Here is a 57,671-nt window from a genome sequence, read left to right as displayed (position 1 = left end):
CCTTCTCCTGCGCCCCTAAGCCGTCCGGCTAAATCCGGGAATAAGCGTACTTAAGCCTATGCGTCTTTCCGGTCCGGATTTTCCAGTCGGAAGAAGTTCGATTGGCTGCCGTCCGAGCGTTGTTCCTGATAGATGAAGTTCAGGCGGCGGGCATCGAAAGTGTTGAACCATTCTTCCCAGCTCACGCGCCGGAGATTGTTGTCTTTGTCTTGAAAATCAAGACGGAGTACGCCCAAGTGATCCCCGTGTTCGGTGCCTTCAACGGTTGCGGGCACTCCGCCGCGTTCCTCCGCCCACTGCTTGATGACTTCATGATGCGTTGTTACCAGGCTCCTTCCTTCCCGCTCGGGCTCGTCCTCTGGAGAAGTTACCTCCTGTGAGTACTTCAACGAGCTGGAGGACGCTTCGCCGGTCCGGATCTTGCCGTCGTCCGGCCCGGCGCCAACTGAGTCAGCCTCGGAGGCAGGGCCGTCCTGTTTCCGTTGTTCACCGGAGGAGCGTGCTGCGGCCACTTCGTGCACCAGCTCCTCCTTGCGCATGTCCGAAACGCCGCTAATGTTCTCCTCCCGGGCTTCCTGTCGGAGTTCATCAACCTTCATTCCACGAAGTTCCGTTTCACTCACCCGGGGCGTGTTCGGCGTCTGATTGCCGGGCTTCTCGTTCATGAAAACTCCTTCAGTCGGGATCGGATATTCATAAGGATACTTACTGTCTATTCCGTTCTGAAGGCGTCGTCAAGATTCACCGACCCCTGCGGAGCTCAATGGACCGCCAAGATGGCTGATGGCTACAGCTGTCTTGGGATCTTGAGGCAATCTTGAGGTTTCCCTGACCGATTCTTGAGGATTACCCAGCACCTTATATATGTCTGGGCAAGAGCGTAGGCGTACTGGGTGGCAGGTCTTGCAGTGGGCCGCCACTCAGATCCCACCTCACCTTTGGGCGATGTTCAACCCATCCTGCGGATCCATCGCGTGGTTTCGAGATCAGGGACCTTTTGGTCGTAGCCGGGCAGCGATGCGGTCCAGTGCGTCATCAACGGGAACTAAAGTTGCGGGCAGGTTCAGGAGGCCGTCCAGGTCTGCGTTGGCGGGCATGGCGTAACCCGGGGCTGGAACATCGCTCGACGTTCCCAGATAGTTCTCCGATGCAGAGTCGATCATCCGCGGCGTGAGCCGCATAGCGTCCGGCAGTTCCGGTAATGCGGTCCTGAGCGAGGCCGAGGGCGCAGGAGGCACGGCATGCATCAACGGATACACCAGCACAAGCTGGTCCGGCACCCAGTGGTCCTCATCCCGGAGCCTCAGGGCAGCGGCAGCGGCCAGATTGGCGCCGGCGCTGGCACCACCGAGGGAAAGCGACGTGATGCCCAACTCCATCATGTTTTCCCTTACCCATCGGGTGGCGGCAACGACGTCGTCAAAGGCCTCCATCTGCGCCCTCATGGACGGATCGCTGAGCCCGGCTTCCAATGATGGGATCCCGTCCAGCAAGGGAACCCGGGCGGCGATGTCAGGGTGGAACGGCATGGAGTTCCTTTCCTGGCGCTTACTGCTGGCTGCCGGCGTTGACGAGGATGCGGACCTTCACGGCGGTGATGTGTTTGTCGGAAAGGATCTCAAGTCGTTCGTCCCCGTTGAGGAAACGTCCTTCGCTTAGCCCGGAGTCGGTCACCAGCAACTCCCTCACCGAGTCAAGCTCAACGTCGCAACCGGCTTTGTGGAAGTCCACCTGTGCCCCTTGTCCCACCACGATGAATTCAGTGGCGTTGATGGCCAGGACCATACCGAAAGGACGGGCGTCCCCCGGAGTAGGGCCGTGGGTGGCGGCAACGGTTTCTTCCAGGAGTTCCGGCGCCGGCGGGACCCGCACACCTGCGTCCAGGAGCATGCCTTCAAGGAGCTTCCTTGAATTGCGGACAGTAATGTCGGTACCTGCCACGCTGGTGCTCAGGGATTCCTGGTCCGGGTCAAGGGCGAAACCAAAGATCCGGCCGTCGCGCTGGGCGTCCACAATTTCCGGAGTCAGGGAAGTGATGATGGAGCAGGCTGTGCTGTACTGGTTGCCTTCCCTGCCTTCCTCCACGCCGAAGACGTTGTAGCCCAGGCCTCCGAAGCCGCCAATTGCCAGGAATGCATCTCCTGCCCGGAAACGCGCTTCCGGGATGAACAACGGATTGGAATCGGAGGCATATTGGCGCATGACCTCCTCTGCGTTGGGAACGTAGATATCCGGTGCCAGGAAGTCGATGGCGGGCGCCGCCGCCCGCCATACCGGGACCATGCCGGCCGTCGGTCCTCCGCTGGGGTACTGGCCGGGAAGGTCCTGTCCACGTTGCGGGCCGATCCAGGCGTTTGCGTACGCGGGGAGGGGCAGCACTTCCTTTCCAGCCGCCGCCAAACCTCCTACGAAGGAAGCGAATCCCCACGCCATGAAGGTTTCCTCAGCAACAGGGTTGTCATCGCCGAAGCAGTCCGCCCAGCTCCTGCCGCCGTCCGGATTTGTGCCGAGCGCCTGCACCAGCTCAGGGGCGAAGGAATCCGGAGCCTGGGAAACAGCGGTGATCAGCTGCTCCGGGACCGGTGCATTCCATGCGGTTTCGCCCAGCGGACTGTGGTCCCTTCCTGCACCCAGCAGGCCCACTTCGTTCTCAACCTGGACCATGATGACTGTATGGTCCGGATCGACCTTGGCCACATGCTTCAACAGGGCTGTGTAGGCATTCCTGTCCGCTTCGAAAAGGTCCCGGGAGAAGACGGACAAGCTCGGCCGCGGCATTGACCCGGGGTAGGAGAAGGGTGTCTTCAGGGGTTTGGTGCCCCTGTCCGCGCGGGGGAAACGTTCCCGATCCGCCCGGACCCAGCCGGGGGCATAGGTGGAGAAAGCGTTCTTGAAGGCCCCGAACCAGATCATCACCAGGCGGACGCCGGTGGACCGGGCGTCCTCTACCAGGCTGTCGACGATCGAAAAGTCCAGTTCTCCCTCTACCGGTTCCACCTGCTCCCAAGACACAGGAGCGATCACGGTATTGATTCCGGCCTTTGCCAACTTGTCCCAGATGGGCGACATGTAGTCCCGGTCGGATGCACTCGAATTGTGCAGTTCCCCTCCGATGCAGAGAAACGGCTTTCCGTCCACAATGAGGCGGGTGTGACTGCCTGTGCGCTCGAGTCGCGGGAGGTTCTGGTGTGGCATGGTGGTCAGTCCTTAATGTTCGTGGGTCGGGTATTGGTGTCTGCGGGGAAACCTGTTGGGGAAGGGGGCGTGACCATGAGGTCGAACAGCTGGGTGGCAGTGCCGTCGCCAATTCCTATCCGGAAGGAACCTGGTTCCACGATGTATCCGGCCTGGTGATCGTTGGTCCAGAATCCCAGATCATCCAAGCCGATGGTCAGTGATACACGGCGTTCTTCGCCAGCCGGTACGAATACTCGGGTGAAGCCCCTCAACTGCCGGACGGGCCGGGTCACGCTGGCCAGGAGGTCGGAAACATACAACTGGACCACATCGTCGCCGTCCCTTGTTCCGGTATTTCGGACGATCGTGGAGAAAGTGATTCTGGATCCAGTCCGCAGCTCGTCCATGGTGACGGAAAGCGCTTGTTCCGGCGATGATTCCAGCTCAAAAGTCGTATAGCTGAGCCCGTATCCGAAACCGAATTGGGGACCCAGATCCAAGTCCAGGTATTTCGATTTGTAGTAGTCATCGGTGTTGTTGGGGCCGGTCAGTCCAACGTCCGGCCGTTGGTGTGCCAGCGAGCCACCCGTGCGGGCGGGCCTGCCTGTTGACTCATGGTTGTAGTAAATAGGAACTTGACCCACCGAGCGGGGGAAAGTCATGGGAAGTTTGCCGCCGGGATTGACCGTGCCGGTGAGGACATCCGAGATCGCTTTTCCGGCTTCTGTGCCCAGGTGCCATGCCAGGAGAAGGGCAGGACATTGGTCAATCCATCCGCTGACCACCAACGGACGGCCCGTCATCAGGACTACGGCAAATGGGGTGCCCGAACCGGCAATGGCATGGATCAATTTCTCCTGGTCTCCGGGCAGGTCCAATGAACTCCGCGAGCTCGCCTCCCCGGAAAGGTCACTGGGTTCCCCGACGGCGACGATCACCAGGTCCGCCTCAGCGGCAGCAGCAGCTGCTTCAGCCTGAAGGCCGGGATCGGAATCAAAGAAGGTGGCACCGGGCAAGGTGGTCACTACGGACTCCGGCAGGGCCGCGGCGAGCGATTCGGCAATTGAGGTGGTGGTGGGGCTGGCGAAGTACTGCACCCACGCGCCCAGGTGGTCCCTGTTTTCAGCGTAAGGACCCACCACAAGGACTCGCTGTCCCCGGGGCTTCAGCGGCAACACGCCGTCGTCGTTCTTCAGCAGGACGGTGCAACGAGCGGCAGTGGCCCTGGCGGCCGCCAGGGAGGCTTCATCAGGACCGGTTGCGGCTGCGGACTCGTCCACATAAGGGTTCTCGAACAGGCCCAGCGCTTCCTTGAGCCGCAGCACACGGAGTACGGCGTCGTCCAGGCGCGCGGGATCCACCACGCCCTCCTCGATCAGGGGCTCACCCCCGCTCAGCAACGAGCCGCCCATCTCCACATCGAGCCCGGCGGAAAGTGCCAGCCGCCCGGCGTCGGACGCGTTGGCGGCGACGCCATGCTCAACCAGTTCGCCGACGCCACCGGCGTCAGCAACGACGATGCCGGTATGTCCCCACTCGTCCTTCAAGACGCTGGTGAGCATCTCCCGGTTGGCGTGCATCGGTACACCTGAAACTGCATTGAAGCTCGCCATGACACTGGCAACCCCCGCCTTGACCGCGACCCTGAATGGCTCAAGATACACGTTCCGGAGCCGTTGAACAGAGATGTCCGTGGTGTTGTAGTCGCGGCCTCCTTCTGCCGCACTGTAGCCAACAAAGTGCTTGGCGCAGGCGGCTATGGAGGTATTCGACGCAAGGTCCTCACCTTGGTACCCGCGGATCTTGGCCTCCCCGAAGACGGCATTGAGGAAGGGGTCTTCGCCAAACCCTTCCACCACGCGTCCCCACCGCGGGTCCCGGGATACATCGATCATGGGTGAAAAAGTCCAGTTGACCCCGCCGGACCGGGCTTCTTTGGCAGAGAGCCTGGCATCTGTTGCGGCAACTTCGGGATCGAAGCTGGCCGCCTGCGCCAGAGGGGTGGGGAAGATGGTGAACTGTCCGTGGACAACGTCCAGGCCGATCAGGAGCGGGATGCCGTGCCGGCTCTCCTCAACAGCGATCCGTTGGAGGTCATTGGTGGCCTTCGCCGACGGGGGCCAGAAAAGCGCACCGGCACCGCTTCGTGCAAGGTCCCCCGCTTCTGCGGAGTCAGGCCTCCAGACGATCTGGAGCTGCGCAAGCTTCTCTGCATGGGTCATTGATGCCAGGATCTGTTCCGGCTGTACTCTAACTTTCACGGTGAGGATCCTCCTGGGACGGTTGGTGGATCTGGTGCCTGATGAGGTCCAGTGTGCGCATGATGGCCAGGGAGTCGCTCAAGGGCATCACGGAGCTCTCGGATTTGCCGGCTTCGATAAGCCCATGGAAGTCGAGAATTTCGTACCTGAGTCCGCCGCCAACAATGGGCGCGTGAATGGTGTGGGACTGCTGAAGTCCCGGCCCTGAGGGGTTGTAACGTGAAAAGGTCAGCTCGTTGGGACAATGATGCGGGGCCGGCAGTTCAATGATGCCTTCGGTTCCCAGTATCCGTGCGTTATTGGGCAGCACTGTGGACATTGATGAGCTGATGTATCCGGTTGCACCGTCGCTGAAGGACAAAAGCGCCGTCGCGTCCAGGTCCACGCCGCTGGTGCTGCTGCGGCCGAACGCGGCGACGGCCGGTTCATCGCCCAGCAACCAGTGCGAGAGCTGAACAGGGTAAACACCCATCTCCAGCAGGCTTCCGCCGCCAAGGGCGGGATCGTACAACTGTGGCCGCGCCCGCGGCCCAGCCTCCGGAATCGGAAAACCGAAGGACGCTTCAACCTTCCGGGCCTTTCCGATCGCACCGCTGTCCACCAGCCTCTTCAGCTCAACGAACGCAGGCAGGAACCGGGACCACATGGCCTCCATCAGCACTGTCCCGGTTCGTTTGGCGATTTGGGACAGATCGAGGGCTTCGGCGTGGGTGGACGTGAAGGGTTTTTCGACCAGGACATGTTTGCCCGCCTCCAGGAATTGCCTGGCATGCTCGTGATGCAATCCTGCCGGGGTTGAAACGTACACCGCGTCAATGGTGGGGTCATGGGCAAGGTCCTGGAAGGACAGGTGCTGTTTCGGAATGCCGAATTCGGAACAGAACTTCCCCGAGGCCGCGGCGGTCCGGGACGCTGCAGCAGCGAGAGAGGCAGAGGGGACTTCAGCAAGAGTTTGCGCGAATTCGCGGGCAATGGTTCCAGTGCCGGCGAGTCCCCATCTCACGGTGTTGTTGTTGGGCACGTCAGTCCTTTGCTTCCAGTGCCAGATCGGCAGGGTCGTCCAGGTTTGCTGAGTCGTCCAGGTCGTCAGGTTCCCCTGCCGGGGCGGGTTCATCGGAAAGGCGTCCATCGGGCAGCAACAGCGCGGCAATGAAGCCCAGGATGTAGACGCCCGCCAGGGAAAGGAAAACGGGAGAGAACACGTCGTGGTAAATCGAGGCGATCTCTGCCTGCACGGACGGTCCGGCGCCATGGACCAAGGCCGGGGTGAGCGTGTGGGAATCCAGCCCGGCCGGCAGCAGCGACGCGACACCGAACCCCACCACTCCACCCACGACTGCCGATCCGATGGTGGACCCGATCTGGCCGCTCAGCCCGGCAGCCGCCGTAGCGGTACCGAGTTCACTGCGTGGTGCAGCACTTTGCACGATTGCTATGGCAAGGCTCATGAACGCTCCGGTGCCGAGGCCCACGAACGCCATGATCGACGCCGGGAACCACAGCGGGACGCCCGCCGGGAGCAAGGACATGGCCCCGAGCCCCAGGGCCCCCATTATTGTCCCGACCAGCGGAAAGACCCGGTAGCGGCCCGTCCGCGAAGCTGCCCAACCCGTCACAAGGTTACCCACCAACATCCCGAGCACCGTGGCTATGGGAACCAGCCCTGAGACGGTGGCACTGACGCCGTAGGCCATCTGGAAATACGTTGGCAGGTACGCCGTAGCCGAGATGAGCCCGGCACCCATGACTGCAGACAAGCCCACGCCTGCACTGAACGTGCGGTTGCGGAACAGGCGGACCGGGATGATCGGGTTGCGTTGGCCACGCTCGACGGCGATCAGGCCCACCAGGGCCGCTGCGCCGGCACCCACGGCGATCCACGCCGAGGAGTTTGCTGAACTGAACCATGCAACGGCCAGCACCACCGCCACAAGGACAGCTGTAAGCAAAAGTGCACCAACGCCGTCGAACCGTTTTTTGCTGCCTGCCGGCTCAATGTGCGGAACGGCGATGACCGCCAGGAGAAGCGCGGCCAGCCCCACCGGGACATTGATCCAAAAAACCCAAGGCCACCCCCAGTGGTCCGTGATCAGGCCTCCGAGGAGCGGCCCGATCAAAATTGCCACCGGAAAGGCGGCCCCGATCAGTGACAGGTATTGCGGGCGTTGCCTTGGTGTTGCCACCTCGGCGACGATTGTCTGCGACATCAGCTGGAGTCCGGCGGCGCTCATGCCCTGGAAGACCCGGGCGACGACCAGCTGCGTCATGTCATGCGCGAAGCCACAAGCGAACGACGCCACAACAAAGCCGGCCAGCGCAACCAGGAAGACCATCCGTGGGCCGACCCGGTCACCCAGCCCACCGAGGACCGGGAGCAGGACGGTACTGGCCAGCGTGTAGCCGACCACCACCCAGCTCATGTGCTGGAGGGCGCCAAGCTCGCCGGCCACTGTGGCCAATGACGTTGAAACGATGGTGTGATCCAGGGCCCCGAGGAATGACACCGCCAGGAGCGCTGCCATGAGGAGCCGGAGGCGTGTGGCGGAGATCGGGAGCCTTTTGGTGCTGGCGCTGGTGCTGTTGCGGACTCCGGTCACGGCGTCCCGTCGATCTCGGCCTCCAGGCTGTGCAGAAGCGCGTGCTGCCGCCGGACCTGTTCAATGGATCGGTAAGGCAACCGATCGCCTTCGTATTCGCTGGACAGGTAACCCGACCATTCGTTCTCCTTCAGGGTTTGAAGGATCTCGCGCCACGGTATCTGGCCGTCAACAAGGTCATCGCCGATGTCGAAGAACTTGGCCTGAATGAAGGACACGTAGGGGAGGACATCCACCAGGTCCGACATCGGCACGGCCAGGGGTTTACGCCAGCCTTCTTCCTGGGCTTCTTCACTAAGGCCGTCGTGCTTGGCGGTGGTGATTGCCCTTTGGAAGATTCCGGTATCGATCAGCAGGCGGAAGTTCTTCGAACCCGTCCGTTCGATGAACTCGATGTACTCGTCCACCACCGGGTGCTTGATGGGCGTGGGCGCATGGATTTCCGGACAAATGATAAGGTCCAGCTCCGCCGCTAGGTCCAGGTTGCGTTCAATCACTTCTTCCCAGATCGGATGCGGGCGCAGGTCCATGGACACCACCCCGATCTTCGGCCGGACTGAAGTGAAACCGAGGCGATGGGCCAGCCGGAGATCGCGGGCAAGCATCACAGCACCCTCATCGGCCGTGAGGTCGCGGTGACGCCACAAGCTGGAGTCAATCCAGGACCCGTAGTTGGTGGGCTCCAGCTGGTATTTTTCGAGCAGCCCGTACCATTGGTCGATCCACGCGGTGGACGGTTCCGGATAGTTGGGCACATGACCTTCGCCCAGGATTTCGATCCCGGTGGCGCCGATGTCAGCTATTTGTGCCATGGCGTCTTCGAGGGTGAGGACGGTGTTGATGTCACCGGTGTAGCTGTAAAGGGAGACGCCGTACTTGAGGTTGCTCATGCGAGGACCGTGACCTTTCGCTGGGACGTGAAAATTGACGGTTGGAATTCTGCTGGAATGTAGGGTGCGTGCAGCGCGATATCAACGCGCACATCGTGGACACCTACGGCCAGGCCGCCTGCGAGCGGCACCATGACGGTGGCCAGTTCATCGAGCTGCCAGCGGACATCGGTGGACCGGCGCAGTTCCTGGATGCTGAAAGTTCGACCCTGGAGTGTCCAGTACGGTACTTCCCGGCTCCATTCCTGGCCGTCTACGGTGACAGCCACGCCGTCGATGAGGCTTCCCCAGACGCCCCGGTAATTGGGCATGCGCAGGGCTATTTCGAAGCCCACCGTGTCCGTTCCTTCCTGGACGTTGCGAAAGCCCCGGCTTTGGATCAGTTCTCGTTCGAGGACCATGTTTTCCTCACTTCTCTGTAGACGTGGAGTTGATTGATTCAGCAATGTGGCGTGCACCGGCGACGGCCAAAGCCACTCCGGTCAATGTGGGGTTGCAGGCTGTGGGGGTCGGAATGACACCGTTGCCGGCAACGAACAAGCCCCTGACATCCCAGACCTGCCCGGTGGGATCGCAAACGGCAGTTCCATCGTTGGTGGTGCCCATGCGCAAGGTGCCTTGGTAATGCAGGGAGGCCCCGGCAGGGAACGTGAGCGGTTCCTCCCCGAGCGGCTCTCCCAGGGACCTCGCAGCGGCGATCACAGATTCGCGCGCAGCAGACAGCGTCTGCTCATCACGTTCGGTGAAGGTGTAGTGGATGTTCATCGCAGGCAGCCCGTATGCGTCCGTGGTGTCTTCGGAGAACTCAACGCGATCGGAGGCCTGAAGGTCCTTGGCGCAGAACCACCCCAGGCCCACGATCGAACCAGGGATGACGTCCCCTGAAATGGGAACCGGCGACGCGTCGAGTTGCATGACCTGTCCATGAAAGGGCTGCTCATCAGTGAAAGGAACCCAGCTGACACCGCTTTGGGCGGTGATGGTGGTGTCGTGCGAGGAGGCCGCGGGAACATCATCCACGACGCCGGTCAACCGGACAGCGTGGACGACCTGCGGTTGGTCGTTCAGGTACCGGCCGAGTGCTTCGGGACGGATACCGGAAGCAAACAGCAGCTGCGGACCGCGGAGGGCATCGGCGGCAACTACGACGTACCGGGCCGCAATGTCATGTTCGTTTCCCGTTTTGTCGTCGCGAACCCGCACACCGCTGACCTCATCTCCGTTGGTCAACACCCGCACAACCACGCTTTCATCGAACAGGCGGGCCCTGGGGTTGTTTCGCGTTTCATCCCCGAACACCACGTCAGCCCCGGACCAGATGAAGCGGCCGTCCCCGGTGCGGCGCACGGCCAGCGGCATGGGTTGCACCCGGCGGTCAGGCGAGCGGCCGTCGTCGAGCGCTGACGCCAGCCGTGACCGGACCAAGTCAGCCAGGGGAGCCTCGGCCAAGGCCTCTGCGCTGACGGAGAGGAGACGTTCCGCCTCGGTCAGGAGCTCGTCCATGTTGGGAAGGAACGCAATACGCTCGCTGTCGCCAGGACGCGGGCATGCGCCGGTCCAGTGCGCTGCCATACCGCCAACATTGCTGGAGAAGGCAAGGCCCGGCAGTCCAGCCTCGCCGGGCTGCTGCCATCCTTCCTCGAGGAGGAAGGTACCGGGCCGCACCGGGCGTGCGACGTCGCGTGCATACTCAGCAAGGTCCCCTCCGGTTGGGAGGGCGCTGACTTTTCCTTCCGAACGGCGCTGGGCAGCTTCGCGGTCCTGCACGCTTGCGATGTTCTTGACGTGGGAGCCGGGCGGGTCACTGATGGTCGGTCCGGCCTCGAAAATGGCAATGCTTGCCTGGGGACTGAGCTCGGAGAGTATCCGTGCATAGGTAGCACCGGCGGGGCCGCTTCCAATGATTGCGACGTCGACGCCGGCCGGATAAGGGCGCGCTGAAGGTACTGCTGTGGTGGTCATGCTGTTCTCCAGGAGTCAGTAGGAGGGAGGGCTTCACGCCCTGGGGGTTTGCTCAGCGGGCGACTGTGGACAGTGCCGGTTGAGCGTCAAGAAAGAGTCGTCGTTCCCGACGCCGTTCAGCTTGCAGGGCCGGGTTGGCGATGGGGGAGGCCAGGAGCAGGGCCTTCGTGTAGGCATGGTGCGGATTGGCAATAACCTGTTCCGTGATGCCGGTCTCCACGATCTCTCCTCGACGCATTACGGCAACACGCTCGCTGATGTGTCGGACCACATCCAGATCGTGGGTGACAAACAGGAGCGAAACGCCGGTCTGCTCTTGTATGTCTGCAAACAGTTGGAGAACCCGTGCCTGGGTGGACAAGTCCAGGGCGCTGACGGGCTCGTCACACACAATGAGCTTGGGATTCCTGCACAGGGACCGGGCAATGGCAATGCGTTGCCGCTGGCCTCCGGAGAACTCCCGAGGGTAACGGGCGCTGGCGTTAGAGGGCAGATTCACTACATCGAGGAGCTCCCGGACCCGTCGTTGAGCATCAACCTTGGACGTTCCGGAAACCTGCATCGGCTCCGACAAGATGTCGCTGATGGTCATGGACGGATTCAGCGAGGTATAAGGATCCTGAAAAACCACCTGAATGTCGCTGCTCAGTGCCCGGCGTTCCTTTTTGCTGAGCCTGGTGATTGATCTGCCGTCGAAGCGGATGTCGCCGCCGGTCACCGGAGCGAGACCCAAGACGGCCCGGCCGATGGTTGACTTTCCCGAGCCGGACTCGCCGACGAGTCCCAAGGTTTCCCCGGGTTTGATGTCGAGGCTCACCCCCTGCAAGGCGCGGAAGGAACGTTTGCGGCCGAATCCACCGATCCTGTAGTCGACGGTCAGGTCGGTGATCCGCAGGAGGGGCTCCGCTTCGGGGGAGGCGGTGTGGTTGACGGAAGTCATCGTGCACCTTCTGTCTCGGTTGTCATGTCCGACCCTGCAGAGGCGGCGGTTGTTGTTTTCGACGTTGAATCCAGGGCCGAGTCCAAGAGGAGCCGTGTGTACTCTTCCTGTGGGTTCGTAAACAGGTCAGTAACGGCCGCCACTTCAACAATTTCTCCATTGCGCATTACGGCTACCTGGTCGCAGAGGTCCGCTACCACTCCGAAGTTATGGGTAACCAGGACGACGCCCATGCCGCGTTCCGCCTGAAGGCTGCGGATGAGGTCCAGCACGTCCGCCTGTACGGTGACGTCCAGTGCGGTGGTGGGTTCGTCAGCGATGAGGAGCTCGGGATTGCAGGAGACGGCTCCTGCGATGAGCACGCGCTGTGCCATTCCGCCGGAGACTTGATGCGGGTAGGACTTGAAGACGCGCTCAGGATCGGGAATGCCTACGCGGGCGAGGAGTTTGAGGGCTTCGTCTTTGGCGGCTTTCGCCGATATGCCCAGGTGGTGCTGCATTGGCTCGGTCAGCTGGGACCCTATCCGGAACGCGGGATCGAGGTTGCTCATGGGCTCCTGGGGAATGTAGCCGATCCGGGCGCCCCGCAGGCGGTTGCGCTCCTTCGGAGTCATCCCCAACAGGTCCGCTCCGGCGAAACTCAAGGTTCCGGCAGTCATTTCGGCTTGCCCGGGCAAGAGACCCAGTACCGAGAAGGCGGTTTGAGATTTGCCGGAGCCCGATTCCCCTACCAAACCAAGGATCTGACCGCGCTCCACCGTCAAGGAAATGCCTTTGACGACGTCGGACTTCTCTCCGTTGGGGCGGGGATAGGAAACCCGGAGATCGTTGATGACCAATAGTGCGTCTTCGGGTTCCGCGGATGCCTTTGTCATGGGCCGTGCGGGCTGAGGAGTTGAGACCGCTTCTTTGGCAGCCTTTCTGGTCTTGACGCGGCCGGCTGCGGATCCGTAGTTCGCCAAAGCATCGCGGAAGCCGTTGCCAACCAGGGTGCAGGCCATGACCGTCAACACCAGGGCAACGCTTGGCCAGAGGAGCAGCCAGGGAGCGTTGAAGATGTTCTGGGAAGCGTCATTGAGCATCAGCCCCCAACTGGCCTTGTCAGAGGAGCCAAGGCCGAGGAAGGCAATTCCTGCCTCGATTCCGATGCCGGCACCTGCCAACAATGCCGCCTGGATGATGGTGGGCGTGATGACCACCGGCAGGATGTGGCGGACCATGATGCGGATGTCGCTCAACCCGGAGACCCGGGCTGCGTCCACGTACAGCTCTTCCCGCACGGCCCGGACCGAGCCGCGGATGAGCAGGAACACCGAGGGGGCGATCAGTATGCCGAACACCACCAGCGCAAGCGAGGTGCTGCGTCCTACACGGGCCAGCACTACAAGGAGCACCACGATGGCCGGCAGGGACAGGAGCGCGCCACTGATCCACATGCTGAGGCCGTCGATCCATCCCTGGCGGTAACCCGCCAGGAGCCCGGTGGGTACGCCAATCAGCAAGCTCACGGCGATGACGATCGCTGCGCTCAAAAGGCTGGTTTGTGCGCCGTACACGAGGTTTGCCAGCACGTCGCGGCCCACACCATCAGCGCCCAACGGATGCTCAGGGGTGAAAGGGGGTGCCAGGACATCGGCGAGGCGCGTTGCGGTGGGATCGTAGGAGGTGATCAGCGGTGCGAGGACCGCCACCACAACGAGCAGGGCGAGGAACACCAGCGAAATTACTGCTGCAGGTTCACGGAGGAACTTCTTGATCAGGTTGTCCGCCTGCGGCGCGGCGATTACCACGTCCAAAGACTTGCGGGTACCGGTGACAAGGTTATCGGTCATGAGACACGAACTTTCGGATTGATCCAGCCTTGTGCCAGATCGACGAGAAGATTGACGACGACCACCAGCACCACCGTGACCAAGACGATCCCGAGCACTACGGGCAAGTCGCCACGACCGGCCGAGTTGTTGGCCTGGGTGCCGATTCCGGGGATATTGAAAACTTTTTCAATGATCACCGAGCTGGAGATGGCAACAATGAACATCAGGGATACCGTGGTGAGGCTCGGGCCGGCGGCGCTTCGCAAGGCGTGCTTGACCACGACGCTTCGCTCGGGGAGGCCCCTGCTCCGTAGTGTTCGAACAAAGTCCTGCTGCATGACATCGATCATGGATCCCCGGACCTGCAGGGCAATGGAAGCCAAAGAACCCAACGCCAGGGCAATTACCGGGAGCGTGATGGAGGCGAGCCACTTGGCGGGTGATTCGGTGAAGGCGGTGAAACCGGTGGCCGGCACCATGCGAAGTTGTACAGCGAAAACCAAAGCCAGAACCAGGGCCACCAGGAAACCGGGAATTGCCTGAACCAAAGTCGACGCCACTTGAAGACCGCGATCCAGTCGACCCCGGCGCAAGGCTGCAGTGACCCCGATCAACGTTCCGAAGGCAGCAGCGAGGATCAGTGAGCCGATCACCATGGAAAGGGTGGGCGGCAATGTTTGGGAGAGCAATTCTCCCACGGGCTGGTTGGTGAACCAGGACCGGCCCAAGTCTCCACGGACAGCCGATCCGAGCCACTGGAAGTATTGGCTGATCAATGGCTCATCGAGGCCCAGTTGTTGGCGCTTGGCCTCCACTTGTTCCACTGAAGCCACTGGCCCCAAAACCTGACGGACAGGGTCTTGCCCTGTGAGGTTCAGGAGGAAAAACGTCGCAGTGGAAATAACGAACATGAGCACCAGTCCTGAGGCCAGGCGGCGAAGGATAAACATCAGCACGGCAGCTCCTTGGGCTTCGGAAGATGAGGGGATTGGCGGGGGAGGCCGGCCTTGGTACGGGCCGGCCACCCACCTACTTCTTCGAGGCTGTGAAGCCCCAGAGCGGCGGCAGCGTGGAATAGCGCTGCGGCGTGACGGTGATTTCAGTGGTGCTTGCGAAGACGTTGTCAGACTGGATGTAGGGAGCAAACCAGGCCTGGTCCACGAGGTAGGTGTTCAGTTTCCGGAACGTTTCGGTCTGTGTGTCGCCGGTTTCGCCCTGGGCCTTGTTGATCAGATCAACCACCGTGGGATCGGAGACGTGGAACGGGTTCCACAGCGATTCAGGCGTGAGCGCAATCTGCGCGAAATCCCACGGACGCGGGCTGTTGAGTCCGAAGATTGCGGCGGGGTACTTTCCTGCCAGCAGATCCGAGATGAAGGTCTGGCCGTTCACAGGCTGGTACTGCGGTGTGATGCCGATGGCTGTCAGCGCTTCGGTCACGGCTGCCTGCTGGTCAGGGTAGACGGGCGATACATCCGGCATAGGCAGTGTGAAGCCGTTCGCATAGCCGGCGTCGGCCAGGAGCTTCTTCGCGGCGTTCACGTCAAAGGGGTACTTCTTATCCAGCTCAGGAATGAAGGCATCACTGGTGGAGCTGAAGACCTGGCTGGTGGCCTTGCCCTTACCACCAAAGACTTTCGCGTGGATGGCGTCGCGATCCAGGGCCATATTGATCGCCTGGCGGACCTTCGGCTCAGCAAGCGCAGGAACCAGGGAACCCTTGCGGTCGAACAAGTACAAGCCGCTAGTGGTGTAGGCGGGGCTGGTCTGGATATTCAGGCCTGCGGACTTGAGGCTGTTTGAATCCTTATCGGTCACTACTGCAAAGTCTGCTTCACCGGCGCGCAGCGCGTTGAGGATTGCGTTGTTGTCGTTGAAGACCGTGACTTCGACGGTGTCGAACGGGAAGTCTTTGGCGTTCCAGTAGTCAGCGTTCCGCGTGTAGACGTACTTGATGCCGGTCTGGGACTTAGCGGCGTCCAGGATGTAAGGGCCGGAACCGATGGGAGTGGTGTCCAGTGCCGGTGTTCCCAAGGCCTTCGGGCTGGCAAGGACACCGGCGGTTCCGCCCAGGTTCGGCACGAGCGATGGGTCCGGAGCGGAGAGGGTGACCATGAGGTTGGTGGCGTCGGTGACGGTGACCTCCTGGATGAAGCGCAGCTGACCGCCGGCTTCTCCGGTGCCCTTGCGGGCCGAGTCCAGGTTGGCTTTGACTGCAGCTGCATCCAGGGGTGTGCCATCGGTGAATTTGACGCCTTCCCTGATGATGAGGGACAGCTTCGTCCGGGTGTCATCGTAAGACCACTTGGTCACGATGTTCTCGGCCGGTTCTCCCTCATTGGTGTTCCGGAAGAGGGAGTCGTAGACGGGCTGGAGGAACTGGGTGGTGGGGCCGGTGCCGAAGTTGCCCGGCGAAAAGGACTCGGGCGGCGCAATGGCTGCAATGTCCAACTCGGTGGGGGCTGTGGAACCACCAGGGGAAGAGCCGGTGCAGGCAGTAAGCGCCATGACGGCTGTGACGGCGGCAATGCCGACTAATTTGCGCATGTTTCTCCTAGACAAGGCGTCGAAAGCTCAGCTTCGAGTGATCCGACTGTTCTCCGGCGGCGATGCTGCGGAGATCGATAGGTATGGCGGTGAATGATGGCTGAAGTGCCTTGGAAAGGCGCCTTGCTTTACGCGGAATCCCGCGGATTCCATGTATGCGTTCCCGGCGCAGAGCCAAATGGATGCAGAGGGTGTGCTCCATATGGTCTCCCTCGCCGTTGAGGTCAGATGTTGCTGGTAGAACGCTTTGTGGCGTCTGTTACAAAGATAATCCGGTCACCGGAATAAGTCAATGACTTTTTCCGGTCCCCGGGATTTAGGCGGATAAGCCTTGGTCCTCGTTTCGGGTCAGCCGCTCGAGGAGCCCGGGAAGGTTGGCTTTGGAGAAGAGTTCACCCAAGACAAGTTGTGCGGCCCCTATGACGCCGCCTACCTGCTCGTCAATGGCTGATAGCTCTACGAGCAGGTCCGGTGCGCCGCTGGAGGGGAGTCGCTCCAAGACGGCTTGCTGTATGGGCTTCAGGACAATGTCCTTTGCCCTGGCAATGCCGCCGCCGACCACCAGCATGTGGGGAGCGAAGAAACTTACCAGGGTTGCCAGGCTGCTCCCAAGCAGTGCTGCGGTTCGGTTGAGTAGTTCCTTGGCGGCGGCATCTTCATGCTCAGCGGCCAAGGTGACGTCATAGGCGCGAACGCGGCCGGTTTCCTTCAGCACCTGCTCCAAGTAGGGGCTGCGTCCGGTTTCGGCCAGCATCAAGCCGTCCCGCTCAATGGCCCATCCACTGGTGACGGCCTCAAGGCAGCCTGTACGTCCACACCTGCAGGCAACTACCCCCGCCTCCGCGACGGCCACATGGCCAATGGAGCCCGCCAGGCCGTGGGAGCCGCGGTAGAGCCGGCCGTCAGTGACAAGCGCGGCTCCCACGCCGGCCCCGGCTCCGAAATAGAGCAGATGCTTTGCCCGGGCGGCGCGTGGATTGCTTTCCATTTCAGCCAGGGCGAGGAGGTTGACCCGGTTGTCCACCCAGACGGGAACCGGCCAGCGGGTGGCAAATTCTTCGCGCACCGGATAGTCATCCCAGCCGGGCATGACTGGCACGCCAACGGGAGTGCCGGTATCGAAATTGACCGGACCTGACAGGCCCACGCCGATTCCGAGCAGGTTGTTGTTACTTTGCTCCCTGGCTATTTTTTCGATGATCACGTTGACCTGGTCCAGGATCCGGGCGGGCCCTTCGCCGACGTCGCATAGTTCCCGGTGGCGCGTGCCGAGCAGGGCGCCGGCAAGGTCCGAGGCGCTGACGACCATTTCATTTGAGGCGATGTCCACGCCGACGACGTAGCCCGCCTGGGCGTTGAGGGACAAGAGCTTTGCCGTCCGGCCTCCTGTAGAGGGGGCGCGGCCGGGGGAGTGGATGAGCCCGATCTGTTCGAGTTCTGCAACCCGCTCGGCAACGACGCTCCGGCCCAGTCCCACCTGGTCGGTCAGGGTGGCTTGGGTTATGCCCTCTTCCCACCGGATGGTTTCCAGTACGGATGCCAGTCCGGTGTATCGCTCTATTGCCATCTGATCTCTTCCTGCATGCCGTCGCCCACCGCGTCAGTGCCGCGGTGATGAATCCAGTCCGCAAAGCGAAGCCGTTCGGGCGCTTCCACTTGCCATCATCCTCCAGCTTCGCGTCGCCAAACAATAAAAGTCTAGCAACTTTTACCGGTCATCGGATAAACTATATGAAACCCATCACACAAGGAGGCCGCGTGCGGCGATCTATCTCAACCACTGAAGACGGCGTCCAGTACCGGGACTTGAACGGGAACGGTGTACTGGATCCCTACGAAGACCCACGGCTGGATGCTGCCACCCGTGCCGCGGATCTCCTGACGCGTCTGTCGGTCGAGGAAAAAGTCGGGCTCATGTTCAACACTGTGATGGCTGTGGGGGAGGTGGCGGACCACGACACCGCGAGTCCGTTCGGTCCGGAGACTCCCCGCGACCTTGTGGTGGGCAGGTCCATCAACCACTTCAACGTTGGCCACATCCCTTCGGCGGAGCACATGGCCCGCTGGCAGAATGCCATGCAGGAACTCGCCGAGCTCACCCCGCACGGGATCCCCATTACTTTTGGCACCGATCCCCGCCATGGTTTCGCACAAAATGACGGAATGGCCTTTGCCGCCGGCTCGTTCTCGCAGTGGCCCGAGCCCATGGGCCTGGCCGCCCTCAATGATCCAATTGTCATGAGCGACTTTGCCGAGACAGCCCGGCGTGAGTATGTGGCGGTGGGGCTTCGGGCAGCTCTCCACCCACAGCTCGACCTCGCATCCGAGCCGCGCTGGGCGCGTCAATTGCAGAGCTTCAGTTCAAACTCAGCGGTGAGCTCAGAATATGGTGCGCTGCTCATCGCAGGTCTGCAGGGAGGGAAGCTGTCATCCACGAGCGTCGCCTGCACCGCAAAGCACTTCCCGGGCGGAGGCGCGCAGGAAGACGGTGAAGATCCACACTTCCCCTCCGGTAAAGCCCAGATCTACCCCGGCGGCAACTTTGACGAACACCTGGCCCCCTTCCGAGCGGCGATCGCTGCCGGCACCAGCGCGATCATGCCCTACTACTCCCTGGCGAAAGACCTCGTGATCGACGGCGTCGAAGTGGAGGAGGTGGGCTTTTCGTACAACAAGTACCTGATCACTTCACTTCTCCGTGAACAGCTCGGCTTCGATGGTGTTGTCTTGACAGACTGGCAGCTGGTCACTGACCTTGAGGTTTTTGGTCTTCCCTTCCCGGCCAAGGCGTGGGGTGTTGAGCACCTCAGTCCCCTTGAGCGGGTGGAGAAACTGTTCGACGCCGGCGTGGACCAGCTCGGTGGCGAATCCTGCACGGAGTTGGTGCTTGAGCTGCTGGCCAACGGCAGGTTGTCCCAGGACCGGGTAGATGCCTCGGTACTGAGAATCCTCCGGGTTAAATTCGAGCTGGGGCTCTTCGACAATCCCTACGTTGACGTGGATGCTGTGAGCGACGTGGTCGGGTCGGCTCAGTTCCGCGACGCCGGACACCGCGCCCAGGCGGAATCAGTGACCATCCTCAAGAACGATGGGTTGCTGCCGCTCCGGGCGGACACCCGCGTCTACGTCGAAGGAGTCAAACCGGAAGCTGTGGGCGGCCGGGTCACCCTGGTTGATGACAGGAAAGACGCCGAGGTGGCCCTCGTGCGGGTGTCTGTTCCCTACGAACCACGCAACGAGTACTTCCTCGACGCCATGACACACCAGGGAAGCCTCGACTTCCCGGAGGAAGACATAGCACGGGTGAGGGCCCTTGCAGCAGAACTCCCCGTGATCCTGGACGTCTACCTTGAACGGGCAGGAATCCTGACCCCGTTCCAGGGCATCGCATCGGCCATCACCGCCAACTTCGGCGCTTCTGATGCTGCGCTGTTGGATGCTTTGACTGCCACGATTCCACCGAGAGGCCGGTTGCCGATCGAGCTGCCCCGCTCCATGGCCGCCGTCGAAAATTCACGCCCTGATGTCCCCAACGACACCGAGGATCCGCTCTACCAGTTCGGTGCCGGCCTCAGCTTGTCCACAACCCGGAGCGAATCCGGGATGCTCACGTGAACCGGACGAACGGGGAACACCAGTCGAGCGAAGTTCACTGGAGTGAGTTCGTTGATCCGCCGGATTCGGCGCGGCCACGTGCCTGGTGGCACTGGATGGACGGCAACGTAGAGCTTGAAGGCATCCGCGCGGACCTTCGCTGGCTCCACTCGGTAGGCGTCCGGGGGGTTCAAGCCTTCGACGGGGCGCTGGGAAATCCGCTTGTAGTGGATGAGGCCGTGATCCCGGGAAGCAAGCAGTGGCGCGAAGCTGTTGCCGTTGCAGTGGCGACGGCGCACGAGCTCGGCCTGGACTTCACTGTTGCCACTTCTGCAGGGTGGAGCGCCTCCGGAGCTCCATGGGTTGATAAGGCTGACGCCATGCGCAAGTTGGTGTGGTCCCAAACGGTGGTCGAAGGCGGCGAACTGGCCCACCTCAACAATTTGCCGGACGTCGCAGGGCCGTATCAGGAGACTCCAAGGTGGGGAGCCGAGCCGCACGAAGGCTCGGGAGACGCCAAAGACCTCTTTGCCTTGGCCATCCCGTTCCACAACGCCCACGATGCTCTGGAGCCCGCATTCGTCCGCACGTCCGACTCGCCAACTGAAGCGGTCACCGCAGACCGCACCACCGCCGTCGACGGTTTCCGCTTGGCCCGTGACCCGGACCATCACTCGGTGGCATGGATTGAACAGTCCTTTGCCGCGCCGGTGACGGTGCGTTCGTGCGTCATTGAATTGCCCGGCCCCCACGGCTTCGGCGCGGCTCCGCCCGCCACGGCCACCCTGCAGGTCCGGAACGACGACGGCGGTTACGTCACTGTCTGCACGCTACCGGCCACACAATGCCCAGCGCGGACCATGTCCTTCCCGGCGGTGACCGGGACACACTTCCGGCTGCGGCTCGAAGCCGAAGGGATAGCCACGGTCCTGGCCGCCTTCGAGAAAGGGGTGGTGCCCCCACCGGTATTCCGTCCACTCAGCGAGTACGTCGTCAAAGAATTCGCCCTCTACGAAACCGGCATGCCCGCCCACCGGGAGGCGAAGAGTGGTTTCGCCACCGCACAGAACTATGACCACCTTGATACTGACCCGCGCGCAGCATTCGCCGTAGTGCCGCTGGCCGGCATCCTTGATATCAGCAGTCAGCTTTCACAGGGCAGGCTTACCAGCCCGTTACCGGCCGGGACCTGGAGAATTATCCGTTTCGGGTCTTCCCTCACGGGGCAGACCAACGGGCCCGCGCTTCCCGAAGCCACGGGGCTCGAGGTGGACAAACTGGATAGTGAAAGAGTCCGGCGTTATATTTCAACCCACCTGGCGCAGTTCGGTGACGCACCGATCGACGGCCTGCTCAGCGACAGCATTGAGGCAGGGCTGCAGAACATCACCCATAACCTACATGCCGGATTCCACCATCTTCGCGGATACAGCATGATTCCGTGGATGCTCACCATGGCAGGTTTTTTGGTGGAGGATGCCCGTTCCAGCGACCTCTTCCTCGCCGATTTCCGGCGAACACTTGCAGAAGTCTTCGCAAAGTCCTACTACGGCACGTTGTCCGAGGAAGCGCATAAGCGTGGCGCTATCTACTACGCGGAGGCGCTGGAGGACCGCAGGCCGCAACTCGGGGACGATCTGGCCATGCGCTCACATGCAGATGTCCCGATGGGAGCCATGTGGACATTCAATGCTGATGCCGGACCAGCGCCCACCTACGTCGCGGACCTGAAAGGGGCGTCATCGGTGGCGCACGTTTACGGGCGCAGCCACACGGGCGCTGAAGCTTTCACCTCAGGACGGAACCCTTGGAGTGATTCGCCGAAGTCGTTGAAGGACGTCGCCGACCTCCAGCTCACCCTGGGGGTGACCCGCTTTTGCCTCCATACGTCCCCGCACCAGCCCACCCAAGTACCACCGCCGGGAATCGCACTGGCGCCTTCGCTCGGCCAATCCTTCACCCGCAACGAAACCTGGGCGTCCGCTGCCAAGCCGTGGGTGGACTATCTGGCCCGATGCTCGCATCTTCTTTCTCTTGGCCGGCCCGCCGTTGACATTGCGTACTTCATCGGCGAGGAAGCCCCCGTCACCGCGCTTTTCGGCAACACCTTCAACCACGATGTTCCCGTTGACTACGACTACGACTACATCGGCCCGGACGCACTCGGTACTGTCCTGGATGTTCAAGAGGGGGAGCTGCGGGCAGGCACCTCCCGCTACAAGCTGCTCTATCTGGGCGGTGCCTGCCACCGGATGAGCAGAGGCGCCCTCCACGCAATCCTGCGACTGGTGGAACAGGGTGCAACGGTGGTGGGAGAACGTCCAACGGCCAAGCGCTCACTGGCTGACGAGGATACCGGGTTTGAGCGTTTGTGTGATTTGATCTGGGGCAGCCCGAACAGCGGCCAGGTTTTCGCCACCGCCGACCTGGCATCCGTGCTGCGGGATCATTTTCCACCGCGGGTGATAGTGGGGGACCCCCGGGTACGTCGGATCGCTCGATGGGTGGACGGCGATCAGCCCCTTGTTTTCATCGCCAATCCCGTCAACGAGGAGCTGCGCACCACCGTGACGCTAGCGAACACGGACGGCGGTTTCGTTGCCTGGGACCCGGTGGCACTAACTCAGCAAGCGCTTCCGCCCACGGAGGGTGGAGACGGCTTCGACGTGCGGCTACCCCCTTATGGTTCGCTCTTCATTCTCAGGGGCGAAGCGGATCCGGGCTCCAGGGAGGAGCGCGTTACCGAGGTTGCCGGTGACTGGACGCTCACCATCCCCGGCTCCGATCCGGTGCAGCTTGCCCATGCCACCTTCTGGACCGATCCAGGAATCGGGGCCAAGTACTTTTCCGGAACGGCCACATATGTGGTGGAGTTCCAGCTCGACGGACCCGAACTCCCGGACGCTATCCAGTTCACCGATATTGCTGATGTAGCGCACCTCGACATCAACGGAGAAGAGTCAGGAATTCTCTGGACTGCTCCCTATAGGGTTTCCGCCAATGCCCTGAGGCCCGGTAGTAACCGGGTCCGGATCAGCGTCACCAATCCGTGGCGCAACAGGCTGATATCTGAAGCCCGCAGCAACACCGGGGCGCTCTTCCCACCTATGACCAGAGTGTTTAACGATGAAGCCTACATCCAACCGGCAGGGCTACTGGGGCCACTGAGCTTGGTCTACAAGAACCACCCGTAATTTCCACTAGTGAAAGTACTGAATTCATGACGCACCAAGCAACGCCTTCCGCAGTGAGCCTGGAGGGCCAGCGCCGGGCCGATATCGGCGATGGCACGTACCTGAATCCGGTGTTCGCGGGGGATCACCCGGACCCGGCCATCCTGCGCGACGGGGATGACTACTACCTGACCTTTTCGTCGTTTGAGTCCACACCCGGACTCATCATCTGGCACTCACGGGACCTGCTGAACTGGCAACCGCTGGGGCCGGCTCTACCAACACCCCTCGGATGCGTGTTTGCGGTGGACATGTGCAAAGTGGACGGCCGGTACTTCATCTACATACCGATCATTCCCACGGCTGTCTCGCCGGACCCAACTGCGCCGGTGCTGACCTATGTCATCCATGCCGAGGACATGGCGGGACCTTGGAGCGAACCGGTCAACCTGGGCATTGAAGGGCACATCGATCCGGGGCACGTGGTGGGAGAAGACGGCAACCGCTACTTGTTCCTCAGCGGCGTCAGCCGCGTCCGGCTCACCGACGACGGGCTGGCCACCAACGGACCAGTGGAGCACGTCTACGATGGCTGGCGCTACCCCGACGACTGGGTGGTCGAGGCCTACGCCCTGGAAGGGCCCAAGCTCACCCGCCGAGGCGAGTGGTTCTACCTCACGACGGCGGTGGGCGGCACCTCCGGTCCGCCCACCGGCCATATGGTCACGGTCGCCCGTTCCCGCTCCATTGACGGCCCGTGGGAGGACTGCCCCCACAATCCGATCATCAGGACATGGGACGCAGTTGAGCCGTGGTGGAGCAAAGGACATGCCACCTTGTTTGAGGGCCCCAAAGGCCAATGGTGGAGCATCTATCACGGCTACGAAAAAGGGTTCGCCACCCTCGGCCGGCAGACACTCTTGGAACCCATCACCTGGGACGAGTTCGGATGGCCCAGGGCAGGTGGGGGAGACCTTTCATTGCCGCTGGCTGCACCCCTTCCCGCCGGCCCTCCAGCCGTCGGCGGGACTCACGGGGTGGCGTTGTCCGATGATTTCTCCACCGGGCGCTTTGGAACACAATGGTCATTTCACGCCCCGTCCAAGGACGAGTATCTTCGGGCATCCTTTGACGCCGGGCTGGTCCTGCAAGCACGCGGATCAGGACCCTCCGACAGCTCAGCCCTAACGTGCATCGTTGGCGATCGGCGCTATGAAATCACGGTAGAGATGGAAGTCAGCAACGGCGCCCAAGGTGGCATGTTGCTGTATTACAGCGACCGCCTGTTCTGCGGCATGGGTCACGACGGCGGCCGCATGATCAGCTACCGCGCCGGCAGGGCGATTCCGTACTGGCGCGAACCTGCGCCGGCGGCCCGAACCATGCACCTGCGAATAGTCAACGACAACCACATCGTCACCCAGTACTACAGCCTCAACGGGACCGACTGGACCAGGCATGGACTGCGTTTCAACGTGGAGGGTTACAACACCAATACGGCCGACGAACTCCTGAGCCTGCGCCCGGCACTGTTCGCGGCCGGGACGGGGGAAGTTCGGTTCAAGAACTTCACATACCGTGCTCTCATCGACTGAGCGGCGCTCGTGGCTGGCCTGACGACCGCAAAGCGCAATGTGGTCAAAGCCCACTCTGCGCAGAGGTCACTTAGCGGCCGGTGGTGGTTGCAGCTCGTCCTGTAGTTGTCTTTCGGCTCAGTGCCAGGCCCAAGGCCAGCATCCCGACACCCAGGATCAGGTGAAGCCAGTTGTCGGCGTTGTTGACCGGAACGAAGTTCGCGGCGGATTCCTGGTTGATGAACAGGCCGTAGATCCACAGAACCAAGTAGATTGCTCCGCCGCCCACCAGGTAGTTCCGGGCCTGCCCCGCAGTCCGGGCCATCAAGATACCCGCTACTCCGAAGAGCAGGTGCACGATGTTATGCAGGATTGATACCTGGAAAATACCCAGCAGGAGGGCATCGGAGGTGTGGCCGGCGAACGACAGGGTCTCGTAGTTCGAGGTAATCCCTGGAATGAAGCCGAGGACCCCTACAAGGAGAAAGACCGCTCCGACTATCTGCGCTGCTCGCTGAATGGTGGTGCGGGTCCGGGCGGGGTTATGGGTGGGGGTCATTTGTTCTCCTCAGTCGCATTACATGAGTCCGGATAGAGCCTCGGGACTGTCCCGATTACTGAAGATCATAAGGTTACTTAGTTCCTTTTGACCAGTATGCCGTGCTGAGGAAATGAAGGTCGGATATGGTGCGGAGCAAGTACTGGGAGGCATCTTGTTGGGGTCCGCCCGCTACCAATAGATCAAGGGAAGGGCCTGGTTCAGTGAACCGGGCCCTTCCCTTGATTCGGTATGTCGATGATGCCTAAGCGGTGATTCCCGTGACCTCAGGTTTGGAAGTGAGGTCCTCCACGGCCTTTTGCATGTGACGCTTGATGGCCTTTTGGAGGCCACTGCGGTCACGTGCTTCGAGGAGATCCAGGATCATTTGGTGTTCCTGCACCAGCGCATCGATGCGCGGGTAAGCCACTTCCAGGCTGAGAATACACATCCTTGATTCCGCGGCCAGGGTTTCATAGATCCGGATCAGGCGCGTGTTTCCGGTGCCGGACACAAAAGCCGTATGGAACTGCATATCCAACCGGGCAATTGCCTGCCAGTCCGATGCCGCGACTTGTTTGGCCATGCTCCGGATGATGCCTTTGAGTTCCCTGCAGGTGTCCGTGACCTGGTCGGACTCGGAATCCAGGAGTGTGTTGGCGGCGGCCAATTCCACAGCCTCCCGGACGGCGTAGATCTCCCTGACGTCGTCCGTGGAGAGCTCCAGGACGAAGACGCCGCGGTTACGCTTGCTCACCAGGATGCCTTCCTGGCACAGTCGCTGCAGTGCTTCGCGCAGCGGGCCCCTGGACGTGCTGAGCTGACTGGCCAGTGCGGACTCGTTGACCTGTTGCCCGGGGCTGAAAGCCCCCTGAACAATCATCTCCCGCAATTGGTCAGCGATCAGCTGCGCCGTGGGCCGGCCCTCCAGGACGAACATTCCCTCCGGTGCCGCCATTGACATCCCCTCATTCCATGCTTCGGCAAATTGAATCTATTAGACCGCTACTGCGGTGTACTTGTATTCCAAAAACTCTTCAATCCCAATTTTTCCGCCTTCGCGTCCCAATCCGGACTGCTTGACGCCGCCGAAGGGGGCTGCGGGGTTGGACACAAGACCTGTGTTCAGCCCCACCATTCCCACCTCCAAGTCGGCTGAGAACCGCAAAGCCTTTTCCATGCTCTCGGTGAATACGTACCCCACCAGTCCCCACTCAGTATCGTTGGCGAGACGGAGAACTTCGTCTTCGCTGTCGAACGGTGTAATGGCAGCTACAGGGCCGAAAATTTCCGTGGACATCAGCGCGGCGTCCGTGGGGACGTCCACCAGGACAGTGGGGGTGTAGAAGTAACCCGGTCCTTCCGGACGGCTACCGCCTGTCAGAACGCGCGCACCCTTGGAAATGGCGTCTGCAACGAGGCTTTCGACCTTTTCCAGGCCCTTCTGCTCAATGAGGGGTCCGACCTCGGTCCCCGTCAAAGCGCCATTGCCCACCTGCAATTCTGACATCTTTTTGGCGAACTTCTCACCAAATTCGTCCACGACGGAGCGGTGGACGAAGAAGCGGTTGGCGGCCGTGCAAGCCTCGCCCATGTTCCGCATCTTGGCTTTCATGGCTCCGTCTACCGCCTTTTCGATGTCCGCGTCGGCGAGCACTATGAAGGGGGCGTTTCCGCCGAGCTCCATGGAGGAACGCATGACGTTGTCCGCGGCCTGTCGGAGCAGGATCTTTCCCACTTCGGTAGAGCCGGTGAAGCTGATCTTGCGGGCGATTCCGCTGTCGGTCCAGGTTCGGACCACGCCCGAGGCGCTCGACGTCGTCACGACGTTCAGCACGCCGTCGGGAAGTCCTGCTTCCTTGAAGAGTTCAACGAGCGCCAACGAAGTCAGCGGCGTCAGCTCTGCCGGCTTGAACACCATGGTGCATCCTGCGGCGACGGCCGGGGCAATCTTTCTCGCCCCCATGGCGAGGGGGAAGTTCCACGGGGTCACCAGAACAGAGGGGCCCACGGGTTCCTTGGTAATGAGGATGCGGGTGTTGCCGTCCACGGAGCTGGCGTTGTCTCCACCGATCCGTACTGCCTCTTCGGAAAACCAACGGAGCATCTCGGCGCCATAGGCTACCTCGCCCTTTGCCTCCCCAAGTGGCTTGCCCATCTCGGCGGTCATGATGGTTGCCAAGCGGTCTGTGTTGGCAATGACGAGGTCGTATGCGCGGCGGAGAATGTCTGCACGTTCACGGGGAGTGGATTTTCCCCACCCGGCCTGGGCGCGCCCTGCGGCCTCAATGGCCAGCGTGGCATCTTCCTTGTTGCCGTCGGCCACGTAGGCGATGACTTCATTCGTGGCGGGGTTTTCAACAGCAAAGGTGGCGCCGTTTGCGGCCGGCTGCCAGCGGCCGTCGATAAACAGGTTTGTCTGTAGTGAACCGGGATCAAGGGAGGGGGTCATGGTGGCTCTTTCAGTAATCAGGGGGATTAGGAGGTGGCCGACTTGAGGGCCTGCGAGAACCTGGATAGGCCAACTTGAATCTCGTCACTGCTGACGTTCAGTGCTGGGATGAGTCGTATGACGTTTCCGTGCGGCCCGCAGGTGAGCAGCAGGAGCTCTTCCTTAATGGCAGCCTGCTGGACGGCCAGCGCAGTTGCCGCGTCCGGGGTTTTGCCTGCAGAAGTGAATTCAACGCCCTGCATCAGGCCCCGGCCGCGGACATTGCCGATGCCTGGGAATTCGCCTTGCAATGTCTCCAGCCCCGTCCGGAGTTCATCGCCGCGGAGAAGGGCGTTTTCCACGAGTTTTTCGCGCTTGATGACTCCAAGGGTGGCTACGCCGGCTGCTGCCGCCACCGCGTTTCCACCGTAGGTTCCGCCTTGGGACCCTGGCCAGGCCTTTCCCATCAGCTCTGCGGAGGCAGCAATTGCGGAGATGGGGAAACCGCTCGCAAGACCCTTGGCGGTGATGACGACGTCGGGCAGGATTCCGGCCCAATCATGTCCCCAGAATTTACCGGTGCGGCCGACACCGGCCTGTACCTCGTCGAGGATCAAGACGATTCCGTGTTTGTCTGCACGTTCACGCAAACCTTGGAGGAATGCTACGGGGGTGGGGATATACCCGCCGTCTCCGAGGACAGGTTCGATGATGAAGCCGGCAGTATCGCTGGGGGTGCTGATGGTCAGCAGCAGATGGTCCAGTTCCTTCAGCGCAAATTCGACGGCGGTGGGTTCGTCCCAGCCATAGCGGTACCAGTGCGGGAACGGGGCTATGTGCACGCCGCCCATGATCGGCGAGAAACCTGAGCGGAACTTGGTCCCGGCTGTGGTCAAGGAGGCCGCGGCGACAGTCCGGCCGTGGAACCCACCCTGGAAGGAGATGATGTTGGGCCTGCCGGTAGCCATGCGGGCCAAGCGGATGGAGGCCTCAACCGCTTCAGAGCCTGATGTTGCGTAAAACACGCTGTCCAAACCCTGCGGCAATACAGTACCCAAAAGCTCGGTGAGTTCCAGCAGGGGTTTGTGCATCACCGTGGTGTATTGGGCGTGGACAATCTTGCCCACCTGTTCGCGGGCGGCCGCTACAACGTCGGGATGGCAGTGACCTGTGCTCGTGACACCAATCCCAGTGGTGAAATCAAGGTATTTCTTTCCGTCGGTCGCGTGGATCCAGCTTCCGGCCGCATGGTCGACAACCACGGGAGTTGCCTGCTTCAGGATAGGGCTAAGTGTTGCCATGGGTTCATACTTTCTTAGGAACTGTAGATTGTCAACAATAGGCGATTGAAGGGTAGGCCTCTGCGTGAGCAGCACCCACTAGGAGGCGTGGAATCTCTCTGGTCGAAGGAAATCCAAGCCGTCCCACCAGCGCTTGCCGAGTGCCTCGTTGGCTGCAATTTCTCCGTAGCCCGAGGCCATTTTGAAGCCGGCCCCGGAGTACCCTGTGGCCGAGTAGATTCGGCTGGTCCCGCCGAAGAAACCCATCAAAGGCTGGGAATCGGAGGTGAAGAGGTCCGGGAATGCGTCCGAGCGCACGATGCTGGGAATCAGGCCAGGAAAGAATTCGGAAACCGTCTCCATGGTTTCCGTAATCTCTGCTGTGCTGAGGTCACGGGGCACACCATCGGCGACGGGGGTGGATACCCCGCGGCCATCGAGCGTCGCTTTGACTGTGACGCCGTCCATGGCCGGTGCCCCGTACATGGAGCGATCCCCGGAAATCCTGATGAAGATCGGAAACTTATCCGGTGCGAATTGTTCCGCGTCACGGGCAACAAACCATGAGAGGAAAATCCGCTTGGTTTCGGTGTGCGCTTTGAGATAGTCGGGCATGAGTTGTTGGGACCAGGCGCCCGAGGCGACGATGACCCGATCGAAGGTCCAAGTGCTTGCGCCGGATGTGATCACGACGCCGTCGTCGGTTTCAGTGATGCTTTCGATGGGAGTGTTGATGTTTACTGTTGCGCCGTTGGCCTCCGCCGCGCTGACTGCTGCCGTGATGGCACGATCGGTTCGGAGGGCGCCGGCGTTGGGGTCATAAACGGCGACGTCGTCGGCGCGAAGGTTGTGTTGGGGGTAGCGGATGGCCATCTCTTCACGGCTGAGAATCTGGTGAATGCCTCCGGTGGCGCGTGTGGTCTCGAACAGGCTGCGGAGGTACGTACCGGAGTCGGTGCCGATCGACAGCCCGCCGCAGCGTGTGAGGATGTCCTGACCGGTCTCTGCCTCAAGCTCTGCCCAGAGTTCGCGCGAGCGTTCCAGGACAGGGAAGTATCCCGGGTTGCCGCGGTAAATCATGCGGAAGAGCCGGGTGTCTCCGCCTGCTGCGCTGCGACTGTGGGCAGGTGAGTGTGCTTCGAATCCCACTACGGAGTCAGTGAGCCGGGATGCCTGCCAGAGGGCCATGCTGCCGATGCTGCCCAAACCGATAACCGCGAGTTTTCCATCCATGGCTAGAGAACCTGCTTGAGGAAGGCTTGGGTTCGGGGTTCTTTGGGGTTGGTGAGGATTTCCCGGGCGTCCCCGCGTTCCACAACATTGCCGTCGTCCATGAAGATCAGGGAGTCTGCTACTTCCCGGGCGAAGCCCATTTCGTGGGTGACGACCACCATGGTCATCCCTTTCTTGGCGAGGTCCTGCATGACGGCCAGGACTTCGCCCACCTTTTCAGGGTCCAAGGCGGAGGTGGGCTCGTCAAAGAGGATGATGTCCGGGTTCATGGCAAGGGACCGGGCGATGGCGACGCGTTGTTGTTGGCCGCCGGAGAGCTCGGCGGGGTAGCGGTCCCCGAACGCGCCGAGTCCGACGCTGGTGAGCAGTTCCTGGGCTTGTTTGGTTGATTGTTTTTTGTCGGCGTGTTTGACCAGCACGGGGCCGGCCATGACGTTTTCGCGGGCGGTCATGTTGGGGAATAGGTTGAACGACTGGAAGACCATGCCCACGCGGGTACGTTGCAGAGCCAGCTTTTTGGGTGGCAGGGCGTGGTAGGCGGTGTCGGTTTCGTAGTAGCCGAAGTCTTCGCCGTTGACTTTCAGGATGCCGGAATCGACGGTTTCGAGGCCGTTGATGCAGCGGAGAAGGGTTGATTTGCCGGAGCCGGAGGGGCCGATGATGCAGCAAATTTCTCCGCTGGCGATGTCGAGGTCGACGTCTTTGAGAACGGTTTTGGGGCCGAAGGACTTCCGGATTTTTTGGGCGTTGATGGTGCCGTCAGCGTTCATCGTGCGATGCCTTCCGGTGCGGTGAGTGTCACTTTGCGGGCTTTCCGGGGAACCCGGGCGGAGGTGTGTGAGTACTTTTGTTCGAGCTTTGATTGGGGGTAGCTCAGGAGCATGGTCATGACCAGATACCAGAGGCTGGCGACGATGAGCAGGGGAATGGTTTCGTAGGTGCGGGCGTAGATGAGCTGGGCGCTTTGGAGCAGTTCTGCTACGCCGAGGACGGAGACCAGGGAGGTGCCTTTGAACATGCCGATGACCTGGTTTCCGGTGGCGGGGATAATCGAGGGCATGGCTTGGGGGATGATGACTTTGCGCATTTTCATGGCTCCGCTCATGCCAAGGGAATCGGCGGCTTCGATTTGGCCCTTGCCTACTGAGGAGAATCCACCGCGGATGATTTCAGCCATGTAGGCCGCCTCGTTCAGGGTGAGTCCGATCAACGCTGCGGTGATGGGGCCCATGAGGGCGTTGGTGTCGATCGCGGTGCCGATGTCGGTGAAGGGAATCCCGATGCTCAGGTTCGGGTACAAGGCGGAGAGGTTGAACCAGAAGATCAACTGCACCAGCACCGGGGTGCCGCGGAAGATGGTGATGTAGACCCCGGCCAAGGTGGCGATGGGTTTGATGCTGGAGGCTCGCATGATGGCCAAGCCCAATCCCAAGAGGGTGCCCAGCGCCATGCTGGCCACGGTCAGGAAGATGGTGAGCATCAGCCCGCGCAGGATGGATTCGTGAGTGAAGTACTTTGCTACAACATCCCATTTGAAGTTGGGGTTCGTCGCCACCGAACTCAGCACCCCGATGCCGACCAGGATGCACACCACCCAGGAAACATATTCAAAGGTGCTGCGCCGCTTCAGCCGCGGTTTCAACGCCGGATCCAACCCGTTCATCCCTTTACTTCTTTCCAAAGTCACTTGCTTCATCGGGGCACCCACTAGTTCAGTTTGGCGTCGGTAATAGCTCCGGACTCCAGGCCCCAGTTATCGAGGGACTCTTTGTACTCCGGTGTCTGAAGGACGGATTGGAGCGCCGCCTGGAAGGCAGGCGTCAGGGGTGAGCCCTTCTTTAAGCCGATGGCGGTCAGGTCGCTGGACCCCACTTCGACGCGGCCCACGAGCTCGAAGGAGCCAGGCTGCTGCTTCTCGGCCCATGCAAGTGCAGTCGTGTCATACAGGATGCCGTCAATGCGCTTGGAGTGCAGCTGGGTCAGGGCGTCCTGGACGTTGGGCAAGGTCACGCCATTGATGGCCGGCTGTCCCTTTGACGTGCAGCTACGTTCGCTCAGTGCGGGGAGGCGCTTGAGCTGGCCTGTGGACCCTTGGGTGACGGCTATGTTCTTGCCGCACAGTGTTTCGACGGTGAGGTTGAGCGGGTTTCCCTTGGGCACGGCCACAGAGTTACCGGCCTTGAAGTAGTCGATCATGTCCAGCACCTTGAGGCGTTCTTCCGTCTTGGACATCGTGGTGGCGGTGAAGTCGAAGCGACCGCCGTCAAGCCCGGGAACGATGGTGTCGAACTTCGTGTCCACGAACTTCAATTTCAGATCGAGCTTTTTGGCAATGAGCCTGGCGACATCAGGGTTCAAGCCGATCGCGGTTGTATTGTCCTCGGCGAGGAAGGTGGTGGGCGGGTAGTGCAGATCCATGGCAACTGTGAGTTCGCCCTTGTCCTTGATGGACTGCGGCAAGAGTGCCACGGCAGCAGCGTCCGGCTGAACGCCTTCGGATATGTCGGTGGTGTTGGCTGTCTTGCTGTTCTGTGCGGAGTCGCTGTTGGCAGCTCCTCCGCACGCACTCAGTGCCAGGAGAACCGCTAATCCTGCAGCTGCAGTCTGCGCCTTGTTTCGAGTCTTCATGGTGGTTCCCTTCGAGGGGGGAGTCTGGTTGGGGGAGGAAGAAGTCTTAGGTTCAAATGTGATCCGGATCTCTCCGTTATCTACTGCAATGCAACGCCCTCAACAGTAGATTGTCAACAATTTACAGAAACTTTTTTGCAATCCTGGTTGGCCGGGAGTTGAGGAGGATCTTGGTCGCCAAACTGTTGACAATTGACAATTTAGCGGCCTACAGTCGAGTCATCAGCCCAGAAGCTTGTAGCTTCCCCGGCAGTGTTGGCGGTGAAATCCCGCCCCTCTTGACACCTTTACAGGCGGCCCGCCCGCTTCTATCTCCCTACAAGAAACGGAATCGACATGGCAGAGACCAACCCCAGGCCGAAGTACATTTCCTTTGACATCTACGGCACGCTGATCAACTTCGACATCGATCCCACCACCCGGCGCCTGCTTGATGGGCGTATCTCTGAAGAGCAGTGGCCCACCTTCAAGAAGCAGTTCCGCGGATACCGGTTCGACGAGGTGCTGGGGGACTACAAGCCCTATGAGCAGATCCTTCAGGATTCTTTTGATCGTGTGTGCAAGCGCTGGGGCTTTGGTCCCACCGAAGGTGCGGGCGCGGCGTTTGCCGACGCTGTCCGCGGCTGGGTTGCCCACGAGGACGTGCCGGCCCCGCTGAAGCTCATGGGCGACAACTACCAGCTTGTGGCTCTGTCCAACGCGGACACCAGTTTCCTGGACATCAGCATTCCCAAACTCGGCGCAAACTTCCACTCAGTCTTCACCGCAGAGCAAGCCCAGGCGTATAAGCCGCGCTACCAAGCTTTCGAGTACATGCTGGACACCCTGGACGCCAAGCCCGAGGACTTCCTGCATATTTCTTCCCACACGCGCTATGACATGCACCCCATGCACGACTTGGGCTTCCGGAACCTCTGGATGCTGGACCGCGGCTACGACCCCATCGGTCATGGCTACGACCTCAGCACGGCAAAATCCCTGGACGAGATCAACAAGCACCTCGGACTCTGAGACGACGAGGCGAAAGGCCAACCCCGTGAAACTTGTTCCTTACTGGCTCGATACCGCAGAGCCATCCGGCGATTACCGCCGCACCCCAGTCCCGGAGAACGTTGATGTTGCGATCATCGGGGCGGGATTTACCGGGCTGTCCGCAGCCCTTGAATTCGCCAAGCAAGGCGCCAGCGTAGCTGTTTTCGAACGCCACACCGTTGGCTGGGGTGCATCAGGCCGCAACGGGGGCATGGCTACTACTGGTTTGGCCATTGGTTTCAGCACGGCGGTCAAACGGTACGGGGCGCCCCGGGCGGTGGAGATGTTCCGTGAATACAACGACGCCATTGAGACCATAGAGAAGCTGGTGCACGACAACGCCATTGACTGCGACTTCAAGCGCTTCGGCAAACTTTCACTCGCCTTCCACAAATCGCACTACGACGGATTCCTGAAGTCCCAGGAGCTGCTTGCCAACCTTGTGGATCACCAAGTAAAAGTGATTCCCAAGTCCGAAATCCACAGCGAAATCGGAACGGACTTCTACCAAGGGGCCATGATGGACCCCTTGGGCGCGGGCCTGCATGTTGGCAAGTTCGTCCACGGGCTGGCGAAAGCCGCAGCCGACAACGGGGCGGACATTTGTGAGAACGCAGCGGTCACCGAACTGAACAAGGTTTCAGGTACGGTCCATGACGTGCACACCACGAGGGGCATCACCCGGGCGAAGCAGGTTCTGGTGGCTACCAGCGGCTACACGGGCAACATCACCCCCTGGCTCCAGCGGCGTGTGATTCCCGTAGGGAGCTTCATCATTTGCACTGAGCCGCTTCCCGAAGAAGTCGTGAACCGTATTCTGCCGAACAGGCGGCAAGCATCCGACAGCAAGATGCTCACCTATTACTTCCGCATTACCCCGGACAACAGGCTTCTGTTCGGCGGCCGCGCACGCTTTGCGCTCTCCAGCCCGGATTCCGACGTCAAAAGTGCAGAAATCCTGCACAAGGCCATGACTGAGCTCTTCCCCTATCTGTCCAAGGTGGAGGTGGACTACATCTGGGGTGGTTTGGTGGACCTGTCCATGGATCAGATGGTCCATGCCGGTCAGCATGACGGACTGTTCTTCTCGCTCTGTTACAGCGGGCACGGTGTTCAAATGGCTGCGCATATGGGCAAGCGCATGGCACATTACATGGCCGGAGACAAGCATGCGAACGTCTGGGAAGACCTGAAAAACCCGCCCGTGCCTGGCCATTTTGGCCCGCCATGGTTCCTGCCGTTCATTGGCGGAGCCGCGAAGATCATCGACCGCATCAAATAGGCAGGCAAGGATCCCATGAGTTCATCAACCACAGTCCCTGAAGCGCGCCCTGAAACAGGGCAGGAGACGGCCTACCGGCGGGCAAGGATCGCCGCACTCCCGGGCGGCGCATTCCTGGAAGGCCGTTGGGAGACAACCGAGATGACCGTTGAGGTCCGGGATCCTGAGGACGGCGTCCTGTTGGGAACCGTGTGTACCTCCACCCCACAAGACGTGCGCCGGGGTATCGCCTATATCCATCGCCACCTCGAAAAAGATGATTGGGCTTTACGGGACCGCCGGGAGGCGTTGGAACGCGCTGCAGTGTTGCTGGCCGACCAAGGTCTGCGTTTCGCCGAGATCATTGCCGCCGAAAGCAGCAAGACCATCTCCGAGGCGGAGCGCGAAGTGCGCCGGTGCACGGAGACGCTACGGCTCTCCGCCGCCGCGTCCAGCGAACTCGTCGGAGAGACTCTCGCCTTTGAAGACAGCATCGCGGGAGCTAACAAAATCGGCTGGTATAACCGCAAACCAGTTGGAATTATCGCGGCTATCACCCCCTTCAACGATCCGCTCAACCTCGTGGCACATAAGCTGGGCCCGGCCCTGATTGGAGGCAACGGCGTCGTGCTTAAACCCTCTGGACGCACCCCGCTTACCGCCCTCGCCTTTATCCAGCTGCTGTTGGAAGCGGGTGTCCCCACGGGTCGCCTCGCCGTATTTGTTTCGGGACCCGGCGTCTCGGAGGCGATCGTCACCGACCCGCAGGTTGACCTCATTTCCTTTACCGGCGGACCGAAGACTGCCGACCGGATCGCTGCCGCCGCCGGAGCAAAGAAGATCCTTTCCGAGCTCGGCGGCAACAACGCAACAATCGTTTGTGCGGACGCTAATGTCCAGACAACCGCAGAGGCAGTCGTGGCCGGTGCTTTCGGGGTGGCAGGCCAAAATTGCCTGTCCGTGCAGCGCGTCTACGTTCACATTTCCCTCTTCGATCAAGTCCTTGAAAAGGTGGTCGCGGGCACCCGGGCGCTTCGTGTCGGAGCAAAGTTCGATCGCACCACGGACGTCGGGCCGCTGATTTCTGAAGCCGAAGCGCGCCGCGTGGAGGAATGGGTGGAGGAGGCCAAGGCACTTGGCGGCATCGTGCACGTCGGCGGCCAACGTTTCGGCGCGTTCTACCAGCCCACCGTGCTCACGGACATGTCCGCAAAGGCCCTGGTCATCAGCGAGGAAGTTTTCGGCCCGGTGGTCAGCATCATCCCGTTCATCCAGCTCAACGATGCCATCCACGCAGCGAACGACTCCGAGTACGGGCTTCAAGCCGGCGTATTCACGGAGTCGATCGAGCTGGCCCTAGCCATAGCCGACAAGCTGCATGTAGGCGCGGTAGTGATCAATGAGACCAGCGACGTCCGGATTGACTCGATGCCTTTTGGAGGCTTCAAGAAATCCGGGGTGGGACGTGAAGGCGTCAAACACGCGGTACGGGAGATGACCGAACCCAAGAGCACCATCATCAAATTGGCGGGGCCCGCCACGCGCTGGCAAGTACTCTCCGCCACCTCAGAACGGAATGCATCATGACGGACCACAAAATCGCAGTCATCGCAGGCGACGGTATCGGAAAAGAAGTTGTTCCCGCAGCCATTGAATGCCTGGAACGGATCGCCGGCATCCACGGCATCGGTCTGGAATTCACTCATTTCAGCTGGGGCTCGGACTACTACGGCGACCACGGGCGGATGATGCCGCTGAACGGACTCGACCAGCTGGCGCAGCACGACGCCATTTTCCTGGGTGCTGTGGGCTCACCCGAGGTTCCGGACACTGAGTCGCTGTGGGGGCTGTTGATTCCCATTCGCCGTGAGTTCCAGCAATACATCAACCTCCGGCCGGTGAAAACGCTCGACGGCGTCAAGTCGCCTCTCGCGTCCAAGGAACCGATCGACATCCTGATTGTGCGCGAAAACAACGAGGGGGAGTACTCGGAGGTGGGCGGACGCGCCTACCGCGGGCTGCCGCATGAGACCGCCGTCCAGGAAACCATCTTCACCCGCCTGGGCGTATCACGTGCCGCGCATTACGCCGCATCGTTGGCTTCTTCCCGCAAAGGCCACCTGACTTCGGCCACCAAGAGTAACGGCATCATCCACACAATGCCCTTCTGGGATGAGGTGGTGGAAGAAACCACCCGGCTCTATCCCGACGTAACCCTCACCAGCGAGCTGGTGGACGCGCTGGCCGCCCACCTGGTCCTGAAGCCCTGGACCTTCGACGTCATTGTCGCCTCAAACCTGCTGGGGGACATCTTGTCCGACCTCGGCAGTTCGGTCACCGGGTCCATTGGTGTCGCCCCCAGTGCAAACCTGAATCCCGACGGCGATTTCCCGTCCCTCTTCGAACCGGTCCACGGTTCAGCGCCGGACATTGCGGGTAAAGGGCTGGCAAACCCGGTAGGCCAGATCTGGTCAGGGGCAATGATGCTTCAGCACCTGGGCCACCCCGAAGCTGCGGAGCACCTGCAGTTGGCCTTCGAGTCAGTGTTGCGCGCGGGCATGGGTACCCGCGACGTCGGAGGACCGTCTTCGACGTCGGAGTTCACTGACGCTGTGTTGGTTGCCATCGATGCCCTGGATGCTGTCGGCCAGACGGAGAAGGCGGCTGCCAAGCCGACGGCTGCATCGTCGTCGTCATTGTGACCTTTTACGAGGGCAGGCGCCCCGTCGTCGCCGTGCTGTATCGGGAGGCCTTGCCACCCCGATTGGACGAGGTCCGGGAACTCGCCGAAGTCCGTCTGACCAAGGCTGACAGACTCCCGGAGGCGCTGGCCGGTGCGGATGTGCTGTATCAATGGCATTCGTTCTCACCTGCCCTGCGCGAGAACTGGGCGGCAGCCTCGACCCTGAAATGGGTTCATGTGTCAGCTGCGGGCGTCAGTGAGTTGTTGTTCGAGGACCTGATCAACAGCAACGTTCTCTATACGAACTCACGGGGTGTGTTGAGCCGTGCGATTGCGGAGTTCGCGTTGGGTTTTGTCCTGGACAGCGCGAAGGATGCCCATGGTTCGTTCAGGCTCCAGCAAGGCAGGCGCTGGCAGCATAGGGTTACCCGGAAGATCCAGGGGCAGCGTGCCCTTGTGGTGGGGACAGGGTCCATCGGACGGGAAACTGCGTATCTTTTCCGTGGCGTCGGCTTGCGCGTCAGCGGGGCCGGACGCAGCAGCCGTCCCGGAGATGCGTACTTTGAAGAGATCCATTCTTCAAAGGACCTGGCCCAGGTGGTCCAGGACTTCGGTTATGTGGTGTTGGCTGCGCCGCTGACCGAGCACACCAAAGGATTGGTGGACGCTGACGTCCTCTCCGCGATGAAGCCAACGGCCCACCTGATCAATGTGGGCCGTGGCGAACTGGTGCAAACCGACGCGCTGGTGGATGCGCTCTGCTCGGGAACCATTGCCGGGGCAGCCCTCGATGTAGTGCACCCGGAACCATTGCCTGTGGAACACCCTCTCTGGAGCATGGAGAACGTCATCCTCACCCCGCACATGAGCGGCGACACCGAGGATTACCTTGACGATCTAGGGAAGCTGTTCCTGGAAAACCTCGGGCGGTTCAGCCGCGGTGAACCACTGCAGAACATCGTGGACAAGCAACTCGGGTTCGTCCCCGTTCCCTGACTTCTCAACCCCGGGGATGGCCGGCCCTTCCCAAGGACGGGTCCTCTTTTGCGCCTAGTGAAGGTCCATGGCGTTGCGTACTTCATCCAGGATGTGATGCATGGCAGCCTCAGCTGCCGTTGCATCCCCTCCAGCCACCGCGGCGGCCACGTCCTGGTGGGCGTCAAGGGCTTCGGACCTGGGTTTGAAGGGCATGAGGCCCTGGCGTGTCCGGCTGGTGAGCACCTCTGTCACCATGCCTTCCAAGGCTTGGAACATCTCATTGCCACAGCTTCGGAGCAGCAGGCAATGGAACTCAATGTCAGTGGCAAGGAAGGCCTCCAACTCGCCGGCTTCACCCAGTCGTCGCAAATCCGCAGCCAGGGAAACCAACCGGGCACGCTCAGCGGCACTGGCCCGGCGCGCTGCCGCAGCAGCTGCAATGGGCTCGACGGCGATGCGCAGCTCGGTGAGGCTGCTGTACTGGTTCTCGCGGCGGTCCGAGGCAAGCCGCCAGCGGACCAGTTTGGGATCGAAGACATTCCACAGGTGGCGCTCCCGCACCACTATGCCCACACGGCGCCGCGAGTACACCAGGTTCATGGACTCAAGGACCTTCATGGTGTCGCGGGCCACGGTCCGGGAGATGCCGTATTCCTGCTGGATCCCCTCCAAGGTGAGCCGGCCTCCCGGCGCCAATTCACCTGAGGCTATGGCTGTGCCAACAGCCTCCAGCACTCGTTCGTGCATGGCAGGAGACGCTCCGCCCTGAAGATAGGCCGCGTACTGTAGTGTCGCCGTCGACATTCTCCCTGCCTTTCCCTGTGCTGCTGCACGCCCTCATCGTAGCGTCAAAAAACGCAAAGGTATGACCTGTGCCACGAATAAATACTATTTATTCGCCCGAATGGTGCTACCTTATCTACGTGGCGTTTCAACGTGAGATGCGCCGCACCCTTCTTCACTTAGCCAACGGCGTCTTCGGAGGTAACCATGGATCATCCCCCCACCCACCTCGTGGTGATGGGAGTTGCCGGTTCCGGCAAGTCCACCATTGCAGCAGCCCTGTCCCAGCGGCTCGGATGGGCATGCGCGGAAGCGGACGAGTTCCACCCGCAGTCCAACATCGAGATGATGAGCCGGGGCATTCCCCTCCAGGACGAGGACCGCTGGCCCTGGCTGCGGCAAATCCAGCAGTGGATGAGCACCAAAGCCCAAGCCGGCGAGAGTACCGTGCTGACCTGCTCTGCCCTCAAGAAAAGCTACCGGGAATTGCTCGCCCAGGCTGAAGGGCACGTTGTCTTCCTGCACCTCCATGGCGAAGCGGATCTCCTGAGCCAACGCATGCAGGGCCGCGAGGGGCACTTCATGCCGCCGACGCTCCTTCCCAGCCAGTTGGCAACTCTGGAACCGCTCAGCGAGGACGAACTTGGTGCCGGAAGTCTCCGGCTGGACATCTCCAAGTCCCCGGAAGAACTGGTTGGAGCGATCATCGCTTCACTGAAGCTCACCGCGGACCAGGCGCCGTAACCAGCTTTTCGTCTTAACCCCATCAATACTGTTTCAAAGGAGAATCATGGTCATCGAAGGATGGACCCAAACGCTGGGGGCCGGGCCCCTGCTGCTTATCGCCGCGGCGGCCATCGGTGCGCTGCTGTTCCTGATCATCAAGCTGCGGATGCACGCGCTGCTCGCGCTGATCCTCATCAGCCTGGCCACTGCTTTTGCCACTGGAATCCCTGCCAACCAAGTGGTTCCCGTGCTGATCAACGGTTTCGGCACCACCTTGGGCACCGTGGCACTCCTTGTTGGCTTGGGCGCCATGCTAGGTCGCATCGTCGAAACCAGCGGCGGCGCCAAGGTGCTGGCAGACTACCTTATTGGCCTTTTCGGTGAAAAACGCGCCCCCTTCGCCTTGGGGCTCGCCTCTCTGATCTTTGGCTTCCCCATCTTCTTCGATGCCGGCCTTGTGGTCATGCTGCCGGTCGTCTTCGCTGTCGCCCGCCGTCTCGGTGGGGGAGTGCTCCGCTATGGGCTTCCCGCTGCCGGCGCGTTTTCCGTGATGCATATCTTCCTGCCGCCGCATCCGGGGCCGGTGTCCGCTTCGGCCTTTTTCGAGGCAAACATAGGCTTGGTAACGATCGCCGGTCTGCTCGTCGCCATCCCCACGTGGTACATCGCCGCTTACCTCTTTGGCCTGTACACCGGAAAGAAGCTGGTGCTGCCGGTTCCGGAAATCCTGGGACACGCAAGCGCTGAAGCGGAGGCAAACCCGCCCCGATTCCGCACCATCGTAGGACTGCTGCTCCTGCCGTTGGTCCTGATCTTCATGAACACCGGGCTGAACACACTTGCATCCTCCGGCGTTTTGAGCGAGGGCGTCAAAAAAGAACAGTGGTTCCAGGTTCTGCGCACCCTCGGTGAAACCCCCGTGGCACTGTTGATCGCGGTTGTCGTAGCTATGTTCGTCCTGGGTGCCAAGCGCGGAAAAGATGCCGGGGATCTGGAGAAGCTCCTTGAATCGTCCCTGGGGCCGGTTTGTTCCGTCATCCTGATCACTGGTGCCGGCGGCATGTTCGGCGGCGTCCTGCGCACTTCCGGCATCGGAACGGCACTCGCCGATGTCCTGGGTGATCTGGGCATCCCGTTGATCCTGGCCGGCTTCCTGATCTCGGCCATCCTGCGCATTGCCCAAGGCTCTGCCACAGTAGCCCTCACCACTACAGCGGGCCTCATTGCGCCGGCCGTGGCGGTGGCCGGACTGAACGGCATGCAAATCGCCGCGCTGGTGATCGCCGTCGCCGCGGGTTCCGTGGTGGTCTCCCACGTCAACGACTCCGGCTTCTGGCTTGTAGGCCGTTTCTTCGACATGGACGTCAAGACCACCCTGAAGACCTGGACCGTCATGGAGACCCTCATTGGTGTGATGGGCTTCGTGCTGGCCGCCGCAATCTTCCTCCTCGCTGGACTGGCGGGTTAGCGTCGCGACGACGCCAGGTGGGCGTCGGCAGGGGCAGAGGTGAACTAATCACCATGTGCCCTCGCTGACGCCCACCCGTCATGGAACTGGCGTTCCTGCCGGTCAGCAGGTGTATTTATAGAGGGCGTAGGCGAACTTTCCGTCCAACTGGAAGAAAGTATTGCCATCGCCGTCCACGGTACAGAATGTCGCTTTGGAGTTCCTTCGGAGAAGGTTTCCTAGAACAGCGGCCAAGGCACCGCAGGCATTTCACCGCTCGGTGCGGGGAAACGTTTTGTTGAGCGCAACCGCGCGCAGCGTGTGGCAAGGGAGGCGATTTCTTCGGCGCTGATGAGGTCTGCCAAGTCGCGGCCCAGCCCATCGTTCAGCTCCTCGGTGAGGTGATCGATGCCTTCGATTTCCTCAGGAGCCAAAGCCTCTCCCAGCCATCCCCACAAGACGGTGCGCAGTTTGTGGTGATGGTGGAACGTCAGTCCGTGGTCCACGCCGTGCCGGTGTCCGTCGGTCATGGCAAGAATATGGTCGCCCTTGCGGTCGGCGTTGTTGACTATCACGTCAAAGACGGCCATACGCCTGAGCGCCGGAGAGTCTTCGTGAATCAGGGCGACGGTTCGGCCTTTCTCATCCTGACCTTCGAGCACGTGTCTCCAGCCTGTCTCCGGAGCGTCGTCCGCTGCCACGAGCTCCACGGCCCGTTTGGCAGGGTCTTGGTCCTTCCAGAGTTGGACCATCCCTTCGCCCAAAGGGCCATCTCGTAGCCAGGTGCGTGGAACGATATCCCAGCCCAACGCCTGCGATACCAAATAAGCGGCCACCTCCCGGTGAGCGAGGTTGCCATCGGGAAAGTCCCACAGCGGGCTTTCGCCTGCCATGGGCTTGTAAACCACAGTGGCGTCGCCGATGCTGCCCAGGAATGTAGCATTTGAAGCCGTCGTGATGCGGCCGGTGAGCGTCAGCTCGGCGTTTACCAGGTCCGGCGCCGGCATCAGAGCTCGGGAAGGGTGCAGCTGTGTCCGTCGGCATCCATGGGGTAACCGCACAGTGGACACGTAGGGCGCCCGGCTTCGACGATTTCCCGTGTGCGCTTGGCGAACGCGCGGGCGGTGCCCACAGGCATGCGCACCAGCAGCATTTCGGAGTCGCCGGATGCGTCCTCGACCAGAGGATCGTCGTCGTCGGGATCGATGTCTGAAATGGGGTAGGCCTCTATGACGACCTGCGCCGTGGTTGGATCCCAGCCCAAACTCATGGCCCCCGCACGGAACTGCTCTTCGACGGCCTCAAGGGGCTCGTTGTCGACCAGCTCAATGGGGGTACTCGTCGGAACACTAAAGGGGTTGCCCTTAACAGTGATGAGCTGGTCGAGTATTTCGTCGATTTTCTCTGCCAGCTGGGCCGACTGCTGCTTCTCCAAGGCAATACTCACGAGCTGTTTACCTGCGCGCACCTGCAGGTAGAACGTCCGCGCCCCTGGAAGACCAATGGTGCCAACAACAACCCGATCAGGCCAGGCAAACTCGTGAACACGTGTAGGCATGTCAGTATTTTAGGCACATAAGGGTCACGGCGCGTTCTGCCCTGCGCCGCCGCCCACCGGTGCGTCGCCGGAATGGATGCCGTTGGAGAGCCAGGATAGATCGCCGGCATCGGTGTTGGTCGCGTGGACGCTGGGCCGATCAACGCCGTAGCGCACAATCGACACGGAGGCGGGGGCCACGCTGATGCGCTGGAAAAGGTCAAGGTGCATGCCAAGCGCGTCGGCGAGGATCGACTTGATGATGTCTCCATGACTCACCGCCACCCACACCGCTCCCGGCCCGTGCTCGGCTTCGAAGGCTGCATCGTGGCGTCGAATCGCTGCCACGGACCTGGCCTGCATTGCGGCCATGGATTCGCCGCCGGGAAACACGACGGCGGATGGTTGCGTTTGTACTACCGGCCATAAGTCTTCGGTTGCAAGATCACTGAGTGCCCGGCCCTGCCACTGGCCGTAGTCACATTCCACGAGATCGTCCTCGAGCGGCGCGTAAGGCGAACCGGGCTGGCGATCGATGATCAGCTGGGCGGTCTGCCGGCAACGCTCCAAGGGGCTCGACACCACCCCGACGACCGGCACGGCTGCGAGCCGCTGGGCTGTAAGGCCCGCCTGTTCAAGCCCGAGCTTGTCCAGGCTCACGCCCGGGGCCCGTCCCGCCAGCAGTCCAGTGGCATTGGCTGTGGTGCGGCCGTGCCGCACGAGGATTACTGTCGCCATGCACCCAGCCTAGTCACCTGGAAGATGCGGCTGTGAAAAGGCTGCCGCCGATCGTGCGATCGTCAGTCCCCAAGTGCCCTCGTATCACCTAAGCCCCTGATCCCATGAGGCCGGACAGGATAGCCAAAGCTTTGGAGAGCTGCAGATCGGACACGGCACCATAGCCCAGAACGAGCCCGTTCTCGGCCTGGCGATCAGCGTAATATGCGGCGAGGGGTACCACCAGCACACCCTGGGCCAAGGCCTTGGCCGCCACTTCAGTTGCCTCCGGGGCCTTGAAATGCACCACGGCGTGCAGCCCGCCATCCAAGGCTGAGAGCTCCAGGTCTTTTCTGTGACCAAGCCGGTCAATGAGAAGGGATCGGCGATGGGAGTATTCGCGCCTGGCTCGGGTGACGTGACGGGAAAGGCCACCACCCTTGATGTAGTGAGCGATCGCGGACTGCAGTACGCCGGCCACCGGCGTGTCCAGAGCTTCCCGTGTGGCTTTGATCCGTTGGCCGGCATTACCCCGAACCACCAGGTAACCGCATCGTAGCCACGGGCTGAGGTTCTTGGAAAACGTTCCAAGCAGGACGACGTCGGCGGTGCCGGGGAGGGATGCCACTGCCGGGAGGGGCATTCTGCTGTGTCGAAATTCGCTGTCGTAATCGTCTTCAAGCACAAGGACGTTGTGGTGTCCGGCCCAATGAAGCAACCCGATTCTTTCCTGAACCGCCATCCTGCCACCCAGGGGATACTGATGGCTGGGTGTTACCAGGACTGCGTCCGGCGTGCTCTTTAAGCCGGCCAACTGAGAGGCCCTAAGACCGTTCTCATCCACAGGGACTGTATTGATCCGGGCCCCGGCAGCTGTCATGACCCGGCGCGCGGTGGGGTACCCCGGGTCTTCAACCAGGATGTTCGGACGAGCCACCCGGGTGCGGAGCATGGCCACGATGAGCTGCAGTGCATCACTGGTTCCGGCGGTGATGATGACACCATCAGCATCGATGGCCAGGCCCCTGGAAACGGCTAAATGGTCAGCCACGGCTTCTCGAAGCGCCCAGGTTCCCAATGCCGGCGGAAGTTGGACCTTGCCTTCCTCCGCTACGGCCAATTTCCAGGAGCTGCGCCATTGCCTGTCTTGAAACGGTGATCCAGAGGGGCGGCCCGGCGTGAGGTCTATGACGTCAGCCTTGGGCCGGGCACTGGAAGGTTGCCTGACTTGGGCAGGGCGTGGGTGCATATCCGGGCGGACGGCCACTTTGGTGCCGCCCGCACCGTTGCCCTCCAGGAACCCCTCGCCGGACAGTTGTTCGAAGGCACGCACCACCACACCCCTGGAGACCGACAATTCCACGGCAAGGCGCCGGGTAGAGGGAAGTGTATGCTCCGGCTGCAAAACGCCGTTGAGGATGGCCACCCGCAATTGGCTGGCCACCTGGGCTGCGAGGGAAGCGGGGCCGCTCCTGTCCAACTCGATCGGTAGTTCGGCTTCACTCACTTGGACCTCCGGACTTCTTGTTTCTTGGACCTAGTGTAGGACCAAGGCCTTTGGAAGCATGGACTGTGACACATAAGCGCTGCCTCGTTGCAGCACGATGAAAGCAGGAACCAGTGTTTAACGGCCTCAGCGCATTCCCCCTCACCCCCATGGCTGGTGAAAGGGTGGACCTCCGTGCCCTCGCCAAGGTGGTGGACCGTGCAGCTCAGGCCGGTGTGGACTCTCTGGGTGTTCTTGGTTCAACGGGAAACTACGCATACCTCTCCCGGGAGGAGCGGCGGTCGGTCTTGGAGGTCGCGGTGGAGGCTTCCGGCGGCGTCCCCGTCCTCGCCGGAATTGGGGCCGTTCGCACACGGGACGTCCTGATGTTTGCCGGTGATGCCCAAGGCGCCGGCGCTTCAGCTTTGCTGCTGGCCCCCGTGTCCTACCAGCGGCTTTCGGAGGCGGAGGTCTTCGGACTCTTCGATACCGTAGCGGCGGAGTCTGATCTTCCGATCGTTGTGTACGACAACCCGGGCACCACCGGTTTCACATTCAGTGACCACCTGCACTCCAGGATCGCAGGAATCCCGGGGATAGCCTCCATCAAGATTCCTCCGCCCGCAGCAGGGGAAGTTGCTGCCAGGATGACCAGGCTCAAGACGGGCTTGCCGCAGGGAACATCACTTGGCATCAGCGGTGACTGGATCGCTGCCGAGGCGCTGCTGGCGGGATGCAATGTTTGGTACTCGGTGATAGCCGGGGTGTTGCCCCACCAGGCCAGGGTTCTTGTTGACCACGCTGTGGCGGGTCGAAGTGATCTGGCATTGGCCGCTTCCTCGGCCCTGGAACCCGTCTGGTCCCTGTTCCGCACCTATGGAAGCCTGCGGGTGACTGCGGCTTTGGCCGAGGATCTTGGCATCGTGCCGTCCTCGGCATTGCCACTGCCCCTCCACGGTTTGGATTCCGAGGGGCGGGAAAAGGTGGCCGAGGCCATTCGGCGCTGTGGTTTGGAGGCTTAGCAGTTGGGTCAGTATCGAATTGCCCCGGCAAGGAGGGGGATTGGGGCCCTTCAATCATCAAGGAAAAACAGTCAACCAAGGATGGAGCAGCAGGGGGCAGCAGGCGGCCTTGCCCGCTATGTGCTGGCTGCCACCCTGGCTCGAAGTGGCGATGGCGGTGCCGTTGTAGCCATCGTCTTATTGGCGACCACCAGTGGGTCGCCCGGTTGGGTGGCCGGAATTCTGGGAGCGTGCATCACGGCTCCGCACCTCTTCGGACCACTCGTTGCGCGCAGCCTGGATACAGCCAAGGATGGCAGGACGGTGATTGCGTGGGCATGTGTGGTCCACGGGGCCACCCTGGCAGCCGCCGTTCTCCTCTTCCCGGTAGCGCCGCCCGTCGTCCCCGGCGTGTTGCTCATTGCCTCCGGACTGGTCGGTCCCCTCCTGACGGGCGGTATCAGCAGCAGGCTGGCAGCAATCGCAGGACCCGGCAGGACCAGCCAAAGGCGTGCTCAGGGCTGGGATGTGGCCACCTACGGGATCAGCGGGACAATCGGGCCATCCTTGGTTGCGGCGGTCTCTGCCTGGGTCAATCCGGCTACGGCAGCCTTGATGCTCGCGGCATTGACGTTCGTGGCGGCCGCCTTGATCAGGCTCCTGCCTTACTCGCCCCCGGGTTCGATCGCCGCTGAGGTTCCCCGGCCTGGCCGGACGTTGCTGATAATGGTCTCCAGCGGCCCGCTGAGGCGCACCCTGTATATGACGGTGATCGTGGCGCTGTCAGTGGCGGCGTTGCCGATTACTGCGGTGGCCTCAACTGGGGACTTGGGGGTTGCCCCGGCTGCAGCCGGTATCCTGACAGCCGGTTACGGGCTCGGCGGACTCCTGGGTTCAGCCGGAGTCATGATCCGACCACTGAAAACCGACGCGGATCCGCTGATGACGTGGCTGGCTGCCGCCGTCGCGGTTGCTTTGTGCGGTGCAGCTGTTGCCGGTGAGTTCCCGCTGGCGGTTGCAGCTTTTGCCTGTGCCGGAGTACTGAATTCCTACTTCTTCGCGTCCACTCTGGCCGCGCGCAGCGAATACGCGCCAACCGCTGCGCGGGGCCAGGTATTCGTGTGGATCGGGGCCCTGAAAATCACGGCCGGATCGGCCGGGACGGCACTGGCAGGGGCACTCATTGCCCCTGCCACCCAGCTTCCCTTGTTCCTGGCATCCGGTCTTATCGCCCTCGCGGTGATGACCTCGTTGCTGGACCGTCGGAGGGGCCGGCACCGGACCTGACCTTTCGCGGCAGGGGGAGGAAGGGAAGGCCGCTTTCACCCTGCCGCCTCATAGCCTTGGACCTGTTCAGGCAGGAGCAGGCCTTCATCGACAGCGAGGTCGAGGACGCTTTGCCCTGAGGCAAGAGCGCGGTGTGAGAGTTCTGCTGCCACGGCGTAGCCCACCAGTGGAAGCAGTGCAGTGGCTTGCGCCGTGGAGGCTCTTGCACGGGACCTCAGCAAAGCTTCATTCGCTTCGATGCCCTCGACGCAAAGGTCACGCAACACATCGGTCCCATTGGTGAGCCAGTTCAGTGATTGCAACAGGGTATGGGCGATCACCGGTTCAAAGGCGTTGAGCTGAAGCTGTCCATTGTCCGCAGCCATGGTGACGGTGAGGTCGGCCCCGGCCACCAGGAACGCAATCTGGTTGACCACCTCCGGGATCACCGGGTTGACTTTCCCGGGCATGATCGAGGAGCCTGCCTGGCGTGGAGGGAGCAGGATCTCGCCCAATCCTGTTTGTGGTCCGCTGGAGAGCAGCCGGAGGTCACTGCAGATTTTGGAGAGCTTGATGGCGGTGCGTTTAAGCGCTCCGGAAAACGTCATGAACGCACCGGTGTCCCACGTCGCTTCGATGAAGTCATGGGCGCGGACCAACTGCACCCCGCTCACGTCTGAAAGCTGGTCAATGATGCCTGCAACATACCGGGGATCAGCAGTGATCCCGGTGCCGATGGCTGTGGCGCCGAGGCTGCACTCGAGTAACAACGCGGCCGCCTCGCGCAGCCGGCGCTGGTCTTCCTCAAGCGTCACGGAGAACGCTGTGAACTCCTGTCCCAGGGTCATCGGCACAGCATCCTGGAGTTGGGTGCGTCCAACTTTCGGGATGGAGGCGAACGCCTCGCCGCGCTCAGCGAACGCTGCCGAAAGCAAGGCCAGACGCTCCAGCAGATCCTCCAACGCGAACACCAAGGCCAGGCGCACCGCCGTCGGGTAGACGTCATTGGTGGACTGGCATTTGTTGACGTGCCCGATCGGGTCCACTACATCGTAGGAACCCCGCGGGTGCCCCAGGGCTTCCAGTGCGAGGTTGGCGATGACCTCGTTGGCGTTCATGTTGGTCGATGTTCCCGCGCCGCCTTGGATGACGTCCACCGGGAATGCGTGGTCGACGTCGCCGGCGGCCACGGTGTCGCAGGCTGAAGCGATGGCGTTGCCTATGTCTGCCGGGAGGAGTCCCAGCCCGGTGTTGGTGAGGGCTGCGGCTTTCTTGACGAAGGCGAGTGCCTGGACCAAGTGGCGGTGGGTTCCCAAGGGAATTCCACTGATGGGGAAGTTGAGGATGGCCCGCTCGGTGTGGATTCCCCACAGTGCGGAGTGCGGGACAGCCAGAGACCCCAGGCTGTCCCGCTCGATCCTGACTCCTGTGATCATGAGGCGATCGCGATGACTTTGGGCTGGGTCATTTCCTCGTAGGCGAAGTGGACGCCTTCGCGGCCCATGCTGCCGTACTTGGATCCGCCGAACGGCATTGCGTCATGTCGGTAGTCGGAGGAGTCATTAATCATGACCCCGCCGGCGTCGATTGCCTTGGCGGTGGCCAAGGCCCGGCCCAGGTCTTTCGTGAAGACTCCGGCCTGCAGCGCATATTCGCTGTCGTTGGCCAGATCGATGGCTTCCTCGGCGGTGTCGAAGGGTTCCACTAAAACCACAGGGGCGAAGAGTTCCTCGCTCCAGGCTTCGCAGTTGCGGGGCACTCCGGTGAGCACAGCAGGTGTGAGGACCGGCCCGGTGAGGGTTCCACCGGTGAGCAGTTGCGCACCAGCTGAAACCGCCGCGTCGATCTTGCGTTTGGCTTCGGCTGCGGCGGCGTTGCTGATCATGGGCCCGACGTCGGTCTGTTCGGCGCGGGGGTCGCCGGTCTTCAGCGCCGCGGTTCGTTCGGTGAAGTCCTGTACAAAGGCATCAAAGACTGATCGCTGGACGAGGATCCGCTGGGCGCCGATGCAGTTCTGGCCCGCTGCCCAGAACGAACCGGAAACACAGGCTTCGACGGCGGTGGAAAGGTCGGCGTCGTCGAAGACAATGACCGGTGCGTTGCCGCCGAGTTCCATGGACAAGCGCTTGATGCCGGCGTTCGCCGCGATGGCACGCCCGGTGGCGAAACCTCCGGTGAAGGAGACCATGCGGACCAGTTTGGAGGAGATGATCGTTTGCGCGATGGTGCGGTCACCCAGGACAACGGTGATGAACTCGGTGGGTAGGCCTGCTTCCTGCAGCAGGTCAACCAGGAGGATGGCCGTGAGCGGGGTCAGTTGGGAGGGCTTGAGGATGACGGTGTTGCCGCCGGCTACCGCGGGGCCGAGTTTGTGGGCCACGAGGTTCAAGGCGTCGTTGTAGGGGGTGATCGCCGCGATGAGTCCCAGTGGTTCACGGGTGAACCAACCCTGCCGGTTCTCAGAACCGGCAAACGAGTCGAACGGAACAACTTCTCCAACGTTCCGGCGTGTTTCCGCAGCGGAGAGTTTGAGGGTGTTCACTGCGCGGGAGACTTCTTTGCGGGCCTGCTTGATGGTCTTTCCGGCTTCGGCAACGATCAGTTCGGCCACCATCCCGGCTCGTTCCTGAAGAAGCTCCGCGGCGGTATCGAGAATCCGGCCGCGCTCATGTCGCGGCATCGCTGCAGCATTCGGAGCGGCCGCGGCTGCGCGAATGAGCTCCACCCTGACGCCCGCCTCGGAGCACTGATCCAAGGTGGCAAGGACTGTACCGTCAAACTTGTTGCGCACCACCAGTTCATGGGTTGTTACCGGAGAGTTGGTTTCGGCAATGGCTGTTTCAGGCACGGACGGCTCCTTTGGCGAATTCGTTGACCGCCATGATGTCGGAAATCAGGGCGTAGGCAGTCTCGACGCGACCGGCTCCCGGACCCGAAACCGTGACAGGTCCAAGGAGGTCGGTGCTGAAGGAAACGGCGTTGGTGGCACCGGAAATGCCGGCAAGGGGGTGGTCAGCCGCCAGAGCCAGTGGCTGCACGGTTGCGACGACCCGGCCGTCGGCTTCACGGCGGGCTTCACCAACCAATTTCCAATGCAGTCCGTTTGCCAGTGCCGCGGCTACGTCCTCGCTCGTGATGTCCTGGATGCCGGTGGTCGCTACATCGCCGGGGTCGATGGTGGCGCCGAGCAGTTCGTTCGCCAGGATGGCAACTTTGAGCCGGACGTCAGAGCCGCCAATATCCGCGGTGGGGTCAGCCTCTGCATATCCGAGATCCTGGGCTTCGGCAATGGCTTCGTCCAAGCCCAGCCCTGCTTCCATGCGGCCCAGCACGTAGTTGCTGGTTCCATTCAGAATTCCCTGCACTGCAGTTACATCAAGCCCGCCGAGCATTTTGTGTGCCAGACGTATCACGGGCGTGCCGCTCATCACGGCGCCTTCGTACTCAAAGCGGACGCCATTCCCGGCAGCGAGTTTGCTCAGTTCGATTCCCTTCAGGGCCACGGGTCCCTTGTTGGTGGTCACTACATGCTTGCCGGACTCAATGGCCCACCTCACGTGCGAAACTGCCGGTTCGCCGTCGATCGGGCTGGTGAAGGTCGCTTCGACGACGATGTCTGCAGGGCTGTTCTTGATGACATCTTCGTTGCGGGGGTCGGAACTACCGCCCGGGAGCCCGTCGAAGGATGATCCGCGCGGCATGGCCAGGACAGCTGCAAGGTCGATGCCGTCGCCCTGCACGAGCGATCCGAAGGCAAGGTCGGTGATGGCTACGACGCGGAGCTCGAATCCGAGGGAAGCGAATCGCCGGGGCTCGTCGCGGATCAGTTCTGCCAAGGCGCGGTTGACGCCTCCGAAACCGATCAGGGCCAGGTTGTAAGTAGTCACTTCAATCTCCTTGGTAGGGCGGTGATGCTGTCCTTCAAGCCTCGGCCCAGGGAGTGTCAGTTACCTAGATACGAATCGCCCGTCGGGGATGCCGAAACGCCCAAACCACAACCGATGTGAACGGGATGCTAATGGCCGCGTTCTCAATGCAGTGTTCCGCTGCTCCAGCGAAGTAAGCCGGAACCCCTTTAGTAACTGACTGGAAGCAGACACAATGTATTTATTGCAATCAGCCGAGAGGGTTTCAGAGCTATGAGCAAGCATCAGCAGGCACAGGCCCTGGACATCACCGCAATCGATCCCGGGCTTGGTCCTGATCTTGGGTGCACGTTGCAGGACATGGTCCTGGACAGCCCGGACGTTGGAGATTTTCTGTGTCACTTCTCCTCCCTTTCGGCATCGAGGTTTTCCACCGATACAAAAAAAGTGATGTGCGGCGTTACCGTCGTCAGGCGAAAAAGAGGAGTTGTCGCGGCCAGCAGTGATGAGCGGGCCCGCCGTCTGGACACTCTTCAAAATAGTTTCGGGGACGGGCCGTGCCTGACCGCGCTGCGCGACAGGAGCGTCGTTTACGTTGCTGATACCGCTGCCGAGACCCGCTGGCCCCAGTACATGAAGGCCGTCAGGAAGGAGGGCATTGGATCCATCCTGGCAGTAGCATTGGAACTCGCAGGCGAAGCTGAAGCTGTCATGAACCTTTACTGCGTTCCCACCGCAGGGTTTGGAGAGCCCCGCATCCTGGCGGCGGAAGCGTTCGCTGAACATGGGGCTGTCTCACTAAGGCTGGCCCTGAGGATCGCTCACCTGAAGCACACCCGCGATGACCTCACGTCGGCCATGCAGTCCCGTACGGTCATCGATAACGCTGTGGGAATCGTGATGGCACAGAACCGTTGCGGCCGGGAGGCGGCATTCAGGATCATCGCTGACTCATCCAGTCATCGCAATATCAAGCTCCATGACGTTGCCGCGTCCATTGTTGCCTCCGTTGCGGGCGAACGGCAAGTCACCGCACATTTCGAGGAGTAGGGCCACCCAGGCATTGTCAGGGAGCGGAATTCATACGGGCCAGAAGCAGCGCTTCGGCAACGATTCCCTTCTGGAAGTCGGCTGCATGAATCGACTCGTTGGCCCCGTGCGCCCTGGAATCAGGGTCTTCGGCACCAGTGATCAGCACATCGGCCTCCGGGCAAAGCCTGGCCAGCATGTCCACTACCGGGATTGAACCTCCCACCCCCATGCACACCGCCGGCACTCCCCAGCTCTCAGTCATGGCAGAAAGCATGGCTTGTCCTGCTGCCGAGGAAGAATCGCCGGCGAAGCCCTCCGTCCTGCCGCCGGGGATAAAGCGCACATCCGCCCCAAAGGGGGAGAGACCTTCAACATGCTGCCTGACCGCTTCCATGGCCTCGGAAGTATTGGTACCCGGGGCCAGGGACAGGCTGAGCCTGGCTTTGGCCACGGGCAACAGTGTGTCGGAGGATTCTGCGATCGAAGGCACGTCCATGCCGATGATGGACAGCGCCGGCTTGTTCCACAAGCGGGATGCCAAGGTTCCGCGCCCCGCAAGGATGGTGCCCGGCGGCACCCGGGCGTCCCTTCGGAACATTGTTTCGTCGAACTGCGGAACAGGGCTCCGGGTGGATTCCGGTTCAAAAACGGGCAAACCGCGCACGGCCACAGCGCCGTCGTCGTCATGCAGTGTGGTGATCAGCCATGATAGAACCGTCACGGCATCCAGCAGCGGACCGCCGTACGTGCCCGAATGCAGCGCGTGCTCCAGGGTCCGGACTTCAATGGTCCCCGAAATCAAGCCACGCAGGCTTGTGGTCAGCGCAGGTATCCCGACCTGCCAGTTCCCGGAGTCGGCCACCACCACAAGATTGGCGTTGAGCAGGGCGGGATGGTCCTGCAGCAGTACGGGCAGGCTGGGCGATCCCACTTCCTCCTCACCATCGATGAGCACGGTGATACCCACGCCCAACTCATCACCGAGGACGCGCATGGCGGCGCGAAGGGCGGCGACATGGAGGATCACCCCGGCCTTGTTGTCTGCAACGCCGCGGCCCCAGAATCGTCCGTCCCGTTCCACCATGTGAAATGGGGGACTATTCCACAGCGCCAGGTCACCAACAGGTTGGACGTCGTAGTGCGCGTACAGCAGAATGGTGGGCTTGCCAGCCTGCGCGGGCTTGCGGCCCACCACCGCGGGGGCACCCGGTTGTGCGTCAGGGCGCGGCGCTTGAAGAAGTACGACGTCGGCCAGCCCGGCTTTTCGAAGGAGCCCGGCTACCTGCGAGGCAGCCGTGTCCAACTCGCCGGGATCATAGGCGTCCCACGCAATGGCTGGTGTACGTACCAACTCCGAAAGCTGGAGTGTGGTTTCGGCAAAATCGGCCTCCACAGCCTCCCTGAGGTACTCGATTACCGGCATCAGCCCACACCATGGCTTTGGAGCCACATTTCCAGAAGCGCCACCTGCCACAGGACGTTGCTGTTCACGGGGGTCCGGCGCTCGTTGGGATTAGCCAGCAGCCCTTCGACGAAGTCGGAGCGAAAAAGGCCTCGCTGCTTGGCCTCGGGCGCATGAAGGGCCTCGCCTACCAGGGAGAGGAATGGTTCCTCCAAGTGTCTTAGTGCTGGTACGGGGAAGTATCCTTTGGGCCGGTCCACCACTTCTTTGGGCAGAACCTTGCGTCCCAGATTCTTGAGGATGCCTTTGCCCCCCTGTGATGCTTTGAGCCCGGGCGGGCAGGCAGCAGCGAGTTCCACCAGATGCTGGTCCAGGAAGGGAACCCGGGCCTCAATGCTCCACGCCATGGACATGTTATCTAGTCTCTTGACGGGATCGTCCACCATGAGCAGATGTGTATCCAAGCGCAGCACGGCATCCAATGCGGTGTCGGCGCCGGGTTGGGCGAGGTGGGCGGCGAGGAGGTCCCGGCTGGCATCTTTTCCTGTCCACCATTCCGGCTCCACCATGTCAGCAACTTGGTGGTTCGTATGGTCCACAAAGGCGGAAGTGAAAGTGCTCAAAGCCTGGTCCCGAGGCACGGACGCGAGGGGCTGATGGTACCGGTAGCCGGCAAATACCTCATCTGCCCCTTGGCCGCACTGAACCACTTTCAGATGATGCGAGACAGCTTCGGATAGGAGATGGAATGCGGTGACATCGTGGCTGGCCATGGGCTCGGACATCGCGGACACGGCAGCCGGGATGGCGGGGGCAAAGTCAGCTGTGCTGATGTGGAGCCGCTCGTGCCTGGTGCCGAACGTTTCGGCAATCCGGTCTGAGTAGATGAACTCGTTGCCCGAATCTCCGCCGGCTCCGTCAAATCCGATGCTGAACGTGGAGAGCCCGTGTTGTCCTTCCTCTGCCAGCAGGGCCACCAACAGGCTTGAATCGAGCCCGCCGGACAGAAGGACGCCTACCGGCACATCGGCAACCATCCGGCGTCGTACTGCTGTTCGGAGGGCATCGGTGACCGCTTCCTCCCAGTCCTTGGCTGACCAGCCGGAATATCGCTCGTTGCGTGTATATTGCGGCTTCCAGTACTCATGGTCCTGCCATGTGCCGTCCGCCTTGACGGTCCTGACGGTGGCTGCGGGAATTTTCGCAACCCCTTTGAGGATGGTCCTGGGAGCGGGGACGATCGAGTGCCAGCTGAGGTAGTGGTGCAGTGCTGTCTCGTCCAGGGAAGTGTCCACTCCTCCGGAGGACACAAGCGCCGGAAGCGTCGAAGCGAACCGCATCCGTCCCTGGAGGTTGGTCACGTACAGGGGCTTGATTCCCAAGCGGTCCCGGACCAGAAGCACTTCCCGGCGATGCGTATCGGTGAGCGCTATCGCAAACATCCCTGTCAGATGATGCACGAAGTCCTGGCCCCACTTTTGATATGCCTTCAGGATCACCTCCGTATCCGAGGTGGATTCGAAGGTGAACTCCGGCTCCAGTTCCAGGCGAAGTTCTTTGTAGTTGTAGATGCAGCCGTTGAATGTGATGGCTACGTGACCATCCACCATGGGCTGCGCACCAGCGGGGGAGAGGTCGATGATGCTGAGCCTTTGGTGTCCCAGCACTACCCAACCGTCGTCCCGGGTGCCGTGCCCGTCCGGCCCCCGGGAGGTCATTGCCCCCATCATCTCCAGGACTGAATCCCTGGAGGCCCGCCTACCGCTGAATGCTATTTCGCCGGCAATTCCGCACATCGCTGTTCCTTGCTTTGGATGGGCTGCCAAGGCCGGCGACATCGGGCGTCATTGCTGCCGTGTCGCTGAAGTGCATTGCTGCGGTCTTCGTATGAGGGGTGATGTGGTGATCCACAGGTGCTCCTCGGCAGAGCTGCGGGCTAACTGCTTAACCTCGAAAGCACCCCTATAGTAAGCATGCTTAGTTATTTCGGGCAAGCAAAACTACAGTCGTGCAATACCTGTGGTCAATGCGTCGGCAGTTGGCTTGAGGGCAGGGCCGGTGTCCCACTAAGGGCGACGCTGAGTTCTTCCGAGGCAGGACCCGAGGACACGGGGAGCAGACGGGACAGATACTTTCCGCGTGCTGCCTCGATAAAACCCCGGAACAGGCCGAATTCCTCAGGGAGTTCCTCGGGGTGCCACTGAATGCCCACCGTGAAGGTGTTTTCCGGGTACTCGATCGCTTCGACAATGCGGTCCTCGCTCCATGCCGAGGCCACAAGCCCCTCACCGAGCGCGTCCACTGCCTGGTGATGGGATACCGGTACGGCATCCAGGCTCAGTCCGGTCAAGCGGGCCAAAAGAGAATCCGGCCGCACCATCACCGGAATCAAGGTGAACTGGTAGCCGCCTGCTTGATAGAGGTCCTTTCCCACTACCTCGGGGAGGTGTTGGTGCAAGGTGCCGCCGAGGGTCACGTTCAGCAGTTGCTCGCCACGGCAGATGCAGAGCAGCGGGATGTCCTGGCGGATGGCTTCCCGGATCAGCGCTTGCTCCCAGGCGTCTCGCTCCGGGCGTGGCTGATCGGTCTTTTCGTGGCGCTCCTGCCCGTAAAGAGCGGGGTCGACGTCCCAGCCGCCGGGGATCACCAGGCCATCCAAACGGCTGATAAGAAGCTCTATGACCCCCGCTGTGATCGGCTGCGGCGGCAGAAGGACGGGGATCCCTCCAGCCCGGGTCAGGGGAGTCAGGTAGGTTTCCGGAAGGAAGGCGGCCTCCACCGTGCCGCAACCGTCCGTACCTGCCTGTTCCAGGTATGTGGTGAGTCCAATGACGGGTTTTACTGCTGTGTCTGTGGTTTCCATGGGGTCCTTCCGGGGCAAAACGTCCCTTAAATTCTAGGACAGGGGACACCGCATTTTATTTCGGGAATGTCAAAAACGGATGTCAGTCCGGTCACGTCCTCTTGCTGTCACGGATGCTTGGGAACCACGGTGAAACGCCGGTTCAGCAGCGAGGGGACCCGCTCGCGGACCTCTCTGATCCGTTGGGCCGTGAGCTCGGAATGAATGACCTCCGGGGCTTCTCCGGCACTGGCCATGACCACACCAAAGGGGTCCACCATGACGGAATATCCGGTGGCGAGGGGTCCTGTTTGATTGGCTGCGATCACATAGGCGGTGTTTTCGATGGCCCTGGCCCGGATCAGGGTGCTCCAGTGATCCTCCTTGCCCGGACCCACAATCCACATGGCCGGGAGGAGCAGGACGTTCGCCCCGGCGTCAACCAGGTATCGGGCGCTTTCGGGAAAGCGGAGGTCGTAGCATGTCAGGATTCCCAAACGCAGGGCACCGAAAACCAGTAGTTCCGGCGGTGTGATGGTGCCTGGACTGACTCCGGAACTTTCGGTGTATCCGAAGGCATCGTACAAGTGGACTTTTCGATATGTCGCGTGAACTGAACCGCGTGCATCGAGCGCCACGACGGTGTTGAAGGGGAGGCCGTCCGGGTTCGTTTCCGTGGTTCCCACCACCACGGGGAGCTCCAGATCGCGGGCTGATGCTGCGATGGCGCTGATGAACGGACCGTCCAGTGGCTGGGCGGCCCGGGCCAAGGCTGCAGGCGGCTCGCTGCTGGCGTAGAGAGAGGATTCGGGCAGAACCAGCAGCTCAGCACCCCCACGGGCAGCCGATGTCATCATCTGCAGGATCTCTTGGAGATTGCGCTGCGAATCGATCCCCGCGCTGAACTGCCCTGAAGCGATCCTCATACATCAAGAGTGCCGTGGAGATGGCGATCGGTGAAACCCCCGGGCGT

The 57,671-nt window shown here is 61.5% G+C and carries 48 protein-coding genes (1 of these 48 running past the window's edge); 14 read left to right on the top strand and 34 right to left on the bottom strand.

The genetic code is table 11. The annotated features are described in order from the left end of the window. Positions 1 to 19: the final stretch of an alpha/beta fold hydrolase gene (locus tag M1D51_RS11420; protein WP_458106541.1), read on the top strand. The gene continues 875 nt to the left of window position 1, outside the view; only the last 19 of its 894 coding nucleotides appear in the window; its start codon lies beyond the left edge, outside the window; it ends in the stop codon at positions 17 to 19. A 37-nt stretch (positions 20 to 56) separates the two neighbouring features. Here M1D51_RS11420 and M1D51_RS11415 read toward each other — a convergent pair whose 3' ends face one another. The 14 genes from M1D51_RS11415 to M1D51_RS11350 all read right to left on the bottom strand — a co-directional run bounded on the left by M1D51_RS11415 (position 57) and on the right by M1D51_RS11350 (position 17,755). Next, positions 57 to 665 carry a Rho termination factor N-terminal domain-containing protein gene (locus M1D51_RS11415; protein WP_458106540.1) on the bottom strand — a complete coding sequence of 203 codons (609 nt, stop codon included), beginning with the start codon at positions 663 to 665 and terminating at the stop codon, positions 57 to 59. Positions 666 to 986: 321 nt separating this feature from the next. Then, entirely contained in the window at positions 987 to 1,529 is a 543-nt protein-coding gene (locus M1D51_RS11410) for an alpha/beta hydrolase fold domain-containing protein (protein ID WP_458106539.1), read from the bottom strand. A gap of 19 nt (positions 1,530 to 1,548) precedes the next feature. Beyond that, positions 1,549 to 3,195 (bottom strand): GH35 family beta-galactosidase, encoded by a 1,647-nt coding sequence (locus M1D51_RS11405; RefSeq protein WP_458106538.1) that lies wholly within the window; start codon positions 3,193 to 3,195, stop codon positions 1,549 to 1,551. A gap of 5 nt (positions 3,196 to 3,200) precedes the next feature. After that, on the bottom strand, positions 3,201 to 5,438 hold the full coding sequence (locus tag M1D51_RS11400; protein WP_458106537.1) for a glycoside hydrolase family 3 N-terminal domain-containing protein: 2,238 nt from the start codon (positions 5,436 to 5,438) through the stop codon (positions 3,201 to 3,203). Further along, a complete protein-coding gene (locus M1D51_RS11395) occupies positions 5,428 to 6,459 on the bottom strand; it encodes a Gfo/Idh/MocA family protein (protein ID WP_458106536.1) in 1,032 nt (343 codons plus the stop codon). Before M1D51_RS11395 ends, M1D51_RS11400 begins: the two co-directional genes overlap by 11 nt. 1 nt (position 6,460) lies before the next feature. Next, positions 6,461 to 8,035: an MDR family MFS transporter gene (locus tag M1D51_RS11390; protein ID WP_458106535.1), complete on the bottom strand. Its 1,575-nt coding sequence runs from the start codon at positions 8,033 to 8,035 to the stop codon at positions 6,461 to 6,463. Then, a complete protein-coding gene (locus M1D51_RS11385) occupies positions 8,032 to 8,925 on the bottom strand; it encodes a sugar phosphate isomerase/epimerase family protein (RefSeq protein WP_458106534.1) in 894 nt (297 codons plus the stop codon). Before M1D51_RS11385 ends, M1D51_RS11390 begins: the two co-directional genes overlap by 4 nt. Then, positions 8,922 to 9,326: a C-glycoside deglycosidase beta subunit domain-containing protein gene (locus M1D51_RS11380; RefSeq protein WP_253951636.1), complete on the bottom strand. Its 405-nt coding sequence runs from the start codon at positions 9,324 to 9,326 to the stop codon at positions 8,922 to 8,924. Before M1D51_RS11380 ends, M1D51_RS11385 begins: the two co-directional genes overlap by 4 nt. Positions 9,327 to 9,333: 7 nt before the next feature. Next, a complete protein-coding gene (locus tag M1D51_RS11375) occupies positions 9,334 to 10,887 on the bottom strand; it encodes a GMC oxidoreductase (protein WP_458106533.1) in 1,554 nt (517 codons plus the stop codon). A 52-nt stretch (positions 10,888 to 10,939) separates the two neighbouring features. Next, positions 10,940 to 11,827, bottom strand: a complete 888-nt coding sequence (locus M1D51_RS11370; RefSeq protein WP_458106532.1) for an ATP-binding cassette domain-containing protein — start codon at positions 11,825 to 11,827, stop codon at positions 10,940 to 10,942. Continuing rightward, positions 11,824 to 13,659 carry a dipeptide/oligopeptide/nickel ABC transporter permease/ATP-binding protein gene (locus tag M1D51_RS11365; protein ID WP_458106531.1) on the bottom strand — a complete coding sequence of 612 codons (1,836 nt, stop codon included), beginning with the start codon at positions 13,657 to 13,659 and terminating at the stop codon, positions 11,824 to 11,826. Before M1D51_RS11365 ends, M1D51_RS11370 begins: the two co-directional genes overlap by 4 nt. Continuing rightward, on the bottom strand, positions 13,656 to 14,591 hold the full coding sequence (locus M1D51_RS11360; RefSeq protein ID WP_458109580.1) for an ABC transporter permease: 936 nt from the start codon (positions 14,589 to 14,591) through the stop codon (positions 13,656 to 13,658). The genes M1D51_RS11365 and M1D51_RS11360 overlap by 4 nt, the downstream gene beginning before the upstream one ends. Before the next feature lie 79 nt (positions 14,592 to 14,670). After that, entirely contained in the window at positions 14,671 to 16,188 is a 1,518-nt protein-coding gene (locus M1D51_RS11355; RefSeq protein WP_458106530.1) for an ABC transporter substrate-binding protein, read from the bottom strand. Between the two features lie 316 nt (positions 16,189 to 16,504). After that, positions 16,505 to 17,755 (bottom strand): ROK family transcriptional regulator, encoded by a 1,251-nt coding sequence (locus tag M1D51_RS11350; protein WP_172324101.1) that lies wholly within the window; start codon positions 17,753 to 17,755, stop codon positions 16,505 to 16,507. A 191-nt stretch (positions 17,756 to 17,946) separates the two neighbouring features. Between M1D51_RS11350 and M1D51_RS11345 the strand changes: the two genes are divergently transcribed. Genes M1D51_RS11345 through M1D51_RS11335 form a run of 3 tightly spaced genes read left to right on the top strand, consistent with a single transcriptional unit; the run spans position 17,947 to position 24,550 of the window. Next, positions 17,947 to 19,803, top strand: a complete 1,857-nt coding sequence (locus tag M1D51_RS11345; RefSeq protein WP_458106529.1) for a glycoside hydrolase family 3 protein — start codon at positions 17,947 to 17,949, stop codon at positions 19,801 to 19,803. Then, on the top strand, positions 19,800 to 22,976 hold the full coding sequence (locus M1D51_RS11340; RefSeq protein WP_458106528.1) for a glycosyl hydrolase: 3,177 nt from the start codon (positions 19,800 to 19,802) through the stop codon (positions 22,974 to 22,976). Before M1D51_RS11345 ends, M1D51_RS11340 begins: the two co-directional genes overlap by 4 nt. A gap of 26 nt (positions 22,977 to 23,002) precedes the next feature. Then, positions 23,003 to 24,550 carry a family 43 glycosylhydrolase gene (locus M1D51_RS11335; RefSeq protein WP_458106527.1) on the top strand — a complete coding sequence of 516 codons (1,548 nt, stop codon included), beginning with the start codon at positions 23,003 to 23,005 and terminating at the stop codon, positions 24,548 to 24,550. Between the two features lie 70 nt (positions 24,551 to 24,620). On the opposite strand, the gene M1D51_RS11330 is transcribed toward M1D51_RS11335, so the two are convergent. The 8 genes from M1D51_RS11330 to M1D51_RS11295 form a co-directional block, all read right to left on the bottom strand. Further along, on the bottom strand, positions 24,621 to 25,088 hold the full coding sequence (locus tag M1D51_RS11330; protein WP_458106526.1) for a DUF4383 domain-containing protein: 468 nt from the start codon (positions 25,086 to 25,088) through the stop codon (positions 24,621 to 24,623). Between the two features lie 244 nt (positions 25,089 to 25,332). Next, complete coding sequence (locus M1D51_RS11325; RefSeq protein ID WP_172325385.1) at positions 25,333 to 26,025, bottom strand: GntR family transcriptional regulator; 693 nt, start codon at positions 26,023 to 26,025, stop codon at positions 25,333 to 25,335. Between the two features lie 39 nt (positions 26,026 to 26,064). Further along, positions 26,065 to 27,519, bottom strand: coding sequence for an NAD-dependent succinate-semialdehyde dehydrogenase (locus M1D51_RS11320; protein WP_458106525.1), 1,455 nt, complete (start codon positions 27,517 to 27,519; stop codon positions 26,065 to 26,067). 26 nt (positions 27,520 to 27,545) lie between these two features. After that, a complete protein-coding gene (locus tag M1D51_RS11315; protein WP_458106524.1) occupies positions 27,546 to 28,799 on the bottom strand; it encodes an aspartate aminotransferase family protein in 1,254 nt (417 codons plus the stop codon). 78 nt (positions 28,800 to 28,877) lie between these two features. Further along, on the bottom strand, positions 28,878 to 30,011 hold the full coding sequence (locus M1D51_RS11310) for an FAD-dependent oxidoreductase (RefSeq protein WP_458106523.1): 1,134 nt from the start codon (positions 30,009 to 30,011) through the stop codon (positions 28,878 to 28,880). A gap of 2 nt (positions 30,012 to 30,013) precedes the next feature. Further along, positions 30,014 to 30,781, bottom strand: coding sequence for an amino acid ABC transporter ATP-binding protein (locus tag M1D51_RS11305; protein ID WP_172325389.1), 768 nt, complete (start codon positions 30,779 to 30,781; stop codon positions 30,014 to 30,016). After that, positions 30,778 to 31,674 carry an amino acid ABC transporter permease gene (locus tag M1D51_RS11300; protein ID WP_172325390.1) on the bottom strand — a complete coding sequence of 299 codons (897 nt, stop codon included), beginning with the start codon at positions 31,672 to 31,674 and terminating at the stop codon, positions 30,778 to 30,780. The genes M1D51_RS11305 and M1D51_RS11300 overlap by 4 nt, the downstream gene beginning before the upstream one ends. Positions 31,675 to 31,718: 44 nt before the next feature. After that, complete coding sequence (locus tag M1D51_RS11295) at positions 31,719 to 32,639, bottom strand: ABC transporter substrate-binding protein (protein ID WP_458106522.1); 921 nt, start codon at positions 32,637 to 32,639, stop codon at positions 31,719 to 31,721. A 336-nt stretch (positions 32,640 to 32,975) separates the two neighbouring features. Here M1D51_RS11295 and M1D51_RS11290 point away from each other — a divergent pair, with 336 nt between their 5' ends. Genes M1D51_RS11290 through M1D51_RS11270 form a run of 5 tightly spaced genes read left to right on the top strand, consistent with a single transcriptional unit; the run spans position 32,976 to position 38,611 of the window. Continuing rightward, complete coding sequence (locus M1D51_RS11290) at positions 32,976 to 33,650, top strand: haloacid dehalogenase type II (RefSeq protein WP_458106521.1); 675 nt, start codon at positions 32,976 to 32,978, stop codon at positions 33,648 to 33,650. 25 nt (positions 33,651 to 33,675) lie between these two features. Next, the gene (locus M1D51_RS11285) at positions 33,676 to 34,953 is read left to right on the top strand and encodes an NAD(P)/FAD-dependent oxidoreductase (protein ID WP_172322204.1); all 1,278 of its coding nucleotides are present in this window, start codon (positions 33,676 to 33,678) and stop codon (positions 34,951 to 34,953) included. Positions 34,954 to 34,968: 15 nt separating this feature from the next. Then, positions 34,969 to 36,519 (top strand): aldehyde dehydrogenase family protein, encoded by a 1,551-nt coding sequence (locus M1D51_RS11280; protein ID WP_458106520.1) that lies wholly within the window; start codon positions 34,969 to 34,971, stop codon positions 36,517 to 36,519. Then, a complete protein-coding gene (locus M1D51_RS11275) occupies positions 36,516 to 37,634 on the top strand; it encodes a tartrate dehydrogenase (RefSeq protein WP_458106519.1) in 1,119 nt (372 codons plus the stop codon). The genes M1D51_RS11280 and M1D51_RS11275 overlap by 4 nt, the downstream gene beginning before the upstream one ends. Beyond that, the gene (locus tag M1D51_RS11270; RefSeq protein WP_458106518.1) at positions 37,631 to 38,611 is read left to right on the top strand and encodes a D-2-hydroxyacid dehydrogenase; all 981 of its coding nucleotides are present in this window, start codon (positions 37,631 to 37,633) and stop codon (positions 38,609 to 38,611) included. The genes M1D51_RS11275 and M1D51_RS11270 overlap by 4 nt, the downstream gene beginning before the upstream one ends. A 54-nt stretch (positions 38,612 to 38,665) precedes the next feature. Here M1D51_RS11270 and M1D51_RS11265 read toward each other — a convergent pair whose 3' ends face one another. Then, complete coding sequence (locus M1D51_RS11265; protein ID WP_458106517.1) at positions 38,666 to 39,397, bottom strand: FadR/GntR family transcriptional regulator; 732 nt, start codon at positions 39,395 to 39,397, stop codon at positions 38,666 to 38,668. Positions 39,398 to 39,583: 186 nt separating this feature from the next. Here M1D51_RS11265 and M1D51_RS11260 point away from each other — a divergent pair, with 186 nt between their 5' ends. Beyond that, positions 39,584 to 40,120 (top strand): gluconokinase, encoded by a 537-nt coding sequence (locus M1D51_RS11260; protein ID WP_172322199.1) that lies wholly within the window; start codon positions 39,584 to 39,586, stop codon positions 40,118 to 40,120. A gap of 46 nt (positions 40,121 to 40,166) precedes the next feature. Next, positions 40,167 to 41,570, top strand: coding sequence for a GntP family permease (locus tag M1D51_RS11255; protein WP_172322198.1), 1,404 nt, complete (start codon positions 40,167 to 40,169; stop codon positions 41,568 to 41,570). A 218-nt stretch (positions 41,571 to 41,788) separates the two neighbouring features. Here M1D51_RS11255 and M1D51_RS11250 read toward each other — a convergent pair whose 3' ends face one another. The 4 genes from M1D51_RS11250 to pdxR all read right to left on the bottom strand — a co-directional run bounded on the left by M1D51_RS11250 (position 41,789) and on the right by pdxR (position 45,310). Further along, the gene (locus M1D51_RS11250; RefSeq protein ID WP_458106516.1) at positions 41,789 to 42,556 is read right to left on the bottom strand and encodes an SCO1664 family protein; all 768 of its coding nucleotides are present in this window, start codon (positions 42,554 to 42,556) and stop codon (positions 41,789 to 41,791) included. Beyond that, positions 42,556 to 43,107, bottom strand: a complete 552-nt coding sequence (locus M1D51_RS11245) for a DUF3090 domain-containing protein (RefSeq protein WP_458106515.1) — start codon at positions 43,105 to 43,107, stop codon at positions 42,556 to 42,558. The genes M1D51_RS11250 and M1D51_RS11245 overlap by 1 nt, the downstream gene beginning before the upstream one ends. 24 nt (positions 43,108 to 43,131) lie before the next feature. After that, positions 43,132 to 43,824 (bottom strand): MSMEG_4193 family putative phosphomutase, encoded by a 693-nt coding sequence (locus M1D51_RS11240; RefSeq protein ID WP_458106514.1) that lies wholly within the window; start codon positions 43,822 to 43,824, stop codon positions 43,132 to 43,134. A gap of 88 nt (positions 43,825 to 43,912) precedes the next feature. Further along, positions 43,913 to 45,310 carry a MocR-like pyridoxine biosynthesis transcription factor PdxR gene (gene pdxR, locus M1D51_RS11235; RefSeq protein WP_458106513.1) on the bottom strand — a complete coding sequence of 466 codons (1,398 nt, stop codon included), beginning with the start codon at positions 45,308 to 45,310 and terminating at the stop codon, positions 43,913 to 43,915. A gap of 113 nt (positions 45,311 to 45,423) precedes the next feature. Between pdxR and M1D51_RS11230 the strand changes: the two genes are divergently transcribed. Beyond that, complete coding sequence (locus tag M1D51_RS11230) at positions 45,424 to 46,311, top strand: dihydrodipicolinate synthase family protein (protein WP_458106512.1); 888 nt, start codon at positions 45,424 to 45,426, stop codon at positions 46,309 to 46,311. Positions 46,312 to 46,392: 81 nt separating this feature from the next. Further along, the gene (locus M1D51_RS11225) at positions 46,393 to 47,577 is read left to right on the top strand and encodes an MFS transporter (protein ID WP_458106511.1); all 1,185 of its coding nucleotides are present in this window, start codon (positions 46,393 to 46,395) and stop codon (positions 47,575 to 47,577) included. A gap of 35 nt (positions 47,578 to 47,612) precedes the next feature. Here the strand turns inward: M1D51_RS11225 and M1D51_RS11220 are convergent, their stop codons facing one another. The 3 genes from M1D51_RS11220 to M1D51_RS11210 are packed head-to-tail and all read right to left on the bottom strand — an operon-like array spanning position 47,613 to position 51,443. Next, entirely contained in the window at positions 47,613 to 48,992 is a 1,380-nt protein-coding gene (locus tag M1D51_RS11220; RefSeq protein WP_458106510.1) for an aspartate ammonia-lyase, read from the bottom strand. Continuing rightward, positions 48,989 to 50,404 (bottom strand): aldehyde dehydrogenase family protein, encoded by a 1,416-nt coding sequence (locus tag M1D51_RS11215; RefSeq protein WP_458106509.1) that lies wholly within the window; start codon positions 50,402 to 50,404, stop codon positions 48,989 to 48,991. Before M1D51_RS11215 ends, M1D51_RS11220 begins: the two co-directional genes overlap by 4 nt. Beyond that, complete coding sequence (locus tag M1D51_RS11210; protein ID WP_458106508.1) at positions 50,397 to 51,443, bottom strand: homoserine dehydrogenase; 1,047 nt, start codon at positions 51,441 to 51,443, stop codon at positions 50,397 to 50,399. Before M1D51_RS11210 ends, M1D51_RS11215 begins: the two co-directional genes overlap by 8 nt. A gap of 252 nt (positions 51,444 to 51,695) precedes the next feature. On the opposite strand from M1D51_RS11210, the gene M1D51_RS11205 reads away from it, so the two are divergent. Continuing rightward, positions 51,696 to 52,472, top strand: coding sequence for a GAF and ANTAR domain-containing protein (locus M1D51_RS11205; protein ID WP_458106507.1), 777 nt, complete (start codon positions 51,696 to 51,698; stop codon positions 52,470 to 52,472). 16 nt (positions 52,473 to 52,488) lie between these two features. Here the strand turns inward: M1D51_RS11205 and M1D51_RS11200 are convergent, their stop codons facing one another. The 4 genes from M1D51_RS11200 to M1D51_RS11185 all read right to left on the bottom strand — a co-directional run bounded on the left by M1D51_RS11200 (position 52,489) and on the right by M1D51_RS11185 (position 57,624). Next, positions 52,489 to 53,877, bottom strand: coding sequence for a M20/M25/M40 family metallo-hydrolase (locus M1D51_RS11200; protein ID WP_458106506.1), 1,389 nt, complete (start codon positions 53,875 to 53,877; stop codon positions 52,489 to 52,491). Then, on the bottom strand, positions 53,877 to 55,652 hold the full coding sequence (locus M1D51_RS11195; RefSeq protein ID WP_458106505.1) for an N-acetylglutaminylglutamine amidotransferase: 1,776 nt from the start codon (positions 55,650 to 55,652) through the stop codon (positions 53,877 to 53,879). The genes M1D51_RS11200 and M1D51_RS11195 overlap by 1 nt, the downstream gene beginning before the upstream one ends. Before the next feature lie 227 nt (positions 55,653 to 55,879). Next, positions 55,880 to 56,719, bottom strand: coding sequence for a gamma-glutamyl-gamma-aminobutyrate hydrolase family protein (locus M1D51_RS11190; RefSeq protein WP_458106504.1), 840 nt, complete (start codon positions 56,717 to 56,719; stop codon positions 55,880 to 55,882). A gap of 107 nt (positions 56,720 to 56,826) precedes the next feature. After that, positions 56,827 to 57,624 carry a carbon-nitrogen hydrolase family protein gene (locus M1D51_RS11185; protein WP_458106503.1) on the bottom strand — a complete coding sequence of 266 codons (798 nt, stop codon included), beginning with the start codon at positions 57,622 to 57,624 and terminating at the stop codon, positions 56,827 to 56,829. Positions 57,625 to 57,671: the final 47 nt, after the last annotated feature.

It is taken from the genome of Arthrobacter sp. R3-55, assembly GCF_054161505.1.
This window is presented reverse-complemented; position numbering and strand designations above follow the sequence as displayed.

What these genes read in the sequence shown, in the direction of transcription:
- M1D51_RS11380 (WP_253951636.1), bottom strand. Translation starts at nt 9,326, where the DNA reads ATGGTCCTCGAACGAGAACTGATCCAAAGCCGGGGCTTTCGCAACGTC.
- M1D51_RS11360 (WP_458109580.1), bottom strand. Translation starts at nt 14,591, where the DNA reads ATGTTTATCCTTCGCCGCCTGGCCTCAGGACTGGTGCTCATGTTCGTT.
- M1D51_RS11350 (WP_172324101.1), bottom strand. Translation starts at nt 17,755, where the DNA reads ATGGCAATAGAGCGATACACCGGACTGGCATCCGTACTGGAAACCATC.
- M1D51_RS11260 (WP_172322199.1), top strand. Translation starts at nt 39,584, where the DNA reads ATGGATCATCCCCCCACCCACCTCGTGGTGATGGGAGTTGCCGGTTCC.
- M1D51_RS11220 (WP_458106510.1), bottom strand. Translation starts at nt 48,992, where the DNA reads ATGATCACAGGAGTCAGGATCGAGCGGGACAGCCTGGGGTCTCTGGCT.
- M1D51_RS11240 (WP_458106514.1), bottom strand. Translation starts at nt 43,824, where the DNA reads ATGGCGACAGTAATCCTCGTGCGGCACGGCCGCACCACAGCCAATGCC.
- M1D51_RS11320 (WP_458106525.1), bottom strand. Translation starts at nt 27,519, where the DNA reads ATGACCCCCTCCCTTGATCCCGGTTCACTACAGACAAACCTGTTTATC.
- M1D51_RS11245 (WP_458106515.1), bottom strand. Translation starts at nt 43,107, where the DNA reads ATGCCTACACGTGTTCACGAGTTTGCCTGGCCTGATCGGGTTGTTGTT.
- M1D51_RS11305 (WP_172325389.1), bottom strand. Translation starts at nt 30,781, where the DNA reads ATGAACGCTGACGGCACCATCAACGCCCAAAAAATCCGGAAGTCCTTC.
- M1D51_RS11330 (WP_458106526.1), bottom strand. Translation starts at nt 25,088, where the DNA reads ATGACCCCCACCCATAACCCCGCCCGGACCCGCACCACCATTCAGCGA.
- M1D51_RS11185 (WP_458106503.1), bottom strand. Translation starts at nt 57,624, where the DNA reads ATGAGGATCGCTTCAGGGCAGTTCAGCGCGGGGATCGATTCGCAGCGC.
- M1D51_RS11200 (WP_458106506.1), bottom strand. Translation starts at nt 53,877, where the DNA reads ATGCCGGTAATCGAGTACCTCAGGGAGGCTGTGGAGGCCGATTTTGCC.
- M1D51_RS11315 (WP_458106524.1), bottom strand. Translation starts at nt 28,799, where the DNA reads ATGGCAACACTTAGCCCTATCCTGAAGCAGGCAACTCCCGTGGTTGTC.
- M1D51_RS11205 (WP_458106507.1), top strand. Translation starts at nt 51,696, where the DNA reads ATGAGCAAGCATCAGCAGGCACAGGCCCTGGACATCACCGCAATCGAT.
- M1D51_RS11355 (WP_458106530.1), bottom strand. Translation starts at nt 16,188, where the DNA reads ATGCGCAAATTAGTCGGCATTGCCGCCGTCACAGCCGTCATGGCGCTT.
- M1D51_RS11300 (WP_172325390.1), bottom strand. Translation starts at nt 31,674, where the DNA reads ATGAACGGGTTGGATCCGGCGTTGAAACCGCGGCTGAAGCGGCGCAGC.
- M1D51_RS11385 (WP_458106534.1), bottom strand. Translation starts at nt 8,925, where the DNA reads ATGAGCAACCTCAAGTACGGCGTCTCCCTTTACAGCTACACCGGTGAC.
- M1D51_RS11225 (WP_458106511.1), top strand. Translation starts at nt 46,393, where the DNA reads ATGGAGCAGCAGGGGGCAGCAGGCGGCCTTGCCCGCTATGTGCTGGCT.
- M1D51_RS11405 (WP_458106538.1), bottom strand. Translation starts at nt 3,195, where the DNA reads ATGCCACACCAGAACCTCCCGCGACTCGAGCGCACAGGCAGTCACACC.
- M1D51_RS11325 (WP_172325385.1), bottom strand. Translation starts at nt 26,025, where the DNA reads ATGGCGGCACCGGAGGGAATGTTCGTCCTGGAGGGCCGGCCCACGGCG.
- M1D51_RS11365 (WP_458106531.1), bottom strand. Translation starts at nt 13,659, where the DNA reads ATGACCGATAACCTTGTCACCGGTACCCGCAAGTCTTTGGACGTGGTA.
- M1D51_RS11275 (WP_458106519.1), top strand. Translation starts at nt 36,516, where the DNA reads ATGACGGACCACAAAATCGCAGTCATCGCAGGCGACGGTATCGGAAAA.
- M1D51_RS11290 (WP_458106521.1), top strand. Translation starts at nt 32,976, where the DNA reads ATGGCAGAGACCAACCCCAGGCCGAAGTACATTTCCTTTGACATCTAC.
- M1D51_RS11250 (WP_458106516.1), bottom strand. Translation starts at nt 42,556, where the DNA reads ATGCCGGCGCCGGACCTGGTAAACGCCGAGCTGACGCTCACCGGCCGC.
- M1D51_RS11335 (WP_458106527.1), top strand. Translation starts at nt 23,003, where the DNA reads ATGACGCACCAAGCAACGCCTTCCGCAGTGAGCCTGGAGGGCCAGCGC.
- M1D51_RS11415 (WP_458106540.1), bottom strand. Translation starts at nt 665, where the DNA reads ATGAACGAGAAGCCCGGCAATCAGACGCCGAACACGCCCCGGGTGAGT.
- M1D51_RS11375 (WP_458106533.1), bottom strand. Translation starts at nt 10,887, where the DNA reads ATGACCACCACAGCAGTACCTTCAGCGCGCCCTTATCCGGCCGGCGTC.
- M1D51_RS11195 (WP_458106505.1), bottom strand. Translation starts at nt 55,652, where the DNA reads ATGTGCGGAATTGCCGGCGAAATAGCATTCAGCGGTAGGCGGGCCTCC.
- M1D51_RS11370 (WP_458106532.1), bottom strand. Translation starts at nt 11,827, where the DNA reads ATGACTTCCGTCAACCACACCGCCTCCCCCGAAGCGGAGCCCCTCCTG.
- M1D51_RS11410 (WP_458106539.1), bottom strand. Translation starts at nt 1,529, where the DNA reads ATGCCGTTCCACCCTGACATCGCCGCCCGGGTTCCCTTGCTGGACGGG.
- M1D51_RS11255 (WP_172322198.1), top strand. Translation starts at nt 40,167, where the DNA reads ATGGTCATCGAAGGATGGACCCAAACGCTGGGGGCCGGGCCCCTGCTG.
- M1D51_RS11295 (WP_458106522.1), bottom strand. Translation starts at nt 32,639, where the DNA reads ATGAAGACTCGAAACAAGGCGCAGACTGCAGCTGCAGGATTAGCGGTT.
- M1D51_RS11190 (WP_458106504.1), bottom strand. Translation starts at nt 56,719, where the DNA reads ATGGAAACCACAGACACAGCAGTAAAACCCGTCATTGGACTCACCACA.
- M1D51_RS11265 (WP_458106517.1), bottom strand. Translation starts at nt 39,397, where the DNA reads ATGTCGACGGCGACACTACAGTACGCGGCCTATCTTCAGGGCGGAGCG.
- M1D51_RS11280 (WP_458106520.1), top strand. Translation starts at nt 34,969, where the DNA reads ATGAGTTCATCAACCACAGTCCCTGAAGCGCGCCCTGAAACAGGGCAG.
- M1D51_RS11310 (WP_458106523.1), bottom strand. Translation starts at nt 30,011, where the DNA reads ATGGATGGAAAACTCGCGGTTATCGGTTTGGGCAGCATCGGCAGCATG.